The 48739-nt window shown below is 42.5% G+C and carries 32 protein-coding genes and 1 pseudogene; 21 read left to right on the top strand and 12 right to left on the bottom strand.

What is annotated here, in order from left to right:
* Nucleotides 1-37: 37 nt before the first annotated feature.
* On the bottom strand, nt 38-298 hold the full coding sequence (locus FQ608_RS26180; RefSeq protein ID WP_158861473.1) for a hypothetical protein: 261 nt from the start codon (nt 296-298) through the stop codon (nt 38-40).
* Between the two features lie 290 nt (nt 299-588).
* Between FQ608_RS26180 and FQ608_RS26185 the strand changes: the two genes are divergently transcribed.
* From FQ608_RS26185 to FQ608_RS26200, 4 genes and pseudogenes are all read left to right on the top strand, one after another.
* On the top strand, nt 589-3330 hold the full coding sequence (locus tag FQ608_RS26185) for a DUF6797 domain-containing protein (protein WP_158861474.1): 2742 nt from the start codon (nt 589-591) through the stop codon (nt 3328-3330).
* A 122-nt stretch (nt 3331-3452) separates the two neighbouring features.
* Nucleotides 3453-3551, top strand: a pseudogene (locus FQ608_RS26190) (helix-turn-helix domain-containing protein); the annotation flags it as partial.
* A gap of 350 nt (nt 3552-3901) precedes the next feature.
* Nucleotides 3902-6130, top strand: coding sequence for a S9 family peptidase (locus FQ608_RS26195; protein ID WP_158861475.1), 2229 nt, complete (start codon nt 3902-3904; stop codon nt 6128-6130).
* A 163-nt stretch (nt 6131-6293) separates the two neighbouring features.
* Nucleotides 6294-7694, top strand: coding sequence for an aminopeptidase P family protein (locus tag FQ608_RS26200; RefSeq protein WP_158861476.1), 1401 nt, complete (start codon nt 6294-6296; stop codon nt 7692-7694).
* Nucleotides 7695-7773: 79 nt separating this feature from the next.
* On the opposite strand, the gene FQ608_RS26205 is transcribed toward FQ608_RS26200, so the two are convergent.
* Nucleotides 7774-8460: a helix-turn-helix transcriptional regulator gene (locus FQ608_RS26205; RefSeq protein WP_158861477.1), complete on the bottom strand. Its 687-nt coding sequence runs from the start codon at nt 8458-8460 to the stop codon at nt 7774-7776.
* Between the two features lie 407 nt (nt 8461-8867).
* On the opposite strand from FQ608_RS26205, the gene FQ608_RS26210 reads away from it, so the two are divergent.
* On the top strand, nt 8868-10730 hold the full coding sequence (locus FQ608_RS26210; RefSeq protein ID WP_199856482.1) for a rhamnogalacturonan lyase: 1863 nt from the start codon (nt 8868-8870) through the stop codon (nt 10728-10730).
* Between the two features lie 394 nt (nt 10731-11124).
* Here FQ608_RS26210 and FQ608_RS26215 read toward each other — a convergent pair whose 3' ends face one another.
* From FQ608_RS26215 to FQ608_RS26225, 3 genes are all read right to left on the bottom strand, one after another.
* Complete coding sequence (locus tag FQ608_RS26215) at nt 11125-12054, bottom strand: DUF5996 family protein (RefSeq protein ID WP_158861478.1); 930 nt, start codon at nt 12052-12054, stop codon at nt 11125-11127.
* Nucleotides 12055-12380: 326 nt separating this feature from the next.
* Nucleotides 12381-12530 (bottom strand): hypothetical protein, encoded by a 150-nt coding sequence (locus FQ608_RS26220; protein WP_158861479.1) that lies wholly within the window; start codon nt 12528-12530, stop codon nt 12381-12383.
* A 640-nt stretch (nt 12531-13170) separates the two neighbouring features.
* The gene (locus tag FQ608_RS26225; RefSeq protein ID WP_158861480.1) at nt 13171-16830 is read right to left on the bottom strand and encodes a tetratricopeptide repeat protein; all 3660 of its coding nucleotides are present in this window, start codon (nt 16828-16830) and stop codon (nt 13171-13173) included.
* A gap of 446 nt (nt 16831-17276) precedes the next feature.
* On the opposite strand from FQ608_RS26225, the gene FQ608_RS26230 reads away from it, so the two are divergent.
* Nucleotides 17277-19007, top strand: coding sequence for a histidine kinase dimerization/phosphoacceptor domain -containing protein (locus tag FQ608_RS26230; RefSeq protein ID WP_158861481.1), 1731 nt, complete (start codon nt 17277-17279; stop codon nt 19005-19007).
* Between the two features lie 101 nt (nt 19008-19108).
* On the opposite strand, the gene FQ608_RS26235 is transcribed toward FQ608_RS26230, so the two are convergent.
* Nucleotides 19109-19684, bottom strand: coding sequence for a DUF6252 family protein (locus FQ608_RS26235; protein WP_158861482.1), 576 nt, complete (start codon nt 19682-19684; stop codon nt 19109-19111).
* Between the two features lie 432 nt (nt 19685-20116).
* On the opposite strand from FQ608_RS26235, the gene FQ608_RS26240 reads away from it, so the two are divergent.
* From FQ608_RS26240 to FQ608_RS26280, 9 genes are all read left to right on the top strand, one after another.
* Entirely contained in the window at nt 20117-21853 is a 1737-nt protein-coding gene (locus FQ608_RS26240) for a sensor histidine kinase (protein ID WP_158861483.1), read from the top strand.
* Nucleotides 21846-22667 (top strand): LytR/AlgR family response regulator transcription factor, encoded by an 822-nt coding sequence (locus FQ608_RS26245; protein WP_158861484.1) that lies wholly within the window; start codon nt 21846-21848, stop codon nt 22665-22667. Before FQ608_RS26240 ends, FQ608_RS26245 begins: the two co-directional genes overlap by 8 nt.
* Nucleotides 22668-22953: 286 nt before the next feature.
* Nucleotides 22954-24219 carry a hypothetical protein gene (locus tag FQ608_RS26250; RefSeq protein ID WP_158861485.1) on the top strand — a complete coding sequence of 422 codons (1266 nt, stop codon included), beginning with the start codon at nt 22954-22956 and terminating at the stop codon, nt 24217-24219.
* Nucleotides 24209-25420, top strand: a complete 1212-nt coding sequence (locus FQ608_RS26255) for a hypothetical protein (RefSeq protein ID WP_158861486.1) — start codon at nt 24209-24211, stop codon at nt 25418-25420. Before FQ608_RS26250 ends, FQ608_RS26255 begins: the two co-directional genes overlap by 11 nt.
* Before the next feature lie 190 nt (nt 25421-25610).
* Complete coding sequence (locus FQ608_RS26260; protein WP_158861487.1) at nt 25611-27236, top strand: hypothetical protein; 1626 nt, start codon at nt 25611-25613, stop codon at nt 27234-27236.
* A gap of 256 nt (nt 27237-27492) precedes the next feature.
* Complete coding sequence (locus FQ608_RS26265) at nt 27493-28047, top strand: RNA polymerase sigma factor (protein WP_158861488.1); 555 nt, start codon at nt 27493-27495, stop codon at nt 28045-28047.
* A 104-nt stretch (nt 28048-28151) separates the two neighbouring features.
* Nucleotides 28152-29207 carry a FecR family protein gene (locus tag FQ608_RS26270; RefSeq protein WP_158861489.1) on the top strand — a complete coding sequence of 352 codons (1056 nt, stop codon included), beginning with the start codon at nt 28152-28154 and terminating at the stop codon, nt 29205-29207.
* A 147-nt stretch (nt 29208-29354) separates the two neighbouring features.
* Nucleotides 29355-32924 (top strand): SusC/RagA family TonB-linked outer membrane protein, encoded by a 3570-nt coding sequence (locus FQ608_RS26275; protein WP_158861490.1) that lies wholly within the window; start codon nt 29355-29357, stop codon nt 32922-32924.
* A gap of 21 nt (nt 32925-32945) precedes the next feature.
* Entirely contained in the window at nt 32946-35093 is a 2148-nt protein-coding gene (locus FQ608_RS26280) for a RagB/SusD family nutrient uptake outer membrane protein (RefSeq protein ID WP_158861491.1), read from the top strand.
* Nucleotides 35094-35378: 285 nt separating this feature from the next.
* Here FQ608_RS26280 and FQ608_RS26285 read toward each other — a convergent pair whose 3' ends face one another.
* On the bottom strand, nt 35379-36533 hold the full coding sequence (locus FQ608_RS26285; protein ID WP_158861492.1) for a baeRF3 domain-containing protein: 1155 nt from the start codon (nt 36531-36533) through the stop codon (nt 35379-35381).
* Between the two features lie 523 nt (nt 36534-37056).
* On the opposite strand from FQ608_RS26285, the gene FQ608_RS26290 reads away from it, so the two are divergent.
* Nucleotides 37057-37296, top strand: a complete 240-nt coding sequence (locus FQ608_RS26290) for a hypothetical protein (protein ID WP_234364418.1) — start codon at nt 37057-37059, stop codon at nt 37294-37296.
* 38 nt (nt 37297-37334) lie between these two features.
* On the opposite strand, the gene FQ608_RS26295 is transcribed toward FQ608_RS26290, so the two are convergent.
* Nucleotides 37335-38117, bottom strand: a complete 783-nt coding sequence (locus tag FQ608_RS26295) for a type III pantothenate kinase (protein WP_158861494.1) — start codon at nt 38115-38117, stop codon at nt 37335-37337.
* Nucleotides 38118-38187: 70 nt separating this feature from the next.
* Between FQ608_RS26295 and FQ608_RS26300 the strand changes: the two genes are divergently transcribed.
* The 4 genes from FQ608_RS26300 (at nt 38188) to FQ608_RS26315 (ending at nt 42144) form a co-directional block, all read left to right on the top strand.
* Nucleotides 38188-38667 (top strand): GNAT family N-acetyltransferase, encoded by a 480-nt coding sequence (locus FQ608_RS26300; RefSeq protein ID WP_158861495.1) that lies wholly within the window; start codon nt 38188-38190, stop codon nt 38665-38667.
* Between the two features lie 64 nt (nt 38668-38731).
* A complete protein-coding gene (locus FQ608_RS26305) occupies nt 38732-39832 on the top strand; it encodes a vWA domain-containing protein (RefSeq protein ID WP_158861496.1) in 1101 nt (366 codons plus the stop codon).
* Nucleotides 39833-39835: 3 nt separating this feature from the next.
* Nucleotides 39836-41368: a P-loop NTPase family protein gene (locus FQ608_RS26310; protein WP_158861497.1), complete on the top strand. Its 1533-nt coding sequence runs from the start codon at nt 39836-39838 to the stop codon at nt 41366-41368.
* Between the two features lie 92 nt (nt 41369-41460).
* Nucleotides 41461-42144 carry a Uma2 family endonuclease gene (locus FQ608_RS26315; protein WP_158861498.1) on the top strand — a complete coding sequence of 228 codons (684 nt, stop codon included), beginning with the start codon at nt 41461-41463 and terminating at the stop codon, nt 42142-42144.
* Between the two features lie 84 nt (nt 42145-42228).
* Here the strand turns inward: FQ608_RS26315 and FQ608_RS26320 are convergent, their stop codons facing one another.
* The 4 genes from FQ608_RS26320 to FQ608_RS26335 all read right to left on the bottom strand — a co-directional run bounded on the left by FQ608_RS26320 (nt 42229) and on the right by FQ608_RS26335 (nt 47493).
* Nucleotides 42229-43389 (bottom strand): redoxin domain-containing protein, encoded by a 1161-nt coding sequence (locus FQ608_RS26320; RefSeq protein WP_158861499.1) that lies wholly within the window; start codon nt 43387-43389, stop codon nt 42229-42231.
* 317 nt (nt 43390-43706) lie between these two features.
* Nucleotides 43707-44741 carry an ABC transporter ATP-binding protein gene (locus FQ608_RS26325; RefSeq protein WP_158861500.1) on the bottom strand — a complete coding sequence of 345 codons (1035 nt, stop codon included), beginning with the start codon at nt 44739-44741 and terminating at the stop codon, nt 43707-43709.
* 18 nt (nt 44742-44759) lie between these two features.
* Nucleotides 44760-46394 (bottom strand): ABC transporter permease, encoded by a 1635-nt coding sequence (locus tag FQ608_RS26330; RefSeq protein ID WP_158861501.1) that lies wholly within the window; start codon nt 46392-46394, stop codon nt 44760-44762.
* Between the two features lie 73 nt (nt 46395-46467).
* Entirely contained in the window at nt 46468-47493 is a 1026-nt protein-coding gene (locus FQ608_RS26335; RefSeq protein WP_158861502.1) for a Fe(3+) ABC transporter substrate-binding protein, read from the bottom strand.
* Nucleotides 47494-47622: 129 nt separating this feature from the next.
* On the opposite strand from FQ608_RS26335, the gene FQ608_RS26340 reads away from it, so the two are divergent.
* Nucleotides 47623-48555: a hydrogen peroxide-inducible genes activator gene (locus tag FQ608_RS26340; protein WP_158861505.1), complete on the top strand. Its 933-nt coding sequence runs from the start codon at nt 47623-47625 to the stop codon at nt 48553-48555.
* Nucleotides 48556-48739 lie beyond the last annotated feature (184 nt).

A 48739-nucleotide genomic window follows, 5' to 3' on the forward strand; every position in this document is an offset into this window, starting at 1 on the left:
TCAAAGTGGCACGGTTTGACCGATATCACTGGCATGGTCAGACCGAAATAACCACTTTTTTGGCGGCGGCCTCAATGTCCGGAGTGTGACCCGCATTTAGGGCAGGAAACAGCAGGGTGATCAGTTCATTGAGTTTGTTGATCTCCCCGCTTTCCGGTTCCGGGGCAGCTTTTTGGAAATATTCCTCATATTCGTTCAGTATGATTTCCGTCCCCAGGATCTTCTTAATCGTAGTCAACATGGGCAGATGGATCCGTATCTGCGGATATTCATCCTGCGTAATGCCAAACTTCGCCATGAGAAGGGATAATATACCATATTTTTTGGCTAAAATGATGAATACTTAAGTGATGAGCAAAACTTAACTTTATCATATTCATTTACTTAACCAAATCGACACTTCATCATCTACCTGACATACGGGGATCTTGCATGCTACGGAAACCCCATCATCACCCCCCCCTTTCTAGACGACTTTGAGAATCAAAGCCCCTCTTGGGGGCGAATTCCAAAGTAATACCAATTCACCCTTTTGATTGACCAAATTTTAATTTATATTTTGACCTAGTTTCATTACAATTAGTAAAAATGAATACAAGACAATTAACGCTTCTATTGCCTATTATATTTCTATGTCTGTTGGCTTGTAGTTCCAAGCCGGATAATTCGGGTCAGCAGGGACCTTCTAGTTTCATCCTCCTAGACGATGATCTTCCCGTCTACGAGAAAGATATAGATCACAGGACTTTACTCACCGCATTGGGAGACAGGCATGGAGAATCAATCCGGACGGGAGAGCATATCTACAATAATATTTGTTTCAACTGCCATGGCGATCCGGAACAAGAAGGGTCAATTCCTACCGCATTCAAATTTTGGTCTGACGAATTTAAGGTCGGAATGGATCCCTATTCCATCTATCAAACCCTTACCCGCGGATATGGATCCATGCCTCCTCAGATTAACTTAACGCCGGTGGAAAAACATGACATTATTAACTTTATTCGTGAGACGTATTTATTAAAAGATAATCCAGACCAATACGTTCCAGTGGATGAGGCTTACCTGGCCAGCCTACCGGAAGGTTCTTCCCAAGGACCAGAGCCTAGGGAGTTCAAACCCTGGGCAGAGATGGACTACGGCAATTTTTTAATTAATACCTATGAATTGGTTGGGCCGGACGCGCCTGAAAGACAAAGATCCACGGGACCCGTGCAGCCATTACCGGATGAAGATTTTGGAGATGCTAATTTTGCATACAAGGGCATAGCAGTTCGATTGGACAAAGGAACGGGTGGAGTCGCCGCCGGAAATGCCTGGATGATGTTCGACCATGATCTGATGCGTGTAGCCGGAGCTTGGACGGGTGAAGGGTTTATTGATTGGGAAGCCATACTATTCAACGGAAAACACAATATCTCACCCCGCACGGTAGGGGATCTCCATTTCGAGAACGAAACTGGGCCCGGATGGGCACATCCGAAAACCGGCACCTTTGAAGATCCGCGTTTTACGGCAAGGGATAAGCGGAAATTTGGCCCATTGCCTAGGGATTGGACCCACTACAAGGGACTTTATCAATATGAAGACCGGGTCATAATTTCCTATACCGTAGGAGAAGCCAAGGTTTTGGAAACATTTGGGTTGGAAACTGCCAATGAAATGCCTGTATTTACCCGGACGTTCAATATTCGTCCATCAGATAGGCCTATGAAAATAAGGGTAGCGCCTATAGGAATCGCCGTGGCACTTGTGGGAGAAGGGGCTGCTTTAAAAGAACAGGACGGGTTTATCGTTATGGAAATTAATCCATCCCAGCCATTAACTATCAAAGTGTTAATTGGAAAAGCAGGCATGGAGGGATTGGATATCCACGCCAAAACCAGCTTACCCGCTGAATCTTTGGAGAAATATACCAAAGGAGGATCAGCCAGATACCCACAAAAACTTACAACCGACATATTGCAGGGAGAACAAGAGGGGGCTTTTCAGGTAGATATTTTAAATCCGCCTTTTAATAGTCCCTGGAAAAATCAATTGAGACTTAGCGGACTGGACTTTTTTAAGGACACCAATAAAGGGGTTATCTGCTCTTCCGACGGAGATGTATGGCTCGTGGAGGGTTTTACCAAAAAATCCGGTAAACTTACCTGGCAACGCATCGCATCGGGTATGTTTCAACCGTTAGGGATCAAGGTCATCAATGAAGAGGTGTTTGTTACGTGTAGGGATCAGATTGTCCGTTTACACGATTTGAACGGAAATGGGGAAACCGATTTCTACGAAAGCTTTAACAATGACCAGCAGGTAACGGACCACTTCCATGAATTTGCCATGGGGTTGCAGGTGGACAAGGAAGGAAATCTGTATTATGCAAAAAGTGCCCGCCATGCCCGGGAAGCACTGGTTCCCCAACACGGTACGCTTTTGAAGGTAAGTCCAGATGGACAGAAAACCGAAATTATAGCCACGGGTTTTCGCGCTGCCAACGGAGTCTGCATTAATCCCGATGGAACCTTTATCGTAACCGACCAAGAAGGCCATTGGAACCCCATGAACCGGATCAACTGGGTGGAGAAAGGTGGCTTTTATGGGAATATGTTCGGCTATAATCCTCCGGCTGACAGCTCCAATACCGGCATGGAGCAGCCCTTGGTTTGGGTGGAAAGGGATAGGGATCGATCCCCGTCTGAATTGCTCTGGGTAGACAGTAAAAAATGGGGCGAGTTGAACGGCCAACTTCTGAGTTTTTCTTACGGCTACGGAAAGGTATTTCTGGTTCCCCATGAAAAAATTGGAGATCAGTTTCAGGGCGGGGTGTTTGAGTTGCCACTTCCAAGATTTGCGACCGGGGTAATGCGGGGTCGTTTTAATTCAGGAGATGGGCAGCTATATCTCTGTGGATTATCTGCCTGGGGATCTTCCCAACCCCAATTGGGGGGATTGTACCGGATTAGAAAGTTGGATAAGCCAATGACCATTCCAGTGGGAATAAATGCTCGAAAAGATGGCATATTGCTGACTTTTACCGATAAATTGGATTCGGGAAGTGCCGGTAAAGTCACCAACTATACGGTGAAAACTTGGGATTTATTGCGGTCCAGAAAGTATGGATCCAAACATCATAACGTCCAAACCTTGGAAGTTGCCGATGTTGAACTGGCCGCTGACAAAAAATCCGTCCTACTCTCCCTCCCTGCGATCAAACCCACTTGGGTAATGGAAATCACTTATACGCTAGAGGATGAAACGGGCCAATCCATAGAGGGAGTCATCCAAAACACCATCCACCAACTAGGCGAAAATCTTGCAATATCTATGGCTAAATAAAAAACAAAGTAACCACAAAGGACTCAAAGGACATAAAGGTTTTTCATAATGCTTTGCGACCTTAGCGTATTCCTTGCAATCCTTGCGGTTAAAAAAAGCGACAACACTGTTGCTACAGCTCCGGGTACAATAACCTGTCAAATTTCCAAAAGCATTTTAAAAGTGTTACTGGTATGACTCCATTGGAATACAGAAATAATATTTTAAAAAGAGCGAATTAATTGGATTTTCGAGTTCTTAACAGAAAGGGTCAGTGTCATGTCACGAGTTAATGCCCAAATGATTTCCCGCAGATATCGCTGATTTACGCAGAATTTATCAGCGCAAATTAGCGATATCTGCGGGAAGCCACACGCCATGGTATACTTCACACAACACGAGAAAAAATCAACCGCATACAAAGAAAAATTCAAATGGTTTTTTTGGTTGAAATCGATTCAAAAAAAATAGAAATTGTTTTTACTTTTATTCATTTTTATGGTAGTTTATTGATGGATTGTTTTTGTGGACCTTGTCTAATTTCCGTAAGTAAAACGAATCGCATACTTCCATATTTAACTTTAGAAACTAAATGAAAAGAATTATTTTAAGCCTATTTTTTCTATTTTCAAGTGTAGGTAGCTTGTTTTCACAAGCAACACTGTCCTTGGAGGATATATATAAAAATGGGGCATATAGGCAAAACCGTTTTGGCCCCATCCACTGGATGAAGGACTCTAACGGATACTCCAGTATCGAAAAAAACCAAGAAGTTGGCGGAGACGATATTGTGCAATATGACGCAAAATCCGGCAAACGATCCGTCTTAATTTCTGCGGGTGAATTGATCCCGAAAGGAGGACAAGCACCATTGTCGGTTGCTAATTATGACTGGTCCGCAGACAATACAAAGCTGCTGATATTTACCAATACTAGAAAAGTTTGGAGGTATCATACACGGGGTGACTATTGGGTGCTCGATCTCAAGACCCGGAAATTAGGGCAATTGGGTAATGGTATTCCGGAAGCAACCCTGATGTTTGCCAAATTTTCCCCGGATGGATCCCGGGTCGCCTATGTAAGCAAGAATAACATCTTTGTTGAGACTATAGACACAGGAAAAATCACCCAGCTTACCGCTGACGGGGATGATGATATCATCAACGGGACCTTTGATTGGGTATATGAAGAGGAATTAAGCTGTAGGGATGGCTTCAGATGGAGCCCTGATGGAAAAAATATTGCTTTTTGGCGGTCTGACACCAAGGGTGTCGGGGTATTCTATTTGATAGACAATCTTGATTCAATTTATTCCAAACCCATCCCCATGCCCTATCCAAAAGTGGGCGAGCAACTTTCATCTGTTAAGATAGGGGTTGTATCCAGTGAAGGTGGAGACGCAAGGTGGTTTGACTTTCCTGGAGATCCCCGGAATAATTATTTGGCCCGAATGGACTTTATTCCGAATTCCCAAGAAGTGATGGTACAGCAACTGAACCGCCCACAAAACCGCAATAACGTCTGGATTGGGAATATTGAATCCATGCAATTGAAAACCATATTGGTCGAAGAAGACTCCGCCTTTTTGGACATTCATGACAATATTCGATGGTTGGAAAAAGAAAGCTTTTTCACTTGGAGCAGTGAGCGGGATGGATGGCTACATCTCTATAAAGTATCCAGGGACGGAAGTTCGGTTGAGCTAATTACTGAAGGAGAATTCGATGTAGAACGTATCAGCCATATCGATCCAAAGGGAGGGTTTGTCTATTACATCGCCTCCCCGGATAATTTCACCCAACGCTACCTTTATCGCAGTTCCTTGACAAAGCGGGGAAAACCGGAGCGGATTTCTCCCTTAGAAAATTCCGGTCAAAATAGCTACCAAATTTCCGGCGACTCAAAATTTGCGATTCATACCTTTCAAAATACAACCACGCCCCCCGCTATTTCCCTGATTAGCTTGCCCGATCATATTCCTGTCCGGGTTTTGGAAGAAAACAAACCCTTACGTGAGGCACATCAAAGCTTGGGCTTGCGTGCTAAGGAGTTTATAAAGGTTGATATCGGGGAAGTTATACTGGATGCTTGGATGTTAAAACCGATCGATTTTGATCCTGCAAAAAAGTATCCGCTTTTATTTTATGTCTATGGCGAACCTGCCGGTTCTACCGTTCAGGATGCGTGGATGGATGGGGATTTGTGGCATCAGTATATGGCCAACCTGGGATATATTGTCATCAGCATAGATAACCGGGGCACTAAAACCCCTAGAGGTAGGAATTGGCGCAAATCCATCTACGGACAGATTGGCATTCTTGCCTCACAGGATCAAATGGAAGCTGCACTGCAGATTTTCGACACGTATGAATTTATAGACACCACCCGGGTAGGTATGTGGGGATGGAGTGGAGGCGGTCAGATGACGCTCAACGGAATGTTTAGGTATCCGGAGATTTATAAGGCGGGCATAGCCGTTGCTTTTGTTTCGGATCAGCGGCTTTACGACGCTACGTATCAGGAGCGGTATATGGGCTTGCTTGACCAAAACCCCAAGGGGTATCATTATGGTTCGCCTATAAATTTCGCTGAAAACCTGAAAGGTGACCTATTGATTATGCATGGCACTGCGGATGACAATGTACATTACCAGAGTTTTGAGATGTTGGTAGATAGGTTAATTAAATACAATAAACTCTTCTCCATGATGTCTTACCCCATGCGTGCCCATGGCATCAACGAACGGGAGAATACCTCCTATCACCTGCGGCAGACGATGGAAAAATTCTGGTTGGAGAAATTGGCCCCAGGAGGAAGGTAGTGAATATTTAAGGCCAATAGTCCTTACAATCGCCGAGCAGTCGACAAAGAAAGCACTAGAGGCCGTGACTGCTGCAAGTGAAAGCGGTATAAATGGATTTATGATGCTTCCCCCATGCGGTATTATGCCGATGACCGGGAAAATGTGACATTAAAATACTAGCATGAAGACATTTTCAAAAGCAATCTATACGGAACGGAGAAAGCAACTTAAACTTCTCGTTGGAAGTGGGAAATTACTGTTTTTGGGTAATGAAGAAAGCAGTATGAATTTTAAAGACAACTGGTATCCTTTCAGGCAGGACAGCAGTTTCCTTTATTTTTTTGGGTTGGATTTACCCGGCCTAGCTGCTGTGATAGATATTGATGAAGACCGTGAGATGCTGTTTGGTAATGACCTTACTGCTGAGGAAAGCGTGTGGCATGGTGCTACTCTTCAGCTAGCGGATTTGGCCGACATGGTAGGCGTAGATAAAGTTTCATCCATAGACGGGTTACCTAAGTACCTCAAACCAAAAACGGATATTCATATTCTGCCTCCATACCGGCCAGAAAATGCACAGAAACTTGCTCAATGGCTGGAAGTGTCTGTCCTGCAAATTGCATCCCTTGCTTCGGAAGTTTTCATTAAAGCAGTCGTAAAGCTACGATCAGTCAAATCTCCGGAGGAAATAAGGGAGATCAATAAGGCAGTTACCTGTAGCGCGGCAATGCACAAACGGGTACTGCAAGAGGCAAAATCAGGAATGAAGGAATATGAAATCGTGGGCATGATCACCGGAGAGGCCATCCGTTCCGGGGGAAATCTATCTTTTACTCCCATCGTAACTATTGACGGCCAAATACTTCACAACCATAATTATTCCCAAACCCTGACGGATGGTAAAATGCTTTTGTGTGATTTTGGGGCTGAAACAGCCATGCATTATGCTGGGGATATTACCAGAACACTACCTGTTGGGCCAGCCTTTTCCGCTAACCAAAAGGAAGTCTATCAGATTGTTCGGGATGCACATCAGACAGCGATAGAATCTTTGAGGCCGGGGGTACGATTTAAGAATATACACTTGCTGGCCTGCAAGAAACTGGCAGAGGGGCTCAGCGCCATCGGACTGATGAAAGGGAATTTGGATGATGCCGTAGAAAATGGAGCCCACGCACTTTTTTTCCCATGTGGTCTTGGCCATATGATGGGGCTGGATGTACATGATATGGAAGACTTGGGAGAGCAATATGTGGGGTACACCGAAACTTTGGTAAAAAGTACGCAGTTTGGATTGAAGTCGCTCCGGCTTGGAAAGGAATTAGAGGAGGGATATGTGCTTACCATTGAACCTGGGATTTACTTTAATCCCCTTTTGATTGACCAATGGAAGGCAGAAAAGAAACATAGTGCCTTTATCAGGTATGATCAAGTGGCTAATTACCGAGACTTTGGAGGTATTAGGATTGAAGATGATTTTGTAATAACGAATGGCGGTTCCGAGCTCTTGGGGGAACCTTTGGAGGTGGAAATCGATGCTTTGGAGGCAATACGCAGGACTGCATTAAGTGCTAATGCATAACTATTGACTTTTTGGATAGTCGTTTAACTACATTAAGGGTTGGACGGAATGGGAATAAACCCTATTCCAATCCTTCATTTCAGAAATTGTCTAACATGTCATAGGCTAGCCCATATTGAAGGATATCCCAGCTTTCGTTGGTTTCCAATATTTCCTTGATCCGCTTTTTATGCGAATTGACGGTGTTGACGCCAATAAATAGCTTGTCTCCTATTTCTTCGGCTTTTAGGCAACGTACCATCAGGGATAGGACTTCCTTGTTTCGGTCGGTTAGTTGCGAAAACTTGATGTCGTTTACCTTGCGAAAGGACATCTCCTGCGCAATCCTCTTTGTCTTTGGTACTGCCCAGGACTGGAAACTCAACGGGATGATCTGGGTAAATGTAAATCGGGACCTACTGGATTTATGCGGCAGGAGATGGTGTACAATTATCAGCTCCACCTCGTGCCGTTCCTGCAGCTGCTGATGGCGGATATAAAACTTTTTGGTGGAGGAGGAGGTTTCATCATATTCCTTACCGCCCAAGAGGCAGGTATGAATATCTTCCGGGTCAAAGATAAGGCTTTTGTATTCGGAGTCTGGTAGATGGGTAAAAAATGCCTCTGTAAGCCCAAAGTGTTTTTGACCACTGTCGCAAAGATAAAGATTTTGGTGGGGACGGGTGTTTTGGACGATTTTAATCCCAGGTATCCAATCCCCGGCAAGTTTTAGGGCGTTGATCTTAGCGTTGATAAATTCCTGTTCGTCATTGTTACTCAGTTCCATGATGCTTTCTTTTTTGTTGACCACAAATTATCGGGGTCAAGAAAGGGCATAGGAAATGGGGGGAGAAATTTTATTCACGAACATGGGTAACAAAGGAATGAATGTGCCGGATAAATGAATGGAGGAACAGAGGAGAGACTGACTGGGCACTTGATTTTTATGAGGACCGTCGAGCATTTACGTCGGGTATTTCTAGATTTTCTAAAGGAGATATTGAGTTCTATTTTAAATTTTAAAGGGAGAAGGGTACCTTTAGGCTGTAACCTTTAGATAATCCAATTGACAAATAAATAAAGATAATTTTGAGTTTTGAAACCTACCAAAATTCGGATAATCTTTCTTATTAATTTCAGAAGGTAAGATAGGTGAAAACCACTGCTCTTTTTTAAAAATTAACCCCAGATAAAATGAAAAATTGGTTAATATCAACTCTAGTTCTAGCTGTATCATTTAACACAATTGCCCAACGCCAGATGGAATTTTTAGATCGGGGGTTAATTGCCGTGCCATCAGGAGAGGATGTTTTGGTAAGTTGGAGAATGCTAGGTACCGACCCGGAGGAAATTTCCTTTGATGTTTTTAAAGTAGAGAATGGAGTAAAAGCTGTTAAACTAAATGACAATCGGCTCGATGGAGCGACTAACCTGTTAGATACAAATTTCAAAAAAGACGCCGATTCCCACTATTTTATTCAGGCATTTGTAGGCAATGAGTTACAGTATGAGTCGATACCCGTTGCCGCATGGGATAAACCCTATCTATCCATTCCGTTGCGCACACCGGTAGGCTATACGGCAAATGATGCTTCCGTAGGAGACTTAACAGGTGACGGCAGATATGAAATAGTAGTTCATATGACGGGTGTGGGAAAGGACAATTCCCAAAAAGGAATGACCGATGAACCCATCTTACACGCATATACCTTGGATGGCGACTTTCTTTGGGAAATCAATTTGGGAAAAAACATCCGTGAAGGGGCGCATTATACCCAGTTTATGGTCTACGATCTCGATGGGGATGGAAGCGCTGAGGTAGCATGTAAAACGGCCGACGGCACAATAGATGGCTTGGGAAATATAATCGGCGATAAGCAAGCTGATTGGAGAAATGAGGACGGCTATATATTGGCTGGCCCCGAGTTCCTAACTGTTTTTAACGGAAAGACAGGTGAAGCACTTGCCACCACCGATTTTGTGCCCCCCAGACATCCGGATACAGAAAACCCAACAGAAGAGCAGTTAAAGGAAGTGTGGGGTGATGGGTACGGAAATAGGGTAGATCGCTTTTTGGGCGGGATTGCCTATTTGGACGGTAAGCGACCAAGCCTGATAATGAGCAGGGGATATTATACCCGAACAGTCGTTGCCGCTTGGAATTGGCGGGATGGGGAATTGAACCCCGTTTGGACCTTTGACAGTCAGGATGGCAGCGCAGAGAACCAGAAGTACGAAGGACAGGGCTATCACAGTCTATCTATAGCGGATGTGGATAGAGATGGAAAGGATGAGATTGTTTTTGGAGCCATGGTTATTGACAACGATGGTTCTGGATTATATAGTAGCGGCCTTGGTCACGGAGATGCCATGCACGTCTCCAATATTGACCCGGATCGGCCGGGATTGGAGATATTCGGAATTCACGAACGCCCCGACCATCCCCACGCCGCAAACCTACGGGATGCGTTAACGGGAGAGATACTTTGGTCTTTTCCGTCGCAGGATGTAGGGAGAGGACTTTCGATAGATATTGATCCTAGGCATAGGGGTTATGAAAGTTGGGCCTTTGGAGAGGGATTAAAAGGCGTCTGGAATGCAAAAGGCAAGGTTATTTCCGAAAATCAACCCAGTTCAAGCAATATGGCTGTCTGGTGGGATGGGGATTTGCTTCGGGAATTGCTGGACGGCGTGAATATAGACAAATGGGATTTTGAAAACAGTGTTTCCGAGCGGATTTTCACCGGAGAGGACTATAACCTTATAAAAAACAACGGCACCAAATCCAACCCCTGCCTATCGGCCGACATCTTAGGCGACTGGCGGGAGGAACTAATCGCCCGCACGGCAGACAACAAGGAGTTACGGATTTTTTCTACCCCTATACCCACCGCCTACCGCCTCTACACCCTAATGCACAACCCCCACTACCGCCTAAGCATCGCTTGGCAAAACGTAGCCTACAACCAACCACCCCATACAGATTTTTATTTGGGGGAGGGGATGGAAATGCCGGAGAGGCCGGGGATTGAGGTGGTTGGACCGTTGAATAAATGAGCGTCAACGCAGATGATAATTGTTTAGAAATCGTTAGATCTAACCCTGGAAATGGAAGAAAATGGATAGACAAGACGTTTTCAAAGTACCTCGATTTCTTGTAGTGAGTTTGCGTACGAATTGGGCTTTGAATATCCTCAATCGGTTAGATAGCTTTTCAAGCAAAAACAAGTCAATCACCGCTAGGGTTTTGGAAATCCTTTAATTGAGTTTGCATTCCAGTCCACAGTTAACCAAATAGCAAATATTATTTTGACGCTTTAGAGCAAGCATTCTGACTCAACTTCTGTTTGGTCTATGATTGTGAATCCTGCTTCAGCCTTTGGTTTTATAGTCAGTTACACCGAGCGGTTTATAAGTGGAATAACTTTGCTTCCGATTAATTCGATAGACTTTAAATTTTATCCAGTTCCGGTACTGTTAATGCCTTGATATCCCAGTTGGCTTTCTTAGCTCCGGCAATATAAGCCGATTCCAGAAAATCAAGAAGGGTTGAACGCAGGCCAGCTGCTTTTAATAGATCGTTATAGGTGAATATCGCCATTGGGCTTCCGTTGCTTTGAACCCATTGGGCTGCAGGGGGCAGCAAAGGTTCTTGGTTTATTCCTTCGGGTGAAGGGTAGGTATATGAGTAGAAAGCCGGTTCAGGCATATTTTCGTCCCCTCCCCAAAAGCCAAAACTGATACACTCGTGCGAATAGGCATCTTTATCGGATATCCTAGCCTCAGCCGGCATAGCGGGTGCTTTTTTGCCCGAGAAACGGGTTACCGCCAAATCCATGGAATGCCAATAAAGATGAACAGGGCAGGTTTTTCCGTAAAAGCGACCGCTGAACTCTTTAAAAACCCCGTCCACCCAAAGCAGAATGAGCCAGAAGTCTTTGGTGTATGCTTCTTCGTAGTGGTGGTACTCCGTAATTTCACCAAAAGGTTTGTCAATCTTTACATCATAAGGTTTGTCTAAAATCGAGACTACAATGTCAAATCGCTTGAGAATTTCAGAAAGCTGCTTATAAAAATTCGCAACGCTTGTACCATTAAGCAGGGAGAAACTCGCAAATTCACCTTTGCTGGTGCTGACTTCAAGTTGGTGTTGGTGTACATTGATTGTCATATCAAAGGTATCCATCCCTTTATTGTAGGGAATAGGACCTGTTGTAATGCCCTTTGTCGACACATACTCGGTCACGTACCACCAATGGTTTTTTCGGGGTGTTAATGTTAAGCGGATCTTTCCCATGATTTGTAGAAACAAATGCAAGGTCATTTTCTTTTGCTCATTTCCCTTGTAACTCAGGAGTGGTAATTTTAATGAACGGTTCATCTTTAGGTAGTTTTAGACACACGAAAATAGCATTTTTCTTTTAATTAACCCTTACGTTTAGTGAAGGGTCTATTCCTTGTGGAGTAATAGAGACAATAGTTCCCGAGCCTATTGGATTTGCATATTAACATAATACTGAAAAAACAGCAGTTTTGACAATAACTAATAAGCAATGAAATCAGTGTGGTTGGCGGAAATCTCATAGGAAAATTTCCGCAGCGCATTTTAACTACCGCTTCAGACGGCAATACACAGAGGTCCCATTTTACAGGGACCCCTGAATAGTTTAAAGGGTGAATACTTTGAAACGGTAACGGGACAGGACATCAATCCTTTCCCGGAGGCAATTTTTCATCCGGGTCTTGTTGGATCATTTCCCTGGCCGGAATCTCCATGATTTCTTTTGTTTTCAAAAGATCACAAGATCCCAGTAACAGCGCACCGATTACCAAAACCATTAATCCTTTCGTTTTCATGGCGAAGAGGGTTAATTGGTTGCACGCACCTGCCAAAAGGCCAAAAGGGGAAAACCGAAGGAGCCATTAGTTGCTTACCCCAGACTTCACAGCCCGACTACTTCGTTAGTACATATGTTCCGGTTGCTCTCCTACCGCCTCCGCTTGTTTGGTTAAGTTATCCTGACGTCTCCAGATAGCTTCAAAAAGTGGCGGTGAGTATGTTAGGATAAAGGTGAGAAGGTATTGGTAAAAAAAAGTATCGGCGATGTATCGGCGATATCGGGGAATAACGAGCTTGAGGATTTCTACCTGTGGGATTGTGGGCGTTAAATTCCGATTTGCGAATGCATCATCTTACTACGGATTTAAGATTTCAAAACAAATCGAAACAACAGAAACGGTATAAAAGGCCAAGCTTGCACTAATTTCCTCCTAATAGTCGAACGAGATAGTTTGACGAAAATCGCAGCAAATCGTGAGCGTAAAATAGGATGAATATGACAAAATTATATACTTTCACTAAATTATATCATAAGAAAAAAGAGGATATGCTACCCTGCGGACTTCAAAGTACAATTGACATAATCATTATTCAATTTAAGGAAAAAGAGGGTCTTTATTTTTTTTGAATCCTCATAAAAAAATCACACTATTCGCATTATCCAAGCACTTCTTGGGTTTTTTTCAAATAACTTTTGACAGCCGTTGTCAAGGGATGACTTTCCCCATAATGACGTATCGCCAAAGGAAAAGCCTCTAATAGAAGATTTTGAGCTAAAAGGAGGTTGTTTTTACCATGCAAATCATATAGTACCGCAGCGAGGTTTAGGCGTGGTATCACTGTTTGACTAGCCTCTTCGCCAAAATTGTTTACATCAGACGTAAGCGAAATTTCAAGTTCTTTTGCAGCCCGTTTTAAGTTTTCATATCCCCCAAGGTCTCTAAGAACCAATGCAAGGTTTGATCTACAAGTGGCTACTGAAGGTGCCTCTGCTCCAAAATTTGCAAGGTCTGAGTCAAGTGCTATCTCAAGTTCGTCTTTAGCCCTGTTTAAGTTTTCGCTTCCTCCAATTCCTTTCAGGGCCATTGCTAGATTTGATCGAATAATCGCTACCTCTGATGCATCCTTACCATGGGTATTTGTCATAAACTCGCACAAGATTTCAAATTCTGCTACAGAACGCTTCAGGTTATCAAAGCCCCCTAAGTCCGCTAATACCGTCGCCAAAATTGATCGGATATTTGCCACTATAGCACTATCTGGGCCTGAGGTTAGAAGAAAAATTCCAAGTGAATTATCGAGCTCTGCCGCAGATCGCATTAAATTTGGTATGCCCCCTATGTCTTTTAATACCAAACCTAAAGTCAGTCGACGCTTTGCCACTACAATAGAGGCGGCACCGTGATGCTTCAATCCGTAATGAAGTGCCCTTTCAATCTCTTCAATGGCACGAGCAAAATTTTTAGGTCCTCCGATATCCTTAAGTATACCTGAAAGATTAGATCGTATAATAGCCACGTTGGGAGAATCATCACCGAAAATTTTTATCGCCAAATCAAGCGCTTTTTCGATTTCTAGTAAAGCGCGATTCAAATTTTTAGGTCCACCAATATGCTGTAGTAAACACGAAAGATTTGATCGAATCGTAGCTATTTTTGGGGAATTTTCCCCGAAATTTTTGATGGCTAAAACAAGCGCTTTTCCTAGTTCAACTTCTGCTCTATTTAAATTTCTAGGTCCACCAAGCTCTTTTAGACCTAATGCTAAATTGGATCGGCGCAGTGAAATCACTGGAGCGTCCATTCCAAAGTTTTTGATGTCCGAAGCCATTGCTTTTTCCAGTTCAGCTACTGATCTAAGTATGTTGTTTCGTTCGCCTAAATCTTGCATTAAACTCGCTGAGGACGATCGAATTGTGGCCACCAGCGGAGAATCCTCTCCGAAATTTGCGATTCCAATTTCAAGTGCTTTTCCGAGCTCTAGTTCAGCTCGTTTCAAATTTTCATCCCCGTTAAGATGCTCAAGAATAATGGCAAGATTTAGTCTGATGGTAGCGATCACTGGATCGCTATCTCCTAGAATTTTCCTAAAAGAAACTAGAGCAAGCTCCAATTCTAGAAAAGCACGTTCCAAGTTTTTATGTCCTCCAAGGTCTTTAAGAACCATAGCTATGTTCGAACGGATGGATGCAGAGATATGTGAGTCATTGCCCGCATTTCTGAGTGATAAAACCAATGCATTTTCAAGCTCTATTAATGCCCGGGCTAAGTTTTTATGTCCGCCAAGATCCTTTAGAACCAACCCAAAAACTGACATACAGGATGTTAAAAAAGGCGTATTATGACCGGAATTTTTAATTTCAAAAGCTAATACGTATTCAATTACGTATGCGGCGTTAACTAGGTTTTTATTTCCTCCAATGCCTCGCAGAAGTATGGCGAAAGTTTTTAAAAAAATAAAATATTGTTTCTCTGAATAGCCATCAAAAACAATGGCAAGCTTTTCAGCAATCGGCCACCACTTAAACTTAGTATAAAAATTATCTTTATCCGGCTCCTCTTCAATTAATAAACGAACCCGCTCCACCATTTCTTTTCCTTCTTCCCAAAGACGCTCCTGGTGCTTTTTTATTGCTAAATCTTGGATTACCGGACTCATTCCAAATAAATCCGAGCCATCTCCCCCAATCCAGCCTTTTGCGTATAACTTCTTTAAATTACTCCGAAATAAGCGCTTGCTATCGGGTTGAAATAGCTCATATAACACCTCCACTCTGTGCTCACCCGTCGGGAGCAAAGCAAGGTTGATCAATAATGAATTCAGGTGTTTGTCGAGTTTCGAAAAATCATGCAAAATATCCAGAATATCCGTTGTGGTAGCCAAATTAGTTTTTCTTCGGTAAAAAGCATAATTTGTATTTACAGTTTCAAGGTTATCTTCCAAATACAATCCATGCATCTCCAATCTTTCCAGAAACTCCCTCAAACCGAATCGTTCTCCCTCCTGTCCCCAAAACTCCTCCCGGAGTTGCTTGGCAAAAATTTCTATTAGAAGTGTATTAAATCCGATGGCTGAAATCAGTTTTTCAAGCAATTCTTCAAATTCTGCTCCGGACTCCAGTGCGGTTCCCGATGAGTCTTGGTAATGAATTTTAAAAAGTGCCTTTGCAGCGGGATTAGACAGGGCAGGCAGCTCATAATTTTGGACACCTTCCCAATTCAGCCTCCCCCTACCCGTAACCAAGACATGCCACCTGAACCCCTGAAAGGCCATCATAAATTCCGTAAGGTCATCTTCCACATTGTCGAGCACAAGCAGGAAATCTTCCTCCATGCCTTTCAATCGGTGTTGAATCATCAGAAGCCTATCCTTCTCAGAAACTCCATGAAAATTTAAATCTAGTAAATGCGCTAGTTCGAAAATAGCCTTCATTGTACCCTGTTCACAGAACAACCACGCCACGGTTTTATAGGACTTGTTACGAATAGACCGATGATAAAAGGCCGCTGCTACGGTAGTTTTACCCATTCCTCCCTCAGCATGAATCAGCAACGTTCCATTCTGGAGGAGCTGTTCGGTTATTTTCAACAATTCTTCCTCCCGCCCCAAAAAGTACTGGGTTTTCGGTTCGGAAACGGCATTTGGAACCAATTCCCGAGGCGGCTCTTTTCCAACAAGTTGGTCTCCTTCGTTTTTGTTAGTAGTGAGTGGGTGCCCATCTAATAAACTTAATAAAATAGTATCCTCGTCTTTCTGATAGTCAAGTCCAAATTGAGCATTTAGGTACGATTCGAAATTGGTATACCCGCAAAATGCCGAAAGAAGATCCATGAAATCCAGATCTGTATGTTTAGGCTGAGAGTTTGTGGTAACACACTTTTTCGCTCTAAGCCAAAATTCCTGAATTCTTTGACTACTTAAATTTTTATCTTTGGCATCAAACTCATGGTGGTTTACGATTGCGTCAATTTTTGAAAAATCGTATGATTTTATCTTTGATCTATCGCCGAATCCAGATTTATTGCCCATCAATATATGTAGAAATTGGCGAAAGTGATCACATAGGATTCCTTCTATTGTTTGGTCTTCTAAAAAGGGAAGAAAAACTGAAGCTTCGGGAGGGTGTTCAATTGATTTCCCATAAGCAATATCCATAGTGTCAAAATAATGCTGCTCGGTTTTTAAAAATTCTTCCAATGCCAATCTTAGGGCATGTCCAAGCGTGTAGTAAGGATAATATTCCGAATAAGGTATAGGAAGAGAAGCTAATTTTTGATTTTGAGCTATCAGTTTGCCAGTCTTGGATACACGCGCCATAATAAATAGAGCTTAATTAAAAAATTAAGATAGTAAATTTGGGCTGATAGAAAAAAATTATCCAGCAACTTTTTATTTTCAAGGCATTTCACTGTGGATATCGCCACCCATGTTCCCAATCCATTCACTTACAAAGAATAAAACTCCTGCATATAAACCCCCTTCTTGTTATCTTTTGAAAGGAATATGAATTCCGTATTTATCTGAACTTTCTGAAAAACCTGACTTGTCTGATCACATAGCAGTATTGTCAGTTTTTTGAAAATCCACCAAGGATGTTATATTTAACCTTTCGTTTTCTAACTCCCTGTTATCAAATATCTGCTGTGACAACCCATTTCCGCTATTTGCTTCTTTTTTGTCTTTTTTTAAGCAACTGTCTGCACGCTCGTTCAAATCTTGCGTCGACTGATCCTGATTCCCTTTATCAGATCGCGGGCGAACTTATGGACCGAGAGGAATATTCGAAAGCTATTGAAGTGCTTACCAGCCTAAAAAACAACCCAGAATGGGTGAAGAACCGCGGTAATGCTAGAAAGACATTCAACAATTTGGGGTATTCCTTTTTTCTGCTCCAAGAGTATTCGGAAAGTGCCCAAAATTATGAGATCGCTACCCAGTTGGCCCGGGAACTGCAGGACACGGTCAAGTGGATAACCTCGCAAACCTCCCTGGCTATGGCCTACCGACAGCTTGGCCTGTATGCAAAGTCCTTAAATGCAAATCAGGAAGCTCTTAGTCTGGCGGAGCGCCGCAATGATTGGGAAAATGTGCTCAACTTGTTAAACACTATGGGCATCATGTACCAGAATTTGGAGCAATGGGAAAATGCGCTGGAAAGGCACCGTGAGGCACTGGAGCTTTCGCGGATTCATTCCGATACACTTATGCAGTCCTACTTATATACGAATTTGGCAATTAGCCAAGCGGGACTCGGACGTCAGGACAGCAGTCTGCATTACAACCTTCTTTCCCTTGACCTTAAGGAACAGCTTAGACTAGACCCAACAGCCAGCGCAAGTAACCTGAACAATATTGGCGAAAACTACTTGGTCATGGACAGCCTCGATTTGGCAGAAAATTATTTAAAGAGAGCGAACAAATTGTACAGCGAAAAAGGGGACAAGGAAGGCTTAATTGAAAATTATAACAATCTGGCACGTTACACCTTAAGAAAATTCGACACCCAAAAAGCAGCAGAGTACTTGGACAAAGCAAAAGTTCTGCTAACAGGGGTCCCTGTGAAGGAATTGTACATAGACTATCTTTTGTTGCGCACCTCCTTACTGGAACAAAAGGAAAAATATTCGGAAGCACTTGTAACGCACAAGGAACTGGCTTCGCTTCAACAGGAGGTATTTCAGGAGGAGCAACTGGATGTGCAGCGGTTGGAAGCTAGCGCGGCACTTCGGGAAAAAAACCTTGAAACTCAAAACCTTGCCCAAGCAGCGGAGATTTCCAAGGCTGAATCAGAAAGAAAAGCTCAGTTAATATTGATATTGTTAGCAGGTCTTATAATTGCGGGGCTGGTGACCTTTTTCTTTATTCGATTAAACCGTCACTTGAGCGATAAAAATAAGCTTATCGAAATTCAAAAACTTGAACTAAAACACACTTCATTTAATATACTGATGAGGTTGCAGGCATTACTTCGGTTGACTTCCGATAGCCTTAAGGATACGGCTACCCGCGAAAAGTTACAGCAGGTAGAAGCGGCTATTATATCAGCAGCCTCCCTACAGCAGTTTACGTATGGGATCGAAAACGAAGAAGAGGTGTCTTTAGGAGATTTTTTAAACGAGCTGGTTGAAAGGTTGAAAGAGGCTTTTACAAATCCTGCCCACCCGCCTATCGTTTACACGGTCGAAGTAGAAACGGATTCGGTTCTGCCTGTAAAAACAGTAATGAACTGTGGCCTGATGGTGGCTGAAATGATTACCAATTCTATAAAGCACGCTACAATCGGTATTTCAAATCCAAATATCAGCGTTCGCTTATCCCGGAGTGATTCCCATTTGGTGCTTCAGGTGGGGGATAATGGTATGGGATATGACCGCATTCAAAAAAACCAAGGCATCGGATCGAACTTGATCTACCGGTTGGCCAGTTATATTAAGGCGGAGCTGACCGAAGAGACTGAAGGGGGAACCTCTTACACGATTCGATTGAAATGTTGAAAGGACTTCGCTTTTTTTAATCCGCTGTCCATACCTTTTCCTTTAACAACCTTAAGAATTTCAAAAGGACCTGCGTCACTCTTAATTTCAATGGTATATTTCTACCAATTGATATTCTTAAATTCTCCCTCAGTCACTACCACCGTCCTGTCCTCGTCAGGATCGACCGCTGTAAATTCAAAAGTACCCGAAATCTGTTTGGCACTATGGTCTATGGAGGTCACCTCAACCTGGATCGTTCCAAAATCGTCTGTTAATGCAATATAAGCGTTCTCCATATTGTTCAGGACCATTGTAGAAACTCCAGCTGCCACATACCCGTCGAAGGTCGGTTCCGTGTCCGTACCTCTACTTCTGAAAATGGTTCCGGCTTTTAGTGAACTTAGATCCGGCCCAATTAATATGAGACGAACGTCCACTGCAGCCGCATCCTCCCAACTTCCGTCCACTCCGGAAATGCCCATGACGAACCCACTTCCATTGGGGTAGATCACGAGGTTGGTTACGATAAATTCAGCCTCCGGATCCTGCTCATTTGGCATTACCGCCTCAAAGTCTCTCCCATCTACCTTGGCGGTAATGGATTGCCTGCCCGTATCCTCAGGTTTCATTCCATCATCATCGCTACTACAACTTACCCCCACCAAAATGATGATTAGGAATCCAATTAACTTCATGCTGGTTTTCATACTATTTGTCGTTATGTGTGCTGGTCAACTTTCTTGCTCCTATATTGATTTTCGCCATTTTCCACGAAATCTCATACCTGTTCCCTAGAATAAGCTTTTATAACTTTCAATGTCTCCAGGCAAAATTAGCTTCTTAAAATTCAAACCTGGTCACCATTATTGGTGAAACCGACTAGCCCCCTACTATTTCGAAGTCTCGGATGAATGCTGATATATATATCCAAAAATATAAGGCTTTGATTGGTTTTGAAGCCTTATGTTTCTATTTTTAGTGGTGTTTTTTTCACAAAAAGAATTTTCTGAAAATTGAATAATTTTGCCTTTCCTTTTTTGCTGTTAATGGTCGTTCTCGTTCCGATTCATAAAACATGGTGCCAATCGGAAACTACCTTTGATTCATTGTACGCTGAAACAACGGATATGAAGAAAAACAAGCAGTTTCCTCAGGCGATTGACATTTATTATCAGCTTATGACCGAACCGGGTTGGATAAATGAGCTAAGCAATGCCAGGAAAACTTTTAACAGTATGGCCTTCTCATACTATATGCTACAGCAATTTGATTCCAGTGCCAGGTATTATTTGAAATCCAACCAAGTCGCGATACAGCTAAAGGACACATCCCAAATCATCATTTCTTATAAATCCTTGGCTATGGCCTATCGACAAATCGGTCTTTATGCGAAATCATTGGAGAATAGCCAAAATGCACTGTCGCTGGCAGAATTTCGAAATGACCAAGAGCAAATGTCTGATATACTTAATACCATGAGTATCATGTACCTAAACCTCAACCAATACGACAAAGCCCTTGAAAAGCAACGGATGGCCCTTAACCTTGCACGTTCGTTGCACGACTCCCTAGGAATAGCCTATTTATATAACAATATCGCAATGAGTCATTTTTATACTGCACGCTATGATAGTAGCCTGTATTTTAATCTGAAAGCTTTGGAAATAAAAACGGCACTTGGTCTCCCTAAAACGGACCAGGTTGCTAATTTGAGTAATATTGGGGAGGATTATCTAAAAATGGGTGATCTGAAAATGGCGGAACGCTATCTGTCGGAAGCTCATCGATTGTATTTAGAGAATAGCGATATTGAAGGACAGATAATTTGCGAAGAAACCCTTGTCGATCTTGCGATAAAAAAAAATGATTTTCGTACGGCAAATAAATATCTGGACAGCATAAAGCACCTATTTGATATTGTTTTTGTCAAGGATCTATACCTTAAATATTTGGAATTGAGAGTCTTGCTTGCGGAAGAGGAAGGAAAATTTGAGGAAGCTTTCGTTTTTCATAAAGAACTTGCGGTATTAAAAGAAGAGGTGTTCCAGGAAGAGCTGCTGGATGTTCAACAAGTCGAGTCTGAATATTTGCTTAGGGAAAAAGAATTGGAGAAAAGCTATGCGGAACAGGAAGCACAGTTTGCGCGCGATGAAAATAAGCGGTATATCCTGTTTATAACAGTTTTGTTTGTAACAGTATTGGTGACTTTGCTTTTGGCGTATTTGCTTTTTAGGTTCAATAAGACATTAAAGGTAAAGAATGGGATCATTGAATCGCAAAAGGCTGATTTAACTCACCGGACCTATAATGTGCTTATGAAGGTTCAGTCCCTCCTTCGATTGGCGTCGGGAAACCTAGAAGATGAGAAGTCAAAACAAGTCATGCAAAATTTAGAGGCAGCCGTATTATCCGCTGCATCGATTCAACAGCAGCTAACTGTAGAAGGTGAAAGCACTGAGATTCAAATTGGGGCTTATATTCAAGCCTTGGTGAAACGGTTGGAAGAGATGTTTGAACTAACTGGGCATCGGATTAAATTCGAAGTAATATTTAAAGAAGAAAACAAGCTTCCCACAACAACTGTCTTGAATTTGGGTATAATTATAGCTGAACTAATTACAAACGCAACGAAACATGCATTTACGGAAGAAATTATTAATCCGCAAATTACTGTAACCATTGAAAAACAAGGCGCTAAGTTGCTCGTAAATGTCCAGGATAACGGAATCGGAGTAAATGGCAGTCAAAAACAAGGGACCGGTACTGGGCTTGTACAGCGGCTTGCAAAATATATACAGGCAGATTTATTTGTTAAATCAGATCACGGAACCTCCTATACCCTCAGACTGAATACCTATGAGTAACCCTACAAAGGTTTTGATAGTGGAAGATGATCCCTTACTTGGGGATTTGATTGTATCGGATTTAAAGTTGTTGTTCCCCTATGGAGAAATTGATATTTCAGGTCCAGCGGAAACTTACCCGGAAGCCTTGGAATTACTTCATGCAGTACAGCCACATATCGTTTTGCTGGATATTGAGTTAAATGGCGACACGCAGGCTGGAATTGGGTTGGCGAAGCACATCAATCAAACCAAAGGACTCATACAAATCATATTCCTTTCAGGGCTGCCAAGAAACAAGGGGGGCTATGATACGGCCAAGTATATGACCCCATTTAGTTTTATTCAAAAGCCCTACCAACGACAGCAGCTGGCGGACCAACTGGAATTGCTTCTTATCAGGAAAGCCCAGTCGGATTTATCTAAAGAAAGAAATTTGGAGAATTTGAATTCAGAACCTCCTAAACGACCAGTTATTTTTGTTACCACTGCCCATGGAGAATTGACACCTGTTCCCATTGAACGGTTGGTCTTGCTGGAGGCTGATGGAAAGATAATTAGAGCTTATTTGACCGACTACGCGTTTCCCATTGTGTTCACTTCTCCCGGGTTAAAAAACTTTTTTTTGGAAAATGAGCAACTTTTGGCAGCGGATTTTTTTCAACTAAGCCGGAAGCATGTGTTTTGTATAAGTAAAATCCAACAAATAAAACACAATCAAATTTTGCTATCCCAAAGTGAAAACCCATCTGGAACCAAACCTATCTCCATCCCCATTCCACAAAACGGAGACGCCAGAAAGAGGCTGTATGAAAAATTGGGAAGAATAGGTTAAATTCCTTTTTTCATATATCCAGTATATAGACCGGAAAAAAGACCATGATAGTTAAATAATAAATTTCCTTAATTTTTTCAGAATAATAGTGAAAGTCATTCTCCCGAATGAAAGCTTACGCAACAAAGCTATGAAATTAACCACCATAATTGGTGAGCCAGAATTTCTCTTTATATCGTAGTTTTGAGCGATATAAGTTTGTGTTTAAGATCTGTTCGAATAGAAAAAGAGCTAAAATACACATTAATTGGTATTTGATCAATCGCATTAAAAAAATCCATTGGGTATGAAAACGAAATATTTAATCTTTTTCGTGGCTTGCATAATATTAAATGTTAATCCTGGATATAGTCAAATTTTAAAAGCCTTAAAGCAAAAGGTTTCCGAAGGAATTGAGAAAAAGATTGATGATTTCGAGGTCGGGAGAAAAAATGAAAAAGTTGAGAATCAAAGTCGCGATACAGAGATAGTGGTAAAACCTACTACCAATGAAGGTAACCCTCCACAAGTTAATTCAGAAAAGGACATGAAATCACTTCCACCTAGGGATCACCCTATTGAGACAGAGGATAAAATGTCAACTTTTGAGATTATTAGATATGACTCACCAAATAACAAATTTAAACCCATCCTGTTAGCATCCCATAAGGATCAACCTAGATTTGGAAGTATTTCGAGAGGATTAAATAACGATGTTAATCGGAAATTTTCCTCCAAAGAATATTCATTATTAGGTATGGAGAGATTTCTTAGTTTGATTGAATATAAGTATTTATACGATTTACTGGAAGATATGGATAAAGAACAATTCATGAGTAGTCTTAAAGAGGGAACAGCAGAGGAGTTTCAGCAATATTTTATCCAGCAATACATAAAGGAAACAATGGCCAGTCATTTGGAAAACTCTTTTCGATATTTGTATTTCTGCAATTCAAAAAAATATGATTGTGACATGACCAACGGAAAGTACAGTGATTTCGATCATGCAAAAGAATGGGGAGGAGATTCAGAGGATATTTTTAGAATTAGGCAGACGTATTTAAATTTTGTTAAAGAAGATTATTTAATAGATTTTTATAAATGGGCTAGCACTTTTATGCAGGAAGGAGAGGAATATTATTTTGTATCGGAATCAAGACTTAAGGAATACGATTTTAATAAAGAGGCTTTTGAATTCCATTTGTCTTTGCCTCACGGTGGAGGCTTAAGTGACATCGCGCCAAAATATTCCGTTTTTAGATTTTCTAACACGATTTTTCCCGATGACCACACATTTACAAAATGTTCTTTGCCGTTGTCAATCGATGAGGCTGAAAAGATTTTGGAATTACATGGAGGCAGATCGAATATTAGTGGAAAGACAATCCCCATATATGTTGTGTATAAAATGAGATTGAAGATTAAGGAAGTGAACCTGAAGGTGAGTGCACAAAACCAAAAGCCTCGTTTAGTGTTCGATGTTTCCATGGTAGATGATGAAGTGGATGTTTTTTTTGATGAAAAGCTTAATAATAAGGTAGGTACGTTAAATTTGCTTGACCATGTTAATTAGATTTAGACGATTATTTTCACTCGTTCTGGTCGTGACTGCTTTGTTTGCACATACTAACACGAATGGTCAAATATTAAAGTCAATTAAAGAAAGAGCTAAGTCCATATTGGTAGAAGAAGCTAAGGGGCTAGTAGACTCAAAGGACGTTTCAGTCTCAGAAAAGGGCGAAAAGGAGTCCGGTACACCTATAAAAAAAATGTCGGATTCCGTTGAAGATCCAATCAATGAAAAGCGAAATGGTAACCGGTTTGAAAATGAAGATTATACGTTTCGTACAATTCAAGGTCCAAATTCATCCTTTGAGCCAATTAAGATAAGGACATATATGGATGAACCGCTATTTGTTCAATCAACCAAGAAGGAACAACATCTCCATGAAATGGCGTTTTTTACCCTGTTAGAAATTGACGCATTATCCGAATACTATCAGGGTATAAACAAGGATTTACTATTTACGGACGCAACCGCCAAGTCGGTCGAGGAAAGGAACCAGTTTTTTATTCAACGACATTTAATTATGTCATCAGGTTTGTTATTTAAAAAGGAAGCTATTCTTCCCTTTTTTTGTATTGATGTTAATGGTGATTGCGGGGCGTTGGAGCGCCAATATCTGAGTGTTGATCGGGCAAGGTTTGCCAAATCGTTGGATACTTGGGGAGGATTGTACGCTAATCCATTTGAAAGAAGGAAAACCTATAAATCTTTTTTAGTCGCTAATTTTAATGATTTAATTGAACTGTCTAAGTCTGTAAGCCAAGATGATCCGCTTGTAGCATACCTTATCATGAATGGAGAGATCAGTCATAGCTACGTAGATTTTGATCGTGGTGGCTTTTGGCTGCAGCAGGAAAATTTAAGTGTTTTTCCGCACGCATATTTAAATAAATACGAGTCAAGGTTTCCGGGTGAGGAAAGAATTGGTAGCAGCATGTCTGGGAAAGTTTTTGTGGCCATGGATTTGGACTCCATCAACTCGCTACTAGATGGAGCTTCGCATAAAAGCCTCTTTCTCTTACACAAAATCAAAATTAATAAGCAAAATATGAACTTGGAAGGAGGTAAGTTAGTTAGCTCCCCATCTTTTTCGTTTCAATTAGAAAATAGCGTGGTAGAAATCTATTCGGACCAATATTTAACCGAAAAAATAGCCGAATTTGATTACAATGCTTTAGAATTTATAAGGATTCCTGCCATAAACTAATTCCTTCTTCCAAATTCACTGTATTTATATTTTCCCCTTTTTACCTATTTACACCTGCATGTGTGTGATTTAGAGAAACCACCACTTCTGGTGTTCCGATTCAAAGCCCGGCCTTTTATCTTAGCTTACTCAATATAAGAGCTATCAGTGTTTATTAGGCATGTTCTTTTGGGAATTAACCACCACAGTTATGAAAATTTTGAAAACTTACTTCCTGGTTTGTCTTTGTTTCATCACCAGTTTTTCCTGCACCACCAAAAAGGCCGTGGTTGGTAGCGAATCAAATTATAAGGAAGGAGCAATAACCCTAGAACCGAAATGGGAGCGTAGAAATACGGGTGTTTGGATAGTAGCTCCTTTGGTTGGCGCAGGCATAGGAGGTGCATATGGTTACAATTCAGAAGTCTTCGAAGGTTTGGAAAATCAAGAGCAAAATGTTCTTGCGTTTGGCGGGGCAGGACTGGTAGGCGGTTTACTGATTGCCGGAGCGGTAAGAAACAACTCGCTGAGGAAGAAGCCTGTTAGTGCCAAACCCAATGAATATACCACATGGACGAAAAAATATAACCGAAAAAACGGGACAAATTATTCTTTTCTCAGAGAAGTAAAGGGTGGACATATTCTCCTCACCCCCGAGAAATTAACTGAAGAACTGGATCGTTTTCAGTCCGAATATCAGGACGTAATCTCTTCTTTGAATAATAATCCATCTGTAAATTGGGATATGCTGGACCGATACCGCAGATTTGGTCAGGATAAATCGTTTGAATTTTTTCCGGAACAGCGAGTCGAATTGACCCGTCTAATAGCCCAAAGGGAACCCAAGGCTGCTTATGCTACATTGAGCGAAAAAATGGAACAGATAGTCCGTAAGCCTCTGGATTTAGAAAACGTGCTTCTCTTATCGTATCTCAAACAGAATAACCGTGCTCTGTATGCCAAGCTGTCAACGGCACAACAGAACAGTTTGCAGCAAATGGCAGATGCCTATGCAAGCCGGATTTTTACCGCGCATTTTGAAAAAATTCGGAATGCGTCACTCCAGTCATTGGATAAAAAGGACCTGGCATCGGCGCAACGTATAGATGAAGTTTACAACCTGCTTACCAATCAGACTCGAGGATTTTCACAGTTACAGGTGGTAGATGAAATGTTTGCCTACATCAGGGAATTAAAAGGTGAGGTGGTTTCAGAAAATGAAACGAAGATAGCTGCCTACTTTCAAAGGCTAAACACCAATAGCCAACTGACAGCAGCCAGGTCTCAGTATCTGGATAATACCGATCAGCGTCCTGTCGTACAACGCCTGAATTCCTTGGCGGAGACCGTATCATCTCAGATTCTTGCAGAGGCCGAAAGAAGGGAAGCGGAGCAGGCACGGCAGGCTAGAGAAAGGGAAATAGCGAAATTTCAGACACTAATGAATCAAACAACCCCTACAGGGGAGCCAACAGAGGAGCAAATGAGATTTGCGATTCAAATGCAGGTAGATTTTAAGAATCAAGAGTTGGGAAATTTGGCTAACGCCGAGTATGACAGGGATAATCCCATGAGCGCATTTTCGGCTTTAATAGGAACATTCGTGAAGGGTACGGAACATTATCTTGAATATTTCCGAAAAATTGCCTGTGAAAAGTCGGCCGGCCGTGGAGGTTATGTGTGTGATTATTCCTTAAAACGAAATGTCAAGGGAGGCGTGAGTGGGAATATGGCAAATTCAATGATAAGCCAGTTGGGGGCCGGATTGGCAACTATCGAAACCGGGAGATTTGTAAAAAATGAGGGAATATGGATGGTAGTGGAAATAAAAAAATGATCGTGAAGCAGGCAACAAAGGAGAAGTAGCCTGACTTTTCAAACAGTGGCTTTCGCCAGACCCTGCCAACAGCAGGCGGTCTGGCTTATTATCTAAATCCAATCTAACGCCGTTACCAAACCATTCGCCGTCTATCCGCTTTACTTTCCGCCCTGAATTAACTTTTTATTATTAAAATAATTATTTATAATTGTATGAATTTACGAACGAATCGGTTTTGTTCGATTTATGACCCAAAAACCTAACTCCCAAAATAATGAATTTCCAAAATCTAGGCGAAGTAGAAATATGGAAGTTAATTGAAAAGGGAAATGAGCATGCCTTTGCTTTTATCTATCAGGAGTATTCTGATGATCTTTTTAAGTACGGTTACAAATTCACACAAAATCAGGACCTTATTGAGGATGTAATCCAAGATGTTTACGTCGTACTTTGGGAACAACGTACATGCATCCAAATCCAACGGTCAATCAAATACTATCTTTTTTCAGCTTTTAGACGGGACCTTATCAGACATATTAACTTTTCTTATCAAAACGAGCCACTGGAAGAATATCATTCCAAAATCGCTTGGGAAAAATCCTTTATGGATATATTGGAGGAGAATCAGGTAATCCTAGAATCAAAAACAAACTTAAGTAAGGCCCTGGAAATCTTGCCCACCCGCCAAAAAGAAGCAATCTATTTGCGCTATATCCACGAAATGGCTTACAATGAAATCTCAGACCTGATGGGTTTACAAATGCCATCTCTTTACAATCTCATCTTTAGAGCCTTAAAAACGCTTAAGGAAAATTTACACTCCGTTTAATCTTCCATTGTCACACCAAGTTTTTTAAAAAAATAAATTTTTTCAAAATTGAATGATGAGATTATGGGTTGCCTCTCCTCTTATGTGGCGACAATGCGTAACTAATGAAAAATTTCAATACGGTCGAGGACTTTCTTGAAGATAGGTCCTTCAGGGATAATGTACTACGAAAGGATCCAAAAGCAGGTGCCCTGTGGAAAGGCTATTTGGAGAATTTTCCTGAAAGAAAGGAAATATATAGACAGGCTGAGCGGATTCTTCTGGAGCTGAATGCTGCGGAGTGTGAGCGGACCGAAAAAAGCAGAAGAAAAACTTACGACAATATAACTCAGCGGTTAGGACTGAATACCCCCAAAACTACACTTTCTAAGAAACCATCGAAGCCAGAATCGAAATCCACAACTCGCCGCTATGCAGTTTATCTATCAATTGCTTTATTAATAGGGGCGGCACTGTTCACAGTTGTATCACAAAATCCCCTTAACGACATCAGTGATACCCAAGAGAAAATACAGTGGGTGGTAAAGTCAAACCCTAAAGGTCAAAAATCCAGATTTCATCTGCCCGATGGTAGTAGTGTGGTGGTAAATTCGGAGAGTGAGATTAGATATAAAAATTCGTTCGGAAAGACTGACAGACAATTATACCTAGTGGGAGAATCATTCTTTGAAGTAGCTTCTGATTCACTATTGCCATTTGAAGTGCATACACGGGGTTTGGTGGTTACGGCTTTAGGTACTGCATTTAATATCAACAGCTTTGCGGATCAGCCAGTGAATGTACAGTTGGCAGGAGGAAAAGTGAAAGTGCAAAAGGAAAATGACGAAACGGAAATTTTCTACCTGAAGCCTGGTGAGGAGATAGTTTGGGATGGCGTTGAGGAAATCAAAAAGAGAAGTTTTGACTTAAAAAATGCTTTCCTCTGGAAAGAGGGGAAATTGCGATTCAAAGGGCATTCCATTTCTGAATTTAAAGCCATACTCGAAAGGTGGTATGGGGTAGATATCGAGGTGGTCGGTCCGATAGAACCCGGTCTGAAGATAAAGGGCGAATTTGACAATGCTTATCTAAGTGAAGTATTGGAAAGTGTTGGGTATGCCTATGGCTTTGTATACAAAATAGACCAAAAACGAGTGACAATTAATTTTAAACCAAAATAAACCGCTATGTACCAATGAAGATTCCAAGCAAATAAAAGAGCCGATGACAGGTCACCGGCTCTACAGTGCAAATAAGTAAGTTTCCGAGGCTAAACTTATTTGCGTTGTTTCATCGCAGTTATTCACAACAACAAAACATTCAAAATTATGAAAAAAACATTACATGCCCTGTGTATGGTGGGAAAATACTATCTCTATGGATTTGTGTTTCAACTCTTTTTCTTACAAATGATCCAAGCGGACCCTACAAAAGCACAGGGTTCAATGGATATGAAAGAGGTGTTACTGACGTTGAATTTGGAAAATGCCTCTTTGAGTGAGGCTTTTGATCAAATTAATGTGCATTCCGGTTTCTCTTTTATTATAGATGACCGTCTCTTGGCAAGAACAGTTCCCGTGAACATGACTATCCAAAATCAGTCACTTGAAGATGTTCTATATACACTTGCGGCAAACCATGGGTTGGCCTTTAAACAGGTAAATTATAAAATCAGCGTTAAGGCATCAAACCGGAGGGGAAATGAGCCTCCCATTGTGGTGGATATAACCGTGACTGGTCGGGTAGTGGATGAAAACGAGGAACCCATTCCGGGAGTAACGGTTTCAGTCCCTGGGACATCTCTAGGTACGGCAACGGATATCGACGGTAATTACAGCATTACCGTACCTGAGGGATCTGCGCTTATATTTTCTTTTATCGGATACGAAAGCCAACGGGTTACTATTGGCGACCAAAGTATCATCAATATCTCTTTAAGCGAAGATGTCTCTTCCCTACAGGAAGTCGTGGTAGTAGGATATGGAACACAGAAGAAAAGTGATCTTACCGGAGCCATTGTCAGTATAGGGAGTGAAACTCTAAATGAGCGACCAATTACCAATGTTGCTCAGGCATTACAAGGCAACGCAGCAGGGGTACACGTTACGACCAATATGCGTCCGGGAGAATTACCTGCCGTACGGATCAGGGGGAACAGATCAATAAATGCTTCCAATGATCCGCTGTATGTCGTGGACGGCATTCCTATAGTAACTCAGTTGGGAGTTAATTCCTTTTCCCTCAATGATATTAATCCTAATGATATTCAATCCATAGAAATCCTCAAAGATGCTTCAGCTACTGCAATTTATGGATCAAGGGGTGCCAACGGAGTTATCCTTGTAACCACCAAAAAGGGACAAAAGGGTAGGGTAACCGTAGACTATAATGCCACTGTCTCATTTGATTCCTATAGAAATTTAACAGATTGGATGAACGGTGGGCAATACGTCGATATATGGAGGGAATCACTAATCAATGGAAGACTGTACGGTGATGCGTCCAATCAAGATTTGAATACTCAGGCCCAATCCTGGTATCCGGATCCATTTTTAGACCAGCAGGTAATGGGCCTAGGACAGGATACCCGAGCCAGGGATGGAGTATGGGCGGGGTACGAGTGGGACGAGTTTGGAGTCACTCCCCGTCTTAGACCTACCACTGCGGAAGAACAAGCCATGGGGTGGCCTGCACAGGTTCCTATCTACAATGCAGGAAATGTCAGGGACCATGATTGGCAAAGAGATGTAACCCGACAAGGAGTCACAAACATACATCAAGTTTCCCTTTCAGCAGGAACAGACCGATCAAGGCTATATCTGTCATTAGGGTACTTCAATCAAAAAGGGGTGCAACGTGATCAGGATTTTGAGCGGTTTACATTGAACTTAAATGGTGACATTAATCCAACAAACTGGTTGACTATAGGTACGTCTGTGCTTGGGTCATTTTCTACCCAAAATTTTGGCTTTATGGGACCGAATACCAGCAATACTGGCGCAAAAGATTTGTTCTCCAGAGCGAACAACCAATTTCCTTATGCATTGCCACGTGACGAGAACGGAAGTTTTATCGCCAATCCCGGTGGTAATTTGAATCTTTGGAATCCGCTTATGGATATTGAAAATGCGCTCAATGAAAGACGTTCTTCTTCATTGATGTCCAATATGTTTGCGGAAGTGGCCTTTACCCCTTGGTTGAAATACCGATTAAACTTCGGCGGACAAATAAGGAACTTTAGAAACGGCAGTTGGACCGGACCCGGATCATCCAATCACCTTAACCTACGTCCGAATACCGCGGGAATGTCACGCGATGAGAATTTTTCATGGGTAAACGAAAACCTTATATTTATTGATAAAACAATAGCGGAGAAACATGTCATAGGAGTGACCCTGCTTTATTCTACGCAGTATTCCCGTCGGGAAGGAATGAATATTGGGGTATCCAACACCATTGTTCCCGCCAGCCGATGGTATGACCTCAATTCCAACGCAAATGGTAGACCTGATAGCTACGGTACTTCATTTACTGAAAATACCCTGTCGTCCTATATGGCAAGAATCAATTATTCGTTCAACGACAAATACTTGCTAACTGCTTCGGGACGATATGATGGGGCATCAGTATTGGCACCGGGATATAAGTGGGATTTCTTTCCTTCCTTTTCCGCAGCTTGGAAGATGCAGGAAGAGCCGTTCCTGAGGGATGTTACTTGGTTAAACGAGTTGAAACCCCGACTGGGATTTGGTGTTACCGGTAATTCTTCCGTAAATCCTTATACCACTACCGGCCCGCTAAGCCGTAATCCATACGTGTTTGGTGGACAAGCAGCATTTGGCTTTCTACCCCAGTTGGTCCAAAACCCGAACTTGGGTTGGGAGAAAACAGGTCAGTGGAATGCCGGGTTGGATTTCGGCGTATTGGAAGGCAGAATTCAGGGCTCACTGGAAGTTTATGACATGACCACGACAGGCTTGATCTTTGGCAGATCCCTACCAGCGGTTACCGGCTATGTTCAAAAATTCGAAAACATAGGCAGCACGAGAAACAGAGGACTAGAATTGAGTCTTTCCACAGTCAATATGGAGAGACCAGACTTTTCCTGGCAGACAGATTTTAACTTTGGTGCCAACAGGGAGGAAATTATGGAATTAGTCAATGGAAAGGAAGACATGATTGCCAATAATTTGTTTATCGGCCATCCCATACATTCTTTCTTTGATTATGAGCAAGCGGGCATTTGGCAGAATACCCCGGAGGATTTGGAAGCCATGAGTAATTTCAACGAAAATGGTCACCGATTCTACCCTGGTACGGTCAAAGTTGTGGATCAAAATGGTGATTTTAGAATTGACAGTGATGACCGTGTCGTTGTGGGTAGTCGACAACCGCGATGGACAGGAGGAATTACAAATACTTTTCGCTATAAAAATTGGACACTTAGCTCCATGGCGTATGCTAGAATTGGCCAGACTTATATGGGAGGTTACCCGCATTATGGCGGGATATGGCCTAATGGTAGAGCGGAGACTGACTTTTGGAGATGGGACAATGCTGGCGGTAGATGGCCTTTGCCGATCCAAGGTGCAAATGTTGAGAATATTACGACAGCCACGCAGTTTAATGATGGTTCCTTTGTAGCCATCAGGCATATTTCGCTTGCATACGATTTCCCACAAGCCCTTATTGAGCAATTTCGTATGTCCAATTTTCAGATTAATGTGCAGGTCGTCAACCCTTTCCTTTTCGGGGGAGACATTGTAAGACTGGGAATAAATCCCGATGACGACACGTCATGGGAAAACCGGAACGCCGCTGGCGATCCTCTGGGTGGAATGAACAGTAACACCATCCTTCCCCAAAGTTTTGTAATCAGCTTAAGAGCTGGATTTTGATCATTTTAAAAAGAAATTGTCATGACAAAAATTAAATTTATACTAGCGATAGCCGTTATTGGCCTGATTACCTCCTGCGAAGATTTTCTTGATGAGCAACAGGTAGCCAATTTGACCCAAGAATATTATAGTGATGAAAATGGCCTTGATGCGTTAATTAACGGGTTATATATTTATGCCCGAGTCAAACATGAATGGGATGCGAATGGCGCACGCTTGGTAATAGGTGAAACGGATGCTTATGCAAGCACAAGTCCACCATGGGCAAGGATGGAAATTGGCACCTATGGAAATGACTTGAGTAGCATTGCAGGAAATGTTAACAATTTTCTAGGTAGTGCCAACGCCGCTTATGCTCCTATGGGCGCTTATCCTCATATAAACAACTGCAACATAGCCTTGGATATCCTTGAAAATTCACCTCCGGGTATATTTGCTACGGATCAAAACTTTGCCAATCATCGGAAAGCAGAAATCCTTTTCTTAAGATCTTGGGCGTTCTATCTGGTTTCAAACCAACTTGGGGATATTCCATTGGTACTTAACCCGAGAAGAGAGGATAATGGTATCTACGACTTTCCGAAATCTTCTTTGGAGGAAATTTATACCCAAATAATCAGTGACGTGCAATTTGCGTTTGAACATCTGCCCACCAATACTCCTCAGGGAAGAATTGGTAAATGGGCTGCCGGTCATTTTCTTTCCAAATTATATCTAAATAGAGCCCAGGCAGCGGAATTTGAAAACAGTGGAGAAGAGCATCTCAGGATGTTGTTTAAGGGAAATGTGCCTTCAGATTTAGACAACGCCATTTCAATTGCCACTGAAGTCATCAATGGTGCCGGAGCCTTAGCTCCCGACTACTGGACACTTTTTGATCCGGAAGTTTCTGAAAACAATCCCCATTCGGAGATATTATGGGCGGCCCAGTTTGACACAAATGTTGGTCTAAATGGCCGGTTTGGCGGGAACCGATCTGTTAATTACCATGTAGGAAACTATACGGAACAGTCTGGAGTGAATCGGTCAATGGCTTATGGAAGACCGTTTGGAACCTTTAAGCCCACCGATTGGGGATATGATAATTTCAGGGACAAGTTACATGATTCCCGCTATGCCAAAACATTCAGACATGAATATATTGGCAATATGGGATCGAATTCCACTTCCTACACTTGGAATGAAACTTCCGCAGCTTGGTGGAATGAAAATAAACCTGCAGACCAACCAGAAGTACGGGCAGGTGAAAGAAGAATTCAGCAAGGCAGGAGGGCACTTATTTATTTGGAAAATGCGCGGGAAGACGCGTTGGATTCATTGATGGTGATGAGTATGCCTTTCCAATTTATGGTTAGGTGGGTCAGGTCAGCATCTACTGGAAATTATTATTACCGCCTATTTATTAACGGTGCCAATATGGGGCTCGGTACACAAACGGCACCATACCTTTCTGTAAAGAAATATGTGGATCCCTCCCGGGGTGGAAGTACAGATGAAGGCAATTTCAACAGCGAAGCTGGTACACGTGATGCCATTTTGATGAGATTGGCGGAAACCTATCTTATCAGAGCCGAAGCTTACGGCAGGAAGGGCGACTATGCCTCCGCGGTAAGCGACATCAATGTACTTCGACAGCGGGCTGCATTCAAGGGTGGTGAAGCCCGGCCAAACGCACTTGTGGAATGGTACCCGGAAGCATCCACACTTTTTCCGGATGAAATCCAACCCCCATATGCGGCTGCGGGAAACTCCTATGATGAAATCGCAGTGACAGAAGATTATTTCACGCCAGGCACTGCAATGGCTGAAAGAGAGGGATATATACCTTCAGTTTCTTCTAAAGAGGATATGTTTATACATTTTATTTATAATGAAAAGAATAGGGAATTTCTGGCGGAGGGAATTCTGTGGGAAGATCTTCATAATGCTGGAATTCTATATGAACGGGTGATGCATTACAACCAAATGGCTTCAACTGAAAACGGCCACTGGCCCATAGCAACCAATACGGCAGGTGGAAACGGACAGGATGGCCAAGGTAAAGGACAGATGCAAAAGCATCACACATTTAGAATGTGGCCCTTCAACTATCTGGTACAGTTGACCGATGAAAATGGAAACATACTCAGTTCCGACGCTAGGGAAGCCTATCAGAATCCGGGTTATTAGATGTGGGCAAACCTTCCAGGTTTTATCGATAATTCGCCATTTGTTCAAATTAAACTTTTGAAACCTGGAAGGTTTTCTTCCTATTTACACGAGAGTGTTGTAGATTTTAGGCATTAGCATCATTTCAAATCGCCACAGGATAATCTTCTGTGGCGATTATTACATCCTATAATAGATGAAAAAATTGTCCTGAACTTTCTATTTAGGTTAGCTTACTTTCCAAAAATAAAATTGCAGCTGTCAATTGAAACAGCTGCATTTTAATATAATCTAAATCGTCTATTTTTAATACCTAAATATCCCTGCCAATCCCGTGTCTGTCGGCATCTTTTCAGCAGGCACAATAACTACTTTTCCACCCATTTTCAACACCAATTCGCCCATATCATCCGTCAGATCGTCGACACGGGGGTTGTCCAATTCTTTCTTTTGGGTGTTACCTGTGGTAAGGTTGGTAATTCGGGCCTCAATGATCTTGTCAGCCTCTACCAACAAGGTATCTATACGACCTTCAATTGCCGCAATGGCCAGGTCCTTGTAATCGTCCGAACCCTTTCCTTCTGCTTTGGCTTGGGAAAACCGTTCCCCATGTGCCTTCAAAATGGCATTGTAGCCGGGCTCCATGGCCTCCCAAGCTAATTTGACCAGCTCCTCTTTGTCAAGAGCAAAAGGATTGATTTTTACTCCTTCTGCCTGAAGGTGGGGATTTTTGCTGACTTCATGAAACAAGTGATGGTGCTCCGGCAAAGCAGCCAAAATTAATGGAAGGTCAAAAGGCTTCGAGTAATGCTCCTCAACTTGGCTGGAAACTTCCCTAAAGAACCGTTCCGCATCTATGTCCACTTCATCCTTTTTGCCTCCATGTCCGTGATGCATGGCACTGCTTTCTCCACTTGCTCCTCCATAAGATGCCGCAGTGATATGTTCATCTGTCAACTCCTCACCTAACGCTTCCTCAATGGTGGAATCTATTTCCCCCTTAAGATCTATTTCTTCCAGAGAATGCCTGTTCCCCTCGTAAAGTTTAATTTCGTGCAAACTAAGCCCCAAAAGGTGGAAGCGGTCTACGGACTGCAAATATTTTCGGATAGGTTTGGTATGGAAGCTGTCCGCCACAATCACAAGTGGCTCCACTTCAATCGGTAAAACTACTGTTTCGAATTTGTCTGTGGACTTAAATACACCAATTCCATCCTTGGTGTGATTCCAGAATTTTGGACTGCTCAAAAGGGCTTCGAGAGGCTCAAGGAATTTGCGTGTTTCCTCCGAACTGTATTTTTGTAACAGGGACTGTTCCGCTTCCTTGAGCAGGTTTTTATACCTTACCGGATCCTGTTGGTTGTCAGGATGGTGACGATGGGTTGGCATATAGAGTGACAGGCAAGGGGCCTTTTCGACCTGTAGTAGCTCTTGAATCAGTTTTTCTGTTATCTTGCTCATTGCGTTATTTTTGTTAGATTTAACAATTACGTCATTTTATCCATCCCGATAGATGGATAGGGTTTTTCCGACTTTGGGCAATAATTTTCCCACAGCCAGCAAATCAAATTATCATTGTATAAAAAAGGAATAATTTTAATTATCCTAGATAATATACCAAATCCAAGTGCAAGAGTTATGCCACATCCGAAGCCATAATAAGGAATATAAATGACTTTATTCTATTCATCAATTGGCATTCTTATATGAAGACGAAGAGATTGCGAAAACCTAACCTAGATTCTTCTACGTTCATGAATTTCTCGTACCTTTTCAAAACATCAAGCAGAACCCGTCCTCCCTGCTTTGTTTACTCTCTCGGACTTTATTGAGATCTAAATGAACAATCAATCCACCAAATTTCCCCCTAAGAGGTACCTACGATCTGGTATAGCTTTAAAACTTCCGTTTTATAAATGTCTTATAATGGAGGATTGGAGAGATTATCAAATTTTTAATCTATTATTTGCACGTACTCATGATAATGGGAATATCACCTTCACCTGTTTTGAAAGTGGATCTACTTTGCACGGGTATACCTGATGCTCTGTATAAGGTAAATGTTCCATTATCTGAATTTGAGTCATTCGTAGATCACATTTCTGAAGATAGTGGAGTGAATTTTATGGAAAAATCCCATGAATTGGGACATAATATCATATTTGGTGCACTTGAATATGCGGAGGAATTAAATATGAAATACCCGAAATCCTTTGAGGGGTGAATCCGAGGAATAGACGGCAAGAGTATTTGTGGATAAAATCACACGCCAACCCCTGCATTCATCTCAGTTATCAACCGGAGTCCCTCAACCGTAAGGTGTCGGTCTATATAGTCAAAGCGGCGGTCCAGTTTGGGTAAAAAGTGCGATAGCCCTCCCGTGGCAATCACTGGAGGAGCGTAGCCCAATTCTTCAATGATGGTATCCAGCATACCGTTTACCAAACCTACATAGCCATAGATAATTCCAGCCTGAATGGCGTGGATAGTGTTCTTCCCAATTGCCGAATCAGGAACTTTTAATTCTATCTCCGGAAGCTTTGAGGTACTGCTGGAAAGAGAACGGATAGCAGTTCTAATGCCAGGGGCAATGTTTACTCCGAGTACCATTCCGGCTTGGTCTACTACTGTAAATGTAAGTGCTGTTCCAAAGTCCACGATAATACAGGCGGATTTATACTTTTGGTACGCTGCCATTACATTACACATCAGGTCAGAGCCGATTTCGTCGGGCCTGCTGGTACTTATCGGTAGTGTGGCGTAGCTTCGTCCGGATATCAAATAGGGGTCTATTCCAAAAAACTTACTACTGAACAATTCAAGCGTTTTGTTGATCTCCGGTACGACTGAACTGATTCCAACTTTTGAAATTGCCCGGGAACGGATGTCCTTTTCCATCAAAAACAAACCAACCTTTTGTTCCAGCTCTAATTCGGTGATATTCCGCCTGGTTTCCACCCGAAATTCGTTGGTCCAGGAATTAGAGGTTGAGTCATAAAAACTGAGGACAATATTTGAATTTCCCGCATCAATGGATAAAAACATGGCGATTAGATTTGGGGGCAAAGATAAAAAAGTGTTGAATATTTTAGGGGCTTTTTAGTAATTTCAACCTATGTATGTAATCAGAAAAGGAACAAAAGCCGATATCCCGGCTGTATTTGAGTTGATTAAAGAGTTGGCTTTGTATGAAAAGGCTCCTGAACAAGTCACCAATACCATTGCTATGATGGAAAAGGATGGCTTTGGATCCAACCCGGTTTATGGATTTTTTGTGGCAGTGAAAGAGGCTTCAGAAGAAATAATCGGAACCGCCATATTCTATTACCGATATAGCACCTGGAAGGGAAAGCGACTCTACTTGGAAGATTATATCGTTACGGAAGCTGAGCGAGGCAAAGGAGCGGGTAAATTGCTTTTTGAAAAAGTCATGGAGCAGTGTTTAGCAGACGGCTGCACAGGCATGATGTGGCAGGTTTTGAACTGGAACGAACCCGCCATCCACTTTTATGAAAAATATAATGCGGAATTTGAGGATGGTTGGGTCAATTGCCATTTGCAGGCTCCCGAAATTCGGCAGATGTTGGAGAGGTAGGTGTGAAAAAATGTTTTTGGAAGCGTAATCAAACCCATCGGACCTTTATCGTGTTATAGTACCTATGAGAGGCTTCAGATTTACCAAATTTATTCCGGAAAAGGACCCGGATAAAAACACCTTCGAGCAGCTGTTGGATGTTTTCCTCCAGTTGGTCACCATGACTGGTGGCGATGTGGCGGAAGCTCTTAGCTGGCTCACCAACTTGGATAAGCGATATAACATGACCAATCCAGGCTATGGCATAGGGGATTTTATTGAGGATTTAAAATCTAAAGGCTATTTGGACGAAAAAAATGCCAAGGGTGAACTTCGCATTACTGGCAAGTCTGAGCAAACCATCCGGAAAAGTGCCTTGGAAGAAATCTTCGGCAAACTAAAAAAAGGAAAGGGAGGACAACACAAATCCACCCATACAGGTCCCGGGGATGAGGTGGGTTCCGATAGGAGGCCTTTTCAGTTTGGAGACAATTTGGATCAGATAGCTCTTACAGATTCCCTGCGCAACGCTCAAATCAACCATGGCTTCAGTGGAGATTTCCTGCTAACCGAAAATGATTTGGAGGTGGTGGAAAAAGAACTGAAAACTCAGACCTCCACCGTTTTGATGATCGATATTTCCCATTCCATGATTTTGTATGGGGAAGACCGCATTACTCCTGCTAAAAAAGTCGCCATGGCTCTGGCCGAACTGGTGAAAACCCGCTATCCTAAGGATACGCTGGATGTAATCGTGTTTGGGAATGATGCTTGGCAGATAGAAATCAAAGATTTACCCTATCTCCAAGTGGGCCCTTACCATACCAACACGGTGGCCGGACTGGAGCTGGCGATGGACTTGCTCCGGCGCAGGAAAAACCCCAACAAGCAGATATTTATGATCACCGATGGTAAGCCTACTTGCCTGAAAGTGGGGATCAAATACTACAAAAACAGCTTTGGCATAGACAGCAAGATCCTGAAGGAAACGCTAAAGCTGGCGGCGCAGTGTCGGCGCCTGAAAATCCCAGTGACCACTTTTATGATTGCTTCCGACCCCTATTTGAAGGAGTTCGTAAAAGAATTTACTACCGTCAACAACGGTAATGCCTACTACAGCAACCTAAAAGGATTAGGTCATCTGATTTTCGAAGATTACAAAAAAAACCGAACAAAACGTTTTTAACTGATGGAATACAGCCAATTGTCCAGCAAGGACTTATTACACATAAAGAATTTAGGTCAACTCAAAGCTTCAGGATATCAAAGCAAATCAATCAAAGAAGAGCTACGATCAAACCTAATTCAAAAGATCAAAAACAAAGAGAATGTTTTTGAGGGAATTTGGGGATATGAGGATACGGTTATCCCGGATATTGAGCGTGCGATACTTTCGAAACACAATATCAATTTGTTGGGTCTGCGAGGTCAGGCGAAGACCCGAATTGCGCGGATGATGACCCAGTTGCTTGATGAATACGTGCCGGTGGTTGCTAATGCCGAACTGAACGATGATCCAATGCAGCCCCTGTCCAGTTTTGCAAAACACCTGATAGAGGAAAAGGGGAACGAAACTCCCATCACCTGGTGGCATAGAAGTGATCGGTACACGGAGAAGCTGGCCACACCGGATGTTTCCGTAGCCGATCTGATCGGAGATGTGGACCCCATCAAAGCCGCCACGATGAAACTTTCCTACAACGATGAACGAGTAGTTCATTTTGGATTAGTACCCCGGTCGCATCGTTCCATTTTTGTGATAAACGAACTTCCGGATCTGCAGGCGCGGATTCAGGTAGCATTGTTTAATATCTTGCAGGAAGGCGATATACAAATACGAGGGTTTAAGCTTAGGTTGCCTTTGGATATTCAGTTTGTCTTTACCGCAAATCCCGAAGACTATACCAACAGGGGCAGTATAGTTACCCCTCTAAAGGATAGAATTGAAAGCCAGATTATTACCCATTACCCAAAGAGCATAGAAATAGGCAGAAAAATCACAGCGCAGGAGGCCCGAATCAAAAACCGTCCGTTGGATAAAATCCATGTGCCGGAATTGATGAAAGACCTGATTGAGCAGATAGCCATTGAGGCAAGACATAGCGAGTATGTAGATGAAAAGAGTGGAGTTTCGGCACGTTTGACGATCTCAGCCTATGAAAATCTGATTTCCTCGGCAGAGCGCAGACTATACCGGAATGGGGAGTCGGAAACAATTATCCGTATCGTTGATTTAATTGGTGTTATTCCGGCCATTACCGGAAAAGTAGAGCTTGTATATGAAGGAGAGCAGGAAGGTGCTGGCTTGGTGGCTTATAACCTAATAGGGAAAGCAATTCGGACATTATTTGTCAACTATTTTCCTTCTCCAGAACAAAAGAAGAAAAGCAAGGAGGGCAATCCCTATGTGTTGCCATTATCCTGGTTTGGAGAAGGAAATACAATGGATCTCCTAACAACCCACAGCGACAAAGATTACAAGATTGCCTTACACCAAGTTCCCGGATTAGAGGATGTGGTGACTGAATTTGTCAAAAATCTACCGGAGATGGAAAAGGAATTCTTTATGGAGTTTGCCCTGCATGGACTTGCGGAATACAGTCAGCTCAGTAAAAAGCTGTTGGACACCGGGATGCAGTTTAAGGATTTGTTCAGCAGCATGTTTGATATGGGAGCTGGCGGAGACTTGGAGGATGATGAGGACGATGAGGGATTCAATTGATCTCCTAATACAAGATAATAACTTAGGTTAAGTCAAAAAAAATTTATTTAAGTTGTTTCGTTGTGATCTAAATTGTTGATTATCTTTAACCTATGGAAAATCAGGCTGAAGAAAACTTAAAAGCAAAGTACAAATCTGCTTCCGATGGAGACTCGCCTGAAGCGGATAATTCTAAGCTTTTAACTGATGAAAGTCGGGTTAAAGAACCATTCACAGAGTACGGAACCTACACCTATGCCGATTACCTCAGTTGGGATATTGAGGAAAAGGTTGAATTGATTAAGGGAAAGGTTTTTCGTGCAGCGGCCGCTCCGAGAAGAGTACATCAGGAGATCTATGGGAAAGTTTTTAATTCCTTTTATAATTATTTAGTAGGACATCCTTGTAAAGCTTACGGGTCGCCGTTTGATGTGCGCTTACCTGTCAAATCCAAAGAACATAAGGATATCGATACGGTAGTGCAGCCGGATATCTGGGTGATTTGTGATATGGAGAAGCTCGATGATTTAGGTTGCGTAGGAGCACCCGATCTGATAGTAGAGATACTTTCTCCAGGAAATAACCGGAAGGAGTTACGGAACAAATACGAGGTTTACGAAGAATCCGGCGTTAAGGAGTACTGGATTATTCATCCAACTGAACAAACCTTAGTGATCAATTTCTTGAAAAACGGCACCTATATTCCGTCTCGGCTTTACACCGTTGGTGACATAGTGGAGTCTAGGGTGATAACCGGATTGAAATTAGATCTGGATATAGTTTTTGGGGATTATTAGAGAATAGATTTCCCATATCAAATAAAAGAAAAGCGTTGCGAAGAACCGGGGAAATCCCAGACCTGCGCAACGCTTTTTGCTTTCTTAATAATACCTCCCGATCATCGGATGGTCTACAATGGTTCTTCTTAGAGCAAGCGGGTCTATGGTACCCGGAATGCGTTCATGTACTTTACCTCCCGGCTCAATCAACAGTGTCAACGGCAGACTTCCGTCCCAATCATTTTGTACGACTTCGATGGCCGCATACTTGTCCTCACTGTTTACCAAATAGTTAGGAACTGCAGAATATTTGTTTTTGAGGAATTTCAATACTTTTTCCTCCGCATCGGGACTGTCTAGACTGACCGAGACGAATTCAAAGTCCCTTCCTCCGTACATACGTTGAAGCTCAATAAACTCCGGATACTCGATGATGCATGGGCCGCACCAGGTTGCCCAGAAGTTCACAAGACGAAGGTTGTCGCTGTCGTTTTCCAAAAGACTACCCAGTTCATCTACCTCAATTTTGGTAACTGTGACGGGTTTTTTTTTCCAATCTTCGTTGACTTTGATGGTAAATTCGTTTTTCCAAGCCCATTTGGTGGAACAACCAAAGGCGGGGGTTACCGCACGATCCTCAGCAAGTGGCTCCCCGGAGAGTGTTTGCTCTATAGCGTAGACCAAGTCTTCAGCTTGTGCCGTTCCGGGTTTTTCGGATTTATCTATTCTTCCCTGATAGGTCAATTTCCTATCTTTGTCAAAAACAAATACGTGCGGAGTTGCTGTAGGACCGTAAAGGGTAGAGAAATGGTGTTCGTCTCCGTCATACAAATAGGGATACTGATAGTCCTTGTCTTTGGCCCGTATGATCATGGATTCGAAATCATCATTAAGGTCACTATAGCCCAACTCCTCCGGTAAAACAGCAATCGGACTGTTTGGAGAAATCGCCACGAAATCCACTCCCTGATCCCGGTATTTTTTGACCAAGTCATTATATCGGTCCTCATAGGCCTGTGCGGTGGGACAATGGTTGCAGGTAAAATTGATTACCAGCACATCTCCGTCGAAATCGGCAAGCGTATAGTTTTTCCCGTCGATTCCCGGTAATTCAAAGTCAGGAGCAGCATCCCCAGGTTTCAGAGTGGCAATGGGTTTTTCGGAAACGACTATAGGATTGGGAGTGAAGCCTCGGCTAGTAGTATCTACTGTTTCAGAGCTTTTTTCATTACCAGAGCAGGAATACATTAATATTCCAAGCATCAATAACGGAAAGTGGGTTCGTTGATTGATTGATTTAGAAAGGTTCATCGTTGGTCAGAAAATTGTTAAATGATTGAAGATAACGAAATTATTGCCAACTGTAAAACTTTGGAGATGAATTTTGATCTGAGGGGTTGTATTCGCCATGTAGAACTTGATTTCAAGCCACCTATCTGGAAGTTAGTAGAAATACAGTATCAATAACCTTTTCTGTAGGAGTAGTCCCGTTTAATGCCAATGAGAAAAAAACTGGTGGAGTAAAGGATTCGATAGCTTAGTTCGTTTCGGAGTTATTTACTGAAAATAGTCCACCCGCCTTAAGCATCTTCCACATTGAACTTGTCAATGGTGAAGAAGACAACGGATTCTTTTTCATAAATATGGCCTGCGTTTGAACGAATATTGATATATCGACCTTCCTCATCCATGATCTTAAGGAGTTGATGATCTCCGAAATAGGTGGATTTTACCAGTTTGCCGCTCATGGGCTGGGTTTCATCTTTGCCTACGGTTGCATTTTCGGGGCGAAATGACAAGCGGACCTGATCCGAAAAGAGTTTAGACCGTTCGTCTGGAAGAAATCCAAAGCTGGAATAAAAGCCGTCATCGGTAGATACTGCGAGTATTTCGTTTCTTTTACCAAAAAAATTGGCCACATATCCATTTACCGGATATTCATATAGGTTTCTGGGCGTGTCAATTTGCTGCAGGTATCCCTTGTGAAGAATGGCGATTCGATCAGCGGTAGAAAGGGCATCTCTAGTATCATGGGTCACGAAAATAGCCGTTACTCCAGTTTTCTTTATAATCTGCCGAATCTCCTCCCGCACTTGGTCCTTCAGCACTGAGTCCAAGTTGCTAAAAGGCTCATCCATCAGGAGGATTGCGGGACTTGGAGCAATGGCACGTGCCAAAGCTACCCGCTGTTGCTGCCCACCGGAAAGTTGATGGGGGTATTTTTTAAAGTTTTCTGAAAGACCGACCAAGCTAAGAGTTTCTTTGGCTACTTTGTCGGGGTCAGGGATTTTACCCTTTAATCCAAACATGACATTTTCCAAAAGAGTAAGGTGTGGAAAAAGGGCATAGTCCTGAAAAACCATTCCCACATTTCGCTTGTTTGCCGGAACCGACTTTTTTCCCTCCACCACCTTATGGCCTTTAAGGGAAATATACCCGGCATCTGGATGTTCCAAACCCGCAATTAGCCTTAACAGTGTAGTTTTACCAGATCCGCTTTCACCTACGAGGGATAAAATCTCTCCCTTTTCCACCTCAAAGGAGACGTCGTTGACGGCGTATTGATCTGCTTGCGAATATTTTTTAGTAATGCCCTTGAGCTCTAATAGTGTCATCCAGAAATACCTCTTTTCCTAAAACACCTTCCTACGGATCAGTCTGTTCAGGAAAATTATCGGAATAATTCCCGTCAAGATGATGATTAGCGATGCATTGGCCGATTCGGCTATCATTTCGTTGGTGGCCATGTCGAAGGCCTTTGTTGCCAATGTTTGATAATTAAATGGTCTAAGGATCAAAGTTAAGGGTAATTCTTTTAAAACATCTACAAAAACCAGTAAGATGCCACTAAATACGCTTGTTTTTATCATGGGGAGGTCTACTCTCCAGAGGGTTTTGCAGGTACCTCTCCCCAGCAGCCTACTCGCTTCGTTAACATGGATACCAATTTTCTGAAAGCCCGCATCGATTGGATTGTATCCCACAGCCATGAAACGGACCAGATAGGCAAAGACCAACGCCATGAGTGTGCCGGATAAAATCAAGCCTACATTTCTCCCGGTAAAGCGATCCATGTACCAATGATCAAAACCAAGCAATGGAATCATTATCCCCACCGCAATCACCGCACCCGGTATGGCATACCCTAATGTTGAGATTTTGGTTATGTTTTTTAACCATTTGAAAGGACTGAGGCGGAGGCTGTATAACAAGACCACCGAAAACAGCGCAACGATCACGCCCGTCCCGGCAGCGAGGCCGAAGCTTCGGACTACAAGTAGAATGAAATTATTATCCACTACCTTGGCATACGTAAGCATCGCCCATTGGACAATTTGCAAAAAAGGCACAAAAAAGCTGATAAGAAATAACAAGCCACAAAAAAGGCTTACTGCCCATTTGGCGGTGCCAGTTAGGGTAAGACGCACCAAAGGCTTACTTGTCCCGCTCCCCTGGGAAAAGCGGCGGTTGCCCCGCTGTAGGCTTTCAAGGTAAAGAATAATAAATACAATTATCATTAGTATAGCGGCCAAGTAAATCGCAGTGGCGGCATCACCCATAGAAAACCAAGCCCGGAAGATCCCGGTGGTAAACGTTTGGACGCCGAAGTATTTGACAGTCCCGTAATCATTCAGCACTTCCATAGAAGCTAAGGCAATACCACCCACAATTGCTGGGCGGGCCATAGGCAACGCTACCTTGAAGAAGGTATGCCAGTTCCCTTTGCCCAGTAAAGCGGAAGCTTCTTGCAGCGTCTTGGACTGCTGTAAAAAGGATGCACGTGCCAATAAAAAAACGTAGGGAAAAAGTGTGATCGAAAGAATAAATATTGCGCCTGGTAGGTTCATGATATCAAGCAGGCTTCCAGTAATTGTAATATCTAAACTATTCCTCAAAAAAGACTGGATAGGTCCGGTATAGTCAAGCAATCCCACATAGGTATAGGCCATGATATATCCCGGAAATCCCAATGGCAAAATCAACAACCATTCAAAATATTTCCTTCCGGGAAAAGAATAATTGGTAACTAGCCAAGCCGTAGAAACTCCCAGCAGAAATGTGGAAAAAGCTACTCCAAGCAAAATCAATACGGTATTCTTAAAATATCCGAAAAGCAGGGTTTCAGCCAGATGGGCCCAGCTGCTTCCCGGAGGCTCGAAGATTTTAAAGAAAATCGTGAGCAAGGGAGTAACAATCAACAGCAGGATCAAAAGGGCTCCTGCCATCCAATAATTCCACCAATAAAAATTCTGCTTAGCTAGTTGCAAGGGTAATTGGGATTATTTGGTTTTAGCTCGACAAATCAACTGAGCCTGTAATTTATGAGCGGCATAGTCTATCTTATTTCCATTTGACTTGGTCAAAAATGACCACAGCAGCCCGGTTGTTTTTACCCAATTCGGACAGGTTGATGTCATCGGATTTGAAATCTCCCCAAGAAGCCAGCAAGGGCGATTTTTCCACATTTGGATTTACAGGATATTCATAATTAGTCGTGGCCAGAAAATTTTGTGCTTCCTCCCCGCTCAAATATTCGATAAGTTTGACAGCGTTATCCCTGTTTGGCGCATGGGCAGTCACGCCCGCTCCCGAAATGTTGATATGCGTACCCCTATCATTTTGGTTAGGAAAGTAGACCGTTATCTGCTGAGCAGCCTTTACTTCCTCGGGGTTGGAATCATTTAGCATAATGCCGATATAGTAGCTGTTGACTATGGCTACATCCCCTTCGCCTGCAGCAACGGCCTTTACCTGATCACGGTCAGATCCTTTAGGTTCCCTTCCCATATTGGCCAAAAGCCCCGAAGCCCATTCCCTCGCAACTACCTCACCGCTATGCGCAATGATGGAGGCCAAAAGGGACTGATTGTAAATATTTTCTGAAGATCTGGTTAGGATGCGGCCTTTCCACTTTTCATCTGTCAGGCTTTCGTAACTGTCAAGTTCTTCCGGCGAAACCCTTTCCTTATGATAAGCCAGAATCCTGGCTCTGAAAGTAAGCCCAAACCAATATCCATCAGGTTCTCTGAACTTCGAAGGAATATTTGCCGACAACGTTTCTGACACGATTGGCTGTAGCAATCCCTTTTCCTGCGCACGGTGAAGGCGGCCAGCATCCACAGTAATCAAGATATCCGCAGGTGATCCCTGCCCTTCCAGTTCAAGCTTTTGAATCAATTCATCCGCACTGGCGCTAACCACATTTACCTTTATGCCAGTGGCTTCTGAAAATTTATCAAACAATTGTTGGTCCGCCTCATAGTGTCGGTGGGTGTAAACATTGACAACTTCTTCTTGGCTTGTTCCACAGGCCAAAAGACCTGATATTATTACAGTTAAAAGACTTAACGTTATATACTTATGCATGTCGTAAGGGGTAATTTGACTCAAAATTAATCATTATTTAAATCAAATCTAAATAAAAGGAAAAAACATTTTATATTTGTTTTCGAATGTGAAATACGCAGACAACATATCTTTTAGATGAGGCAACCCATGACTATTCAGCAACTGGAATACATCATCGCAGTAGACAAATTTCGACATTTCGGACATGCGGCGGAGGCTTGTTTTGTCACTCAACCCACCCTTAGCGCTCAGGTGAGCAAATTGGAAAGGGAGCTGGACGTCATACTTTTTGACCGGTCCAAGATGCCTGTCATTCCCACTGAGACGGGTGAGATCCTCATCGCACAGGCAAAGCGGGTAGTGATGGAAAGTAAAGGCATCTTCGAAACCATAGCCCAGTTGAAGGGAGATGTTGGAGGTATATTGAAGCTAGGTATAATTCCTACTCTGGCACCATATCTTCTGCCTCTATTTATCAAATCGTTTATAGGCAAGTACCCCAATGTCCGATTGCACGTGCAGGAAATGGTTACGGAGGATATTGTGAAAAAGCTGAAAAATGATGAATTGGATCTTGGGATTGTAGTCACTCCGTTGAATGAGGCCGGGATCGAGGAGAAACCCATTTTTTATGAAAAATTCTATGCCTACCTATCCAAAAATCATCCGCTTCTCAAAAAGGAATCTGTAAAAATTGCAGATATCCTAGGCGAGGACCTATGGGTGCTTCAGCAGGGGCATTGCTTCCGGGACCAAGTAGTCTCCCTGTGTGATCAAAGTAAATTCAAAGGGCTAAACTTTCAGTATGAAAGTGGATCTCTTGAAGGGTTAAAAAACTTGGTGAACCGCTACCAAGGGATTACACTACTTCCGGAGCTAGCTACATTTGGGCTTTCATCGGAAGAAAAAATTCGATTGAGATCTTTTGATGGGGAACAACCCATTCGTGAAGTTAGCTTGGTGTTGACTCGAAGTTATCTGAAGAAGCGGCAGGTTGAATTGCTCTACCAAGAGATCACGGCGGCAATCCCAGCAACCATGATTTCGAAAAATCACGGCAAAGTGGTTAAATTCAAATAAGGGGTATATTTTGAGTAAAATGAATTAATTTTGACTTGAAATCGAGCATGACGAGATCGTCACACAGTGGGATGATTATAATTGCGAGATTCCATAGCTTGCCCCGACTCATCGGGGTGACCTTTAAATAACAATTATAAACACATGAAATCGAGCATGACGAAAACGTCACACAGTGGGATGA

Origin of the sequence: Lunatibacter salilacus, assembly GCF_009797935.1 — a bacterium.
GTDB classification, from domain to species: domain Bacteria; phylum Bacteroidota; class Bacteroidia; order Cytophagales; family Cyclobacteriaceae; genus Lunatibacter; species Lunatibacter salilacus.

Excerpts from the sequence above, each read along its gene's own strand:
- FQ608_RS26180 (WP_158861473.1), bottom strand. The coding sequence starts at position 298 with ATGGCGAAGTTTGGCATTACGCAGGATGAATATCCGCAGATACGGATC.
- FQ608_RS26185 (WP_158861474.1), top strand. The coding sequence starts at position 589 with ATGAATACAAGACAATTAACGCTTCTATTGCCTATTATATTTCTATGT.
- FQ608_RS26195 (WP_158861475.1), top strand. The coding sequence starts at position 3,902 with ATGAAAAGAATTATTTTAAGCCTATTTTTTCTATTTTCAAGTGTAGGT.
- FQ608_RS26200 (WP_158861476.1), top strand. The coding sequence starts at position 6,294 with ATGAAGACATTTTCAAAAGCAATCTATACGGAACGGAGAAAGCAACTT.
- FQ608_RS26205 (WP_158861477.1), bottom strand. The coding sequence starts at position 8,460 with ATGGAACTGAGTAACAATGACGAACAGGAATTTATCAACGCTAAGATC.
- FQ608_RS26210 (WP_199856482.1), top strand. The coding sequence starts at position 8,868 with ATGAAAAATTGGTTAATATCAACTCTAGTTCTAGCTGTATCATTTAAC.
- FQ608_RS26215 (WP_158861478.1), bottom strand. The coding sequence starts at position 12,054 with ATGAACCGTTCATTAAAATTACCACTCCTGAGTTACAAGGGAAATGAG.
- FQ608_RS26220 (WP_158861479.1), bottom strand. The coding sequence starts at position 12,530 with ATGAAAACGAAAGGATTAATGGTTTTGGTAATCGGTGCGCTGTTACTG.
- FQ608_RS26225 (WP_158861480.1), bottom strand. The coding sequence starts at position 16,830 with ATGGCGCGTGTATCCAAGACTGGCAAACTGATAGCTCAAAATCAAAAA.
- FQ608_RS26230 (WP_158861481.1), top strand. The coding sequence starts at position 17,277 with ATGGACCGAGAGGAATATTCGAAAGCTATTGAAGTGCTTACCAGCCTA.
- FQ608_RS26235 (WP_158861482.1), bottom strand. The coding sequence starts at position 19,684 with ATGAAGTTAATTGGATTCCTAATCATCATTTTGGTGGGGGTAAGTTGT.
- FQ608_RS26240 (WP_158861483.1), top strand. The coding sequence starts at position 20,117 with ATGAAGAAAAACAAGCAGTTTCCTCAGGCGATTGACATTTATTATCAG.
- FQ608_RS26245 (WP_158861484.1), top strand. The coding sequence starts at position 21,846 with ATGAGTAACCCTACAAAGGTTTTGATAGTGGAAGATGATCCCTTACTT.
- FQ608_RS26250 (WP_158861485.1), top strand. The coding sequence starts at position 22,954 with ATGAAAACGAAATATTTAATCTTTTTCGTGGCTTGCATAATATTAAAT.
- FQ608_RS26255 (WP_158861486.1), top strand. The coding sequence starts at position 24,209 with ATGTTAATTAGATTTAGACGATTATTTTCACTCGTTCTGGTCGTGACT.
- FQ608_RS26260 (WP_158861487.1), top strand. The coding sequence starts at position 25,611 with ATGAAAATTTTGAAAACTTACTTCCTGGTTTGTCTTTGTTTCATCACC.
- FQ608_RS26265 (WP_158861488.1), top strand. The coding sequence starts at position 27,493 with ATGAATTTCCAAAATCTAGGCGAAGTAGAAATATGGAAGTTAATTGAA.
- FQ608_RS26270 (WP_158861489.1), top strand. The coding sequence starts at position 28,152 with ATGAAAAATTTCAATACGGTCGAGGACTTTCTTGAAGATAGGTCCTTC.
- FQ608_RS26275 (WP_158861490.1), top strand. The coding sequence starts at position 29,355 with ATGAAAAAAACATTACATGCCCTGTGTATGGTGGGAAAATACTATCTC.
- FQ608_RS26280 (WP_158861491.1), top strand. The coding sequence starts at position 32,946 with ATGACAAAAATTAAATTTATACTAGCGATAGCCGTTATTGGCCTGATT.
- FQ608_RS26285 (WP_158861492.1), bottom strand. The coding sequence starts at position 36,533 with ATGAGCAAGATAACAGAAAAACTGATTCAAGAGCTACTACAGGTCGAA.
- FQ608_RS26290 (WP_234364418.1), top strand. The coding sequence starts at position 37,057 with ATGGGAATATCACCTTCACCTGTTTTGAAAGTGGATCTACTTTGCACG.
- FQ608_RS26295 (WP_158861494.1), bottom strand. The coding sequence starts at position 38,117 with ATGTTTTTATCCATTGATGCGGGAAATTCAAATATTGTCCTCAGTTTT.
- FQ608_RS26300 (WP_158861495.1), top strand. The coding sequence starts at position 38,188 with ATGTATGTAATCAGAAAAGGAACAAAAGCCGATATCCCGGCTGTATTT.
- FQ608_RS26305 (WP_158861496.1), top strand. The coding sequence starts at position 38,732 with ATGAGAGGCTTCAGATTTACCAAATTTATTCCGGAAAAGGACCCGGAT.
- FQ608_RS26310 (WP_158861497.1), top strand. The coding sequence starts at position 39,836 with ATGGAATACAGCCAATTGTCCAGCAAGGACTTATTACACATAAAGAAT.
- FQ608_RS26315 (WP_158861498.1), top strand. The coding sequence starts at position 41,461 with ATGGAAAATCAGGCTGAAGAAAACTTAAAAGCAAAGTACAAATCTGCT.
- FQ608_RS26320 (WP_158861499.1), bottom strand. The coding sequence starts at position 43,389 with ATGCTTGGAATATTAATGTATTCCTGCTCTGGTAATGAAAAAAGCTCT.
- FQ608_RS26325 (WP_158861500.1), bottom strand. The coding sequence starts at position 44,741 with ATGACACTATTAGAGCTCAAGGGCATTACTAAAAAATATTCGCAAGCA.
- FQ608_RS26335 (WP_158861502.1), bottom strand. The coding sequence starts at position 47,493 with ATGCATAAGTATATAACGTTAAGTCTTTTAACTGTAATAATATCAGGT.
- FQ608_RS26340 (WP_158861505.1), top strand. The coding sequence starts at position 47,623 with ATGACTATTCAGCAACTGGAATACATCATCGCAGTAGACAAATTTCGA.